Annotated in this window: 56 protein-coding genes (1 of these 56 cut by a window edge); 18 read left to right on the plus strand and 38 right to left on the minus strand. The window is 68.8% G+C overall.

Annotation, left to right across the window (positions count from 1 at the left end; translation table 11 throughout):
• Positions 1 to 291 precede the first annotated feature (291 nt).
• A complete protein-coding gene (locus O9344_RS10785; protein WP_298476483.1) occupies positions 292 to 714 on the plus strand; it encodes a hypothetical protein in 423 nt (140 codons plus the stop codon).
• Positions 715 to 767: 53 nt separating this feature from the next.
• On the opposite strand, the gene O9344_RS10790 is transcribed toward O9344_RS10785, so the two are convergent.
• A complete protein-coding gene (locus O9344_RS10790; RefSeq protein ID WP_298476484.1) occupies positions 768 to 1505 on the minus strand; it encodes a phosphatase PAP2 family protein in 738 nt (245 codons plus the stop codon).
• Positions 1506 to 1669: 164 nt separating this feature from the next.
• Here O9344_RS10790 and O9344_RS10795 point away from each other — a divergent pair, with 164 nt between their 5' ends.
• Together O9344_RS10795 and O9344_RS10800 are read left to right on the plus strand one after the other, a co-directional pair.
• Positions 1670 to 1936, plus strand: coding sequence for a hypothetical protein (locus O9344_RS10795; RefSeq protein WP_298476485.1), 267 nt, complete (start codon positions 1670 to 1672; stop codon positions 1934 to 1936).
• 185 nt (positions 1937 to 2121) lie between these two features.
• Positions 2122 to 3294 carry a GGDEF domain-containing protein gene (locus tag O9344_RS10800; protein ID WP_298476486.1) on the plus strand — a complete coding sequence of 391 codons (1173 nt, stop codon included), beginning with the start codon at positions 2122 to 2124 and terminating at the stop codon, positions 3292 to 3294.
• A 21-nt stretch (positions 3295 to 3315) separates the two neighbouring features.
• Here O9344_RS10800 and O9344_RS10805 read toward each other — a convergent pair whose 3' ends face one another.
• From O9344_RS10805 to O9344_RS10850, 10 genes are all read right to left on the minus strand, one after another.
• Positions 3316 to 5043: a hypothetical protein gene (locus tag O9344_RS10805; protein ID WP_298476487.1), complete on the minus strand. Its 1728-nt coding sequence runs from the start codon at positions 5041 to 5043 to the stop codon at positions 3316 to 3318.
• Positions 5044 to 5109: 66 nt separating this feature from the next.
• Positions 5110 to 6117: an aldo/keto reductase gene (locus O9344_RS10810; protein WP_298476488.1), complete on the minus strand. Its 1008-nt coding sequence runs from the start codon at positions 6115 to 6117 to the stop codon at positions 5110 to 5112.
• 99 nt (positions 6118 to 6216) lie between these two features.
• Positions 6217 to 9117 (minus strand): EAL domain-containing protein, encoded by a 2901-nt coding sequence (locus O9344_RS10815; protein WP_298476490.1) that lies wholly within the window; start codon positions 9115 to 9117, stop codon positions 6217 to 6219.
• A 153-nt stretch (positions 9118 to 9270) separates the two neighbouring features.
• Entirely contained in the window at positions 9271 to 10389 is a 1119-nt protein-coding gene (locus O9344_RS10820) for a mandelate racemase/muconate lactonizing enzyme family protein (RefSeq protein WP_298476492.1), read from the minus strand.
• 134 nt (positions 10390 to 10523) lie between these two features.
• A complete protein-coding gene (gene ftsH / locus O9344_RS10825; protein ID WP_298476494.1) occupies positions 10524 to 12443 on the minus strand; it encodes an ATP-dependent zinc metalloprotease FtsH in 1920 nt (639 codons plus the stop codon).
• Between the two features lie 198 nt (positions 12444 to 12641).
• Positions 12642 to 13679 carry a tRNA lysidine(34) synthetase TilS gene (gene tilS / locus O9344_RS10830; RefSeq protein WP_298476496.1) on the minus strand — a complete coding sequence of 346 codons (1038 nt, stop codon included), beginning with the start codon at positions 13677 to 13679 and terminating at the stop codon, positions 12642 to 12644.
• Positions 13666 to 14667: a tol-pal system protein YbgF gene (ybgF, locus tag O9344_RS10835; RefSeq protein WP_298476498.1), complete on the minus strand. Its 1002-nt coding sequence runs from the start codon at positions 14665 to 14667 to the stop codon at positions 13666 to 13668. Before ybgF ends, tilS begins: the two co-directional genes overlap by 14 nt.
• Before the next feature lie 128 nt (positions 14668 to 14795).
• On the minus strand, positions 14796 to 15290 hold the full coding sequence (gene pal, locus O9344_RS10840; protein ID WP_298476500.1) for a peptidoglycan-associated lipoprotein Pal: 495 nt from the start codon (positions 15288 to 15290) through the stop codon (positions 14796 to 14798).
• Between the two features lie 381 nt (positions 15291 to 15671).
• The gene (locus O9344_RS10845) at positions 15672 to 17048 is read right to left on the minus strand and encodes an MATE family efflux transporter (RefSeq protein WP_298476503.1); all 1377 of its coding nucleotides are present in this window, start codon (positions 17046 to 17048) and stop codon (positions 15672 to 15674) included.
• A gap of 43 nt (positions 17049 to 17091) precedes the next feature.
• Positions 17092 to 17547, minus strand: a complete 456-nt coding sequence (locus tag O9344_RS10850; RefSeq protein WP_298476505.1) for a MarR family winged helix-turn-helix transcriptional regulator — start codon at positions 17545 to 17547, stop codon at positions 17092 to 17094.
• Positions 17548 to 17675: 128 nt separating this feature from the next.
• On the opposite strand from O9344_RS10850, the gene O9344_RS10855 reads away from it, so the two are divergent.
• On the plus strand, positions 17676 to 19100 hold the full coding sequence (locus O9344_RS10855) for a hypothetical protein (protein WP_298476507.1): 1425 nt from the start codon (positions 17676 to 17678) through the stop codon (positions 19098 to 19100).
• 3 nt (positions 19101 to 19103) lie between these two features.
• On the opposite strand, the gene tolB is transcribed toward O9344_RS10855, so the two are convergent.
• From tolB to tolQ, 4 genes are all read right to left on the minus strand, one after another.
• Positions 19104 to 20423: a Tol-Pal system beta propeller repeat protein TolB gene (gene tolB, locus O9344_RS10860; RefSeq protein ID WP_298476509.1), complete on the minus strand. Its 1320-nt coding sequence runs from the start codon at positions 20421 to 20423 to the stop codon at positions 19104 to 19106.
• A gap of 78 nt (positions 20424 to 20501) precedes the next feature.
• Entirely contained in the window at positions 20502 to 21698 is a 1197-nt protein-coding gene (gene tolA, locus O9344_RS10865) for a cell envelope integrity protein TolA (RefSeq protein ID WP_298476513.1), read from the minus strand.
• A gap of 10 nt (positions 21699 to 21708) precedes the next feature.
• Positions 21709 to 22158, minus strand: coding sequence for a protein TolR (gene tolR, locus O9344_RS10870; protein WP_298476516.1), 450 nt, complete (start codon positions 22156 to 22158; stop codon positions 21709 to 21711).
• Positions 22159 to 22170: 12 nt separating this feature from the next.
• Positions 22171 to 22896 (minus strand): protein TolQ, encoded by a 726-nt coding sequence (tolQ, locus tag O9344_RS10875; protein ID WP_298476519.1) that lies wholly within the window; start codon positions 22894 to 22896, stop codon positions 22171 to 22173.
• 359 nt (positions 22897 to 23255) lie between these two features.
• Here tolQ and O9344_RS10880 point away from each other — a divergent pair, with 359 nt between their 5' ends.
• Positions 23256 to 23894: a dihydrofolate reductase family protein gene (locus tag O9344_RS10880; RefSeq protein WP_298476521.1), complete on the plus strand. Its 639-nt coding sequence runs from the start codon at positions 23256 to 23258 to the stop codon at positions 23892 to 23894.
• A 54-nt stretch (positions 23895 to 23948) separates the two neighbouring features.
• On the opposite strand, the gene O9344_RS10885 is transcribed toward O9344_RS10880, so the two are convergent.
• Entirely contained in the window at positions 23949 to 24347 is a 399-nt protein-coding gene (locus O9344_RS10885; RefSeq protein ID WP_298476524.1) for an amidohydrolase family protein, read from the minus strand.
• Between the two features lie 16 nt (positions 24348 to 24363).
• On the opposite strand from O9344_RS10885, the gene O9344_RS10890 reads away from it, so the two are divergent.
• Positions 24364 to 25338 (plus strand): alpha/beta hydrolase, encoded by a 975-nt coding sequence (locus O9344_RS10890; RefSeq protein ID WP_298476527.1) that lies wholly within the window; start codon positions 24364 to 24366, stop codon positions 25336 to 25338.
• Between the two features lie 11 nt (positions 25339 to 25349).
• Here the strand turns inward: O9344_RS10890 and O9344_RS10895 are convergent, their stop codons facing one another.
• Positions 25350 to 26117, minus strand: coding sequence for an amidohydrolase family protein (locus tag O9344_RS10895; RefSeq protein WP_298476530.1), 768 nt, complete (start codon positions 26115 to 26117; stop codon positions 25350 to 25352).
• A gap of 106 nt (positions 26118 to 26223) precedes the next feature.
• Between O9344_RS10895 and O9344_RS10900 the strand changes: the two genes are divergently transcribed.
• Together O9344_RS10900 and O9344_RS10905 are read left to right on the plus strand one after the other, a co-directional pair.
• Entirely contained in the window at positions 26224 to 26961 is a 738-nt protein-coding gene (locus O9344_RS10900) for a GntR family transcriptional regulator (protein ID WP_298476534.1), read from the plus strand.
• 10 nt (positions 26962 to 26971) lie between these two features.
• Positions 26972 to 27967 carry a tripartite tricarboxylate transporter substrate binding protein gene (locus tag O9344_RS10905; RefSeq protein WP_298476538.1) on the plus strand — a complete coding sequence of 332 codons (996 nt, stop codon included), beginning with the start codon at positions 26972 to 26974 and terminating at the stop codon, positions 27965 to 27967.
• Between the two features lie 22 nt (positions 27968 to 27989).
• Here O9344_RS10905 and ybgC read toward each other — a convergent pair whose 3' ends face one another.
• Positions 27990 to 28454 carry a tol-pal system-associated acyl-CoA thioesterase gene (ybgC, locus tag O9344_RS10910; protein WP_298476541.1) on the minus strand — a complete coding sequence of 155 codons (465 nt, stop codon included), beginning with the start codon at positions 28452 to 28454 and terminating at the stop codon, positions 27990 to 27992.
• A 179-nt stretch (positions 28455 to 28633) separates the two neighbouring features.
• Between ybgC and O9344_RS10915 the strand changes: the two genes are divergently transcribed.
• Positions 28634 to 28867, plus strand: coding sequence for a hypothetical protein (locus O9344_RS10915; protein ID WP_298476544.1), 234 nt, complete (start codon positions 28634 to 28636; stop codon positions 28865 to 28867).
• A gap of 48 nt (positions 28868 to 28915) precedes the next feature.
• On the opposite strand, the gene ruvB is transcribed toward O9344_RS10915, so the two are convergent.
• Genes ruvB through ruvC form a run of 4 tightly spaced genes read right to left on the minus strand, consistent with a single transcriptional unit; the run spans position 28916 to position 31898 of the window.
• Positions 28916 to 29959 (minus strand): Holliday junction branch migration DNA helicase RuvB, encoded by a 1044-nt coding sequence (ruvB, locus tag O9344_RS10920; RefSeq protein ID WP_298476547.1) that lies wholly within the window; start codon positions 29957 to 29959, stop codon positions 28916 to 28918.
• Positions 29956 to 30573 carry a Holliday junction branch migration protein RuvA gene (gene ruvA, locus O9344_RS10925; protein ID WP_298476550.1) on the minus strand — a complete coding sequence of 206 codons (618 nt, stop codon included), beginning with the start codon at positions 30571 to 30573 and terminating at the stop codon, positions 29956 to 29958. Before ruvA ends, ruvB begins: the two co-directional genes overlap by 4 nt.
• Positions 30574 to 30628: 55 nt before the next feature.
• The gene (locus O9344_RS10930) at positions 30629 to 31345 is read right to left on the minus strand and encodes a DNA-3-methyladenine glycosylase I (RefSeq protein WP_298476553.1); all 717 of its coding nucleotides are present in this window, start codon (positions 31343 to 31345) and stop codon (positions 30629 to 30631) included.
• Between the two features lie 58 nt (positions 31346 to 31403).
• Positions 31404 to 31898, minus strand: a complete 495-nt coding sequence (gene ruvC, locus O9344_RS10935; protein WP_298476556.1) for a crossover junction endodeoxyribonuclease RuvC — start codon at positions 31896 to 31898, stop codon at positions 31404 to 31406.
• A 106-nt stretch (positions 31899 to 32004) separates the two neighbouring features.
• On the opposite strand from ruvC, the gene O9344_RS10940 reads away from it, so the two are divergent.
• Positions 32005 to 32763, plus strand: a complete 759-nt coding sequence (locus tag O9344_RS10940) for a sulfite exporter TauE/SafE family protein (protein WP_298476558.1) — start codon at positions 32005 to 32007, stop codon at positions 32761 to 32763.
• An 8-nt stretch (positions 32764 to 32771) separates the two neighbouring features.
• On the opposite strand, the gene O9344_RS10945 is transcribed toward O9344_RS10940, so the two are convergent.
• Both O9344_RS10945 and O9344_RS10950 read right to left on the minus strand, forming a co-directional pair.
• A complete protein-coding gene (locus tag O9344_RS10945) occupies positions 32772 to 33518 on the minus strand; it encodes a YebC/PmpR family DNA-binding transcriptional regulator (RefSeq protein ID WP_298476562.1) in 747 nt (248 codons plus the stop codon).
• Positions 33519 to 33644: 126 nt separating this feature from the next.
• The gene (locus O9344_RS10950; protein WP_298477037.1) at positions 33645 to 34169 is read right to left on the minus strand and encodes a DUF1465 family protein; all 525 of its coding nucleotides are present in this window, start codon (positions 34167 to 34169) and stop codon (positions 33645 to 33647) included.
• A gap of 525 nt (positions 34170 to 34694) precedes the next feature.
• Between O9344_RS10950 and hydA the strand changes: the two genes are divergently transcribed.
• Positions 34695 to 36119, plus strand: coding sequence for a dihydropyrimidinase (gene hydA, locus O9344_RS10955; RefSeq protein ID WP_298476565.1), 1425 nt, complete (start codon positions 34695 to 34697; stop codon positions 36117 to 36119).
• A gap of 130 nt (positions 36120 to 36249) precedes the next feature.
• On the opposite strand, the gene O9344_RS10960 is transcribed toward hydA, so the two are convergent.
• Positions 36250 to 37248 (minus strand): NAD(P)H-quinone oxidoreductase, encoded by a 999-nt coding sequence (locus O9344_RS10960; RefSeq protein ID WP_298476567.1) that lies wholly within the window; start codon positions 37246 to 37248, stop codon positions 36250 to 36252.
• Between the two features lie 87 nt (positions 37249 to 37335).
• On the opposite strand from O9344_RS10960, the gene O9344_RS10965 reads away from it, so the two are divergent.
• Positions 37336 to 37527 (plus strand): DUF1192 domain-containing protein, encoded by a 192-nt coding sequence (locus O9344_RS10965; protein ID WP_298476572.1) that lies wholly within the window; start codon positions 37336 to 37338, stop codon positions 37525 to 37527.
• Here the strand turns inward: O9344_RS10965 and O9344_RS10970 are convergent.
• The 9 genes from O9344_RS10970 to O9344_RS11010 all read right to left on the minus strand — a co-directional run bounded on the left by O9344_RS10970 (position 37524) and on the right by O9344_RS11010 (position 44418).
• On the minus strand, positions 37524 to 37826 hold the full coding sequence (locus O9344_RS10970; protein WP_298476575.1) for an OB-fold domain-containing protein: 303 nt from the start codon (positions 37824 to 37826) through the stop codon (positions 37524 to 37526). The two genes, O9344_RS10965 and O9344_RS10970, sit on opposite strands and share 4 nt — an antisense overlap.
• A gap of 8 nt (positions 37827 to 37834) precedes the next feature.
• On the minus strand, positions 37835 to 38974 hold the full coding sequence (locus O9344_RS10975; RefSeq protein ID WP_298476578.1) for a thiolase family protein: 1140 nt from the start codon (positions 38972 to 38974) through the stop codon (positions 37835 to 37837).
• A gap of 15 nt (positions 38975 to 38989) precedes the next feature.
• Complete coding sequence (locus tag O9344_RS10980) at positions 38990 to 40075, minus strand: alcohol dehydrogenase (RefSeq protein WP_298476581.1); 1086 nt, start codon at positions 40073 to 40075, stop codon at positions 38990 to 38992.
• Positions 40076 to 40187: 112 nt separating this feature from the next.
• On the minus strand, positions 40188 to 40577 hold the full coding sequence (hpxZ, locus tag O9344_RS10985) for an oxalurate catabolism protein HpxZ (protein WP_298476584.1): 390 nt from the start codon (positions 40575 to 40577) through the stop codon (positions 40188 to 40190).
• A 26-nt stretch (positions 40578 to 40603) separates the two neighbouring features.
• Positions 40604 to 40732 (minus strand): hypothetical protein, encoded by a 129-nt coding sequence (locus O9344_RS10990; RefSeq protein WP_298476587.1) that lies wholly within the window; start codon positions 40730 to 40732, stop codon positions 40604 to 40606.
• A 112-nt stretch (positions 40733 to 40844) separates the two neighbouring features.
• Positions 40845 to 42239 carry an AtzE family amidohydrolase gene (locus O9344_RS10995; RefSeq protein WP_298476590.1) on the minus strand — a complete coding sequence of 465 codons (1395 nt, stop codon included), beginning with the start codon at positions 42237 to 42239 and terminating at the stop codon, positions 40845 to 40847.
• Between the two features lie 2 nt (positions 42240 to 42241).
• Positions 42242 to 42439: a DUF4089 domain-containing protein gene (locus O9344_RS11000; protein WP_298476593.1), complete on the minus strand. Its 198-nt coding sequence runs from the start codon at positions 42437 to 42439 to the stop codon at positions 42242 to 42244.
• A gap of 118 nt (positions 42440 to 42557) precedes the next feature.
• Positions 42558 to 43838 (minus strand): phosphoglycerate dehydrogenase, encoded by a 1281-nt coding sequence (gene serA, locus O9344_RS11005; RefSeq protein WP_298476595.1) that lies wholly within the window; start codon positions 43836 to 43838, stop codon positions 42558 to 42560.
• 139 nt (positions 43839 to 43977) lie between these two features.
• Positions 43978 to 44418 carry a MerR family DNA-binding transcriptional regulator gene (locus tag O9344_RS11010; RefSeq protein ID WP_298476598.1) on the minus strand — a complete coding sequence of 147 codons (441 nt, stop codon included), beginning with the start codon at positions 44416 to 44418 and terminating at the stop codon, positions 43978 to 43980.
• Positions 44419 to 44791: 373 nt separating this feature from the next.
• Here O9344_RS11010 and O9344_RS11015 point away from each other — a divergent pair, with 373 nt between their 5' ends.
• Both O9344_RS11015 and O9344_RS11020 read left to right on the plus strand, forming a co-directional pair.
• On the plus strand, positions 44792 to 48307 hold the full coding sequence (locus tag O9344_RS11015; RefSeq protein ID WP_298476601.1) for a hypothetical protein: 3516 nt from the start codon (positions 44792 to 44794) through the stop codon (positions 48305 to 48307).
• A 137-nt stretch (positions 48308 to 48444) separates the two neighbouring features.
• Positions 48445 to 48990, plus strand: a complete 546-nt coding sequence (locus tag O9344_RS11020) for a GNAT family N-acetyltransferase (protein ID WP_298476604.1) — start codon at positions 48445 to 48447, stop codon at positions 48988 to 48990.
• An 81-nt stretch (positions 48991 to 49071) separates the two neighbouring features.
• Here O9344_RS11020 and O9344_RS11025 read toward each other — a convergent pair whose 3' ends face one another.
• Positions 49072 to 49581 carry a hypothetical protein gene (locus O9344_RS11025; protein WP_298476607.1) on the minus strand — a complete coding sequence of 170 codons (510 nt, stop codon included), beginning with the start codon at positions 49579 to 49581 and terminating at the stop codon, positions 49072 to 49074.
• 209 nt (positions 49582 to 49790) lie between these two features.
• Here O9344_RS11025 and O9344_RS11030 point away from each other — a divergent pair, with 209 nt between their 5' ends.
• The 3 genes from O9344_RS11030 to O9344_RS11040 all read left to right on the plus strand — a co-directional run bounded on the left by O9344_RS11030 (position 49791) and on the right by O9344_RS11040 (position 51958).
• Positions 49791 to 51080, plus strand: a complete 1290-nt coding sequence (locus O9344_RS11030; protein WP_298476610.1) for a DUF445 family protein — start codon at positions 49791 to 49793, stop codon at positions 51078 to 51080.
• A 91-nt stretch (positions 51081 to 51171) separates the two neighbouring features.
• Positions 51172 to 51597: a TIGR01841 family phasin gene (gene phaP / locus O9344_RS11035; protein WP_298476613.1), complete on the plus strand. Its 426-nt coding sequence runs from the start codon at positions 51172 to 51174 to the stop codon at positions 51595 to 51597.
• Positions 51598 to 51751: 154 nt separating this feature from the next.
• Positions 51752 to 51958, plus strand: a complete 207-nt coding sequence (locus tag O9344_RS11040) for a DUF1127 domain-containing protein (protein ID WP_298476616.1) — start codon at positions 51752 to 51754, stop codon at positions 51956 to 51958.
• An 18-nt stretch (positions 51959 to 51976) separates the two neighbouring features.
• On the opposite strand, the gene O9344_RS11045 is transcribed toward O9344_RS11040, so the two are convergent.
• Both O9344_RS11045 and O9344_RS11050 read right to left on the minus strand, forming a co-directional pair.
• Positions 51977 to 53368: a hypothetical protein gene (locus O9344_RS11045; RefSeq protein WP_298476619.1), complete on the minus strand. Its 1392-nt coding sequence runs from the start codon at positions 53366 to 53368 to the stop codon at positions 51977 to 51979.
• A 112-nt stretch (positions 53369 to 53480) separates the two neighbouring features.
• Positions 53481 to 54071 (minus strand): DUF1134 domain-containing protein, encoded by a 591-nt coding sequence (locus tag O9344_RS11050; protein WP_298476622.1) that lies wholly within the window; start codon positions 54069 to 54071, stop codon positions 53481 to 53483.
• 178 nt (positions 54072 to 54249) lie between these two features.
• Between O9344_RS11050 and O9344_RS11055 the strand changes: the two genes are divergently transcribed.
• Complete coding sequence (locus O9344_RS11055; protein ID WP_298476625.1) at positions 54250 to 54759, plus strand: YHS domain-containing (seleno)protein; 510 nt, start codon at positions 54250 to 54252, stop codon at positions 54757 to 54759.
• A gap of 13 nt (positions 54760 to 54772) precedes the next feature.
• Here O9344_RS11055 and O9344_RS11060 read toward each other — a convergent pair whose 3' ends face one another.
• Positions 54773 to 55169: the end of a hypothetical protein gene (locus tag O9344_RS11060; protein ID WP_298476627.1), read on the minus strand. Its footprint extends 521 nt past the window's final position; the window shows 397 of its 918 coding nt (coding positions 522–918); the start codon falls outside the window, past its right edge; it ends in the stop codon at positions 54773 to 54775.

Genomic DNA, 55169 nt, shown 5'->3' on the forward strand with positions numbered 1-55169 from the left:
GAGGAGTTTCAGGCGCGGACTGATAGCGGCACAGGCCCTCCCTGCCAAGGCTGGGCCGGGCGGCAGCAACCGAAGCCATCTGGCAAAGAGGTCCCGCGGCACATCAGGTCCGGTGCGACAGGCGTGTCGATCGGTGCATCGTCGTCGCAAGGGGTGGCCGATCAGGCCTTGCGTCCATGACGGGACCGGGAACGTCACTAGCGGCCACCCGTCATTTTGACGAGCCGCTGCCGTTGTTTCCTGCTAGCGTGACGATGGGTGGTGGCATCTCGTGACGAGGAGATGTGTCCAATGCATCGCAGACTGTTCCTGACGACCTTGGCCGCGGGCGTCGCGGCTGGCGCGGGTCTGGCCTCCGGCACGGCTCAGGCCGCGCCCGTCGGCGCCCCTGCGACCGATCTTGCGGGTGTGCGCGCGGCCCTCGGCCCTGCGCCGGCATCCGAACCCTCCCTGCTGGAGATGCGCCGCCGTGGCGGTGGCTTCCGCGGCGGTGGCCGTCGCTTCCGTGGCGGTGGTTGGGGTGGCGGACGCCGGTGGCGTGGTGGCGGCGGCTGGCGTCGCGGTGGCTGGGGTCCGGGCTGGCGGCGCCGCCGCGCCTGGGGTCCGCGTCCGTGGGGTCCCCGTCCCTGGGGTCCGCCGCGCCGCTGCTTCTACAATCGCTGGGGCGAGCTGGTCTGCCGCCGGCCCTACTGGCGCCGCCCCATCTGGTGGTGACGCCCGCGCCGCTCTGACGCTCCCGAAGGCCCGGCCAGAAGCCGGGCCTTTTCTCATTCGCGTCCGGGCCGCGGCTCGATCTGGCCGCGCCGCTGCAGCCACAGCGCCACGATCCAGCACAGCAGCGCCCAGGCGGCGCCGAGGCACCAGCCGGCCAGCACGTCGGTCGGCCAATGGACGCCGAGATAGACCCGGCTGATGCCGATGAGCACCGTCATGACCACCGCCACGCCGATGAAGAAGGCGTGGACGCGCCGCGGCGCCTCGATGCGCGTCAGCAGCGCGCCCAGCGTCAGATAGGCCACGGCCGAAATCATCGCGTGGCCCGAGGGGAAGCTCGCCGTGAGCTCGATCGGCGCACCGGGAATGAGATCGGGCCGCGGCCGGTCGAAGACAATCTTCAGCCCGTGGCTGAGCGCCGTTCCGCCGAGCACCGAGACCAGCACGAAGATGGCCGCTGCGCGCTTGCCGGCAAGCAGCAGGTAGATGACCGCGAAAGCCACCAGCATCGACAGCACGGCGAGGCCGCCAAGCGCGGTGATGTCGCGCATGATCCCCGGCAGCCATGAGGGCCCCGGCGCAAGGCCGGGATTGGCCGGATCGCGCATGAACAGCAGCAGCGCCCGGTCGAAGGCCTCGGTCTCCCCGTCGACGACGATGTCGGCGAGCCGGAGAAAGGCGAGCGTGCCGCCCGCGATCACCACCAGCGCCACCACAAGGCCGATCTCGTCACGCACCAGCCGGGCAAGGCGTCCGAGGGCGGAGGGCGTGGGAAGAGGGCGTGCCGACATGGGCCTTCAGGTGGCCGAGGCCGTCCGTCGCGTCAAGGCGCGAGGCCGACGGCGGACCTTGTGCCGCACGATGGCGCCAAAGGAACCGGCCGCCCGCCCTGACGTTGGCACCATCAGGCCGCGATGGTCCTCGCCGGCCGCCGACCCATCCACGGAGGAAGCCCATGAACCGCAGAACTCTGCTCACCGCGCTCGCCGCCGGCGTCGCCGCATCGGCCATGCCCTTTGCCTTCGCCGGCGAGGCGAACGCCCTGCCCGCCACGGCTCCCGCCGACCTGACGGGCATGCGCGCGGCCCTCCAGACCGCCCCGGCCGACCCGCAGGACATGCAGTGGCGCCGTCGTCGCTGGCGCCGCCGCTCCTGGGCTGGCCGCCCCTGGCGCCGCCGCCGCTGCTGGATCAACCGCCGCGGCTTCCGCGTCTGCCGTTGATGACGCAGACCATCCGGATGGCCGGTGACCCCGGCCATCCGGGACGATCTGAACGACAGGTGCGTTCCGCGTTTTCAGCAACTGCGACATACCGGCTCGCCCCACCCGCTTAACGAAGGTGCAAGCGTCGCACGTCATCATGCGGCGCATCGCCCGACACCTGGTCCCGGGTGATGGATGGCCGCGTGACCGAATATCTCCACCCGCGCACGATTGCCCTTGCCGTTGTCGTCGTCAGCATGACGGCGGGCCTGCTGCTGCTCATGTCGTCGCGGCGGAACAGCGAGGAGCCCAGCCTCTTCACCTGGGGCATCGCCAATGTGGTGGGCAGCGTCGGGGTCTTCATGCTGGCCCTGCGCAACATCGCGCCCGACACACTGTCCATCGTCATCGCCAACTTCTGCACCATCACCGCCTACATGCTGAACGTCGCGGGTGTGCTGCAATTCTGCCGCCGGCGGGTGCCCTGGGGCCTCATCGCCATGCTGCCGTTGATCTGGCTGGTCCTGTGCCAGATCCCCTCCTTCTACGGCAGCATCGAGGCGCGCCTGACCTACATTTCCGGCACCGTCATCATCGCCTCCTTCGCGGCGGCCGCGGTGCTGTGGCGCCTGCGCGACGAGCCGCTGCCGACGCGCATCCCGACTGTCATCTGGTACTGCCTGCACGGCTGCGTCTTCATCGTCCGCTTTGTCGTGCCGCTGCTGAACACCGCCCCGGCCCCGAGCGAACTCCAGGCCTCGCCCGTCGTCGTCATCATCATGGTCGAGGCCCTCGTCCACGTGACGATGATCTCGTTCCTCCTGCTGCTGCTGATCAAGGATCGCGCCGAGGGTCGCTATCGCCGCGCCGCCGAGACCGACGTGCTGACCGGCCAGCCGAACCGCCGCGCCTTCTTGGCGGAGGCTGAGAGGCTCGTCGCCGACGCGACGCGTTGGCCGGCCTGCATGCTCGTCATCGACGTCGACCGCTTCAAGAACATCAACGACACGGTGGGCCATGCCGGCGGCGATGCGGTGCTTGTGACGGTGGCGACGACGATCCGCTCGCACCTGCGCCCGACCGATACGTTCGGCCGGCTCGGCGGCGAGGAGTTCGGCGCGCTCCTGCCCAACACCACCCTCTCGACGGCCATGACCGTTGCCGAGGGTCTGCGCGCCCGCGTCGCCGCCCTCGACATCGCGGCCGGCGGCACCACCCTGCGGACGACGGTGAGCATCGGTGTATCGGTGGTCGCGAGCGGCAAGCCGGACCTCGACCATCTGATCGACCGGGCCGATGCCTGCCTCTACGAGGCCAAGCGCACCGGCCGCAACCGCGTGGTCGCGCGCGAGGACGGGATCAGGCTCGCGGGGTGAGGCGGGTCACGACTTGGGCACTCAGGAAACTGCGCGCACGATGGCGTCTATTATCTTTGCCAGCGTCTGGTTGCCACCCAGCAAGTCTGCGAGCTGTCGGACAGTAGTTTCATATTTGTGGATGAGTAGCGCCGCGCCATATCCAGCGCCGGCGATGCCCGCGGCGCCAACCGCTCGGTACGCGCCCTCTCGAATCCCCTTCCAAGCGACCGAAGTCTCTGTGGCAACCGGCTTGTAGGCTCGCCGAATAAGCTCCAACACAAGATTAACGGCGGAACGGATAGAAAAAATCCTTGCTCGCACGGCAGATGGGCTATTGCCTGTGGCGTCTGCTGCGACGCGCTCAAGCGCCTCAGTCGCGCTGGGAGCGACGACCTCCGGCCGCTCTTTAGCTGCGGATATCAGATCCGACACCGCAGCATTCGCAGGCGGACTGGCGATCCGAAGTTCGGGATCTCCCCTCATTAGATCAAGGGTGACCAAATGCGGTTCGTGAGCAGCGAACAGGTTCAGTTCGTCAAGCAAATCCTCCAGCGCCCCCTTCACCTCTTCAGGCAAGGGCGGAGTCTCTGGATCGGCTGAGGTTCTTGCTAGGCTGTCTGCCTCAAGGCGCCGCCGGAGACTATTCATCGCCGACCAGAAGGCTCGCAGCTTGAGTTCCGCTAGGCTGCCTCCAGCAGCGTCCATTAATCGCGTCGCATAACCCTTCAGTACAGCTAAGCGATTGCTGGAACCGCAATGAACCTGAAGGGTTCTCGCTTTGTCTTGGATCTGCTGGTGGCCAAGTCGCAGCTCGGCAGTGTCGACGAGAGTTTGGGGTGAAACTTCAACCACATCAATGGGGGCGTTTTCACCGCCGCCAAAAGCAAGAGCGGAATCAATTTGCGATGTAATAGAATCAATTGATATAGGTATTTCGAATTGCTTTGATTCCTCTTTTTCAAGAAAGTTGAGCAACTCAACATTGACTGCATCAGGGCCTTGCTCCCAAAACATTTCAGCAAGTGTAAGGCGAGCAAGTTCAAGTGAGTGGAACTGAGGTGGCTTACCCCTGAGCCGGTCCTCGTACCAATCGGTCCACACTCGCCAGTGGTGTCTCTCCCGAAGCAAGGCTTTCTTCAAGTCAAGCCAGCCTTCGGCTGCCCCGTCAGGAATTGGCTCCCGATTCCACAGAGGTTGGGCTGCTAGGACTTCTAGAGCTGTTCCTTGTTCGATTGCGGTTGCGTCAATCGATAAAGCAAGTCGAGCTGTGGCGCCGTAGAAGAGCGAGGATGCCGCGTTCAACGATGACCTTATTGATGCATTCGCGGCCCTTGACGCTGCAATACTTGCAAATCGAGAAGCGGGAGATTTGGCGCTCGCGTCGCGAACCGCGGCTAGAGCTGCGCATGAAGCCGCAGCACTCGCGGCAGCGTCCGCAACGGCACCGGCGCCAGAAACAGTTGCGTCTCCTGAGTGAACGGCAGACCTTGCAAGGATCCGAGCTGGGCGGGCAAGGAAATCAGCGGCATCTGCGTATGGCCCAAGCGCCGCGCCCGGATAGAGACAAGAGAGCCACGGCGCAGTAATGGCGCGGAAAACTGGCAGCACGACTGTGGCCGAGGGGTCCTTTACATTTTGATTTGCGAATACACCGGCCAGCGCGGGCAATACGCGCCATACCAGCCGCCCCGCCAAAAGGATTGCCTCATCGGGTGATCGGCCGTCGATCCACCTCGCAACATCCTCAGACCGAGTGAAATCAACCATGCGCTGTCCTATCGGCAGATAGAACAACGTAATTCGTCTTTCGATTCAAGTTCTAGTTGAATCAGACTATGCCCGCGAAACCCGCCCCTCCAGCGGATAGGCCGGATCCGTATAGCCCGGCGTCGAGGGATGCCCCGCCGGCACAAGCCGGTCCACCAGCGCCTCGTCGGCCCTCGTGAAGGCGTAACCCGGCGCGCCGAGATAGTCCTCGAACTGCTCCATGGTGCGCGGGCCGGCGATGGCCGCGGTGACGAAGGCATTGTTCAGCACCCAGGCGGTGGCGAACTGGCCCGGACTGATGCCGCGCTTCTCCGCATGAACCTTGAGCTTCTGGGCGATGACGAGGGATTCCTTGCGCCATTCCGTCTGCATCATGCGGCTGTCGGCGCGGCCGGCACGCGAGCCCTCCGGCGGCGGCGCCTTGGGGTCGTACTTGCCGGAGAGGATACCGCGGGCGAGCGGCGAATAGGGCACCACGCCGAGGCCGTAGAAGCCGCAGGCCGGCAGATGCTCGACCTCGGGCATGCGGTTCATGGCGTTGTAATAGGGCTGGCTGACGACCGGGCGGTCGATGCCCATGCGGTCGGCCAGGCTGCAGATCTCCGCAACGCGCCAGGAGCGGTGGTTGGAGACGCCGTAATGGCGGATCTTGCCTTGGGCGATGAGGTCGCCGAGCGCCCGCACGGTCTCCTCCAGCGGCGTCCCGTGGTCCTCCTTGTGGAGGTAGTAGATGTCGATGACATCGGTGCCGAGCCGCTTCAGCGAGGCCTCCACCGCCCGCATCATGTAGAGGCGCGACAGGCCGCGGTCGTTGGGGCCGGGGCCGGTGGGATTGGCGAGCTTGGTGGCCAGCACCCAGTGGGAGCGGTTCGCCTTGATCGCACGCCCCGTGATCTCCTCCGAGCGGCCCTCGGTATAGACATCCGCCGTATCGATGAAATTGACGCCGGCCTCGCGCGCCCGGTCGATGATGCGAACCGCGTCCTTCTCCTCCGTCGGACCGCCGAACATCATCGTGCCGAGGCAGATCGGCGAGACCTTGAGGCCAGAGCGGCCGAGATTGCGCGGGGTCATATCATTCCTCCCGGATGATCGTTGATCTGCAGTAGGCCGGGGCGCACAGCGCAAGGGAAGCCACGGGCGCGCATGGCCGGCCGCCGCTTTGCCGTTGCCTCACGCCGCCTGGGCGAGCGCGGCCTTGAGCAGCTTGGTCGCCTGGTCGGCGGTCATCGGCTCGCCGAAGGCAAAGCCCTGAGCATAGTCGCAGCCGAGCTGGAAGAGTTCGACGGCATCCGCGTCGCTCTCGGCGCCTTCGGCCACCACCTCCATCCCGAGGTCCTGGCCGAGCGAGATGATGGTCCGCAGGATAACGGGGCGCACGCCGCGCTGGTCGGCACGCACGAAGCTCTTGTCGATCTTGATCGTGTCGAAGGGGAAGCGCTGCAGGTAAGACAGCGAGGAATAGCCGGTGCCGAAATCGTCGAGCGACAGGCCGGCGCCGAGTTCGCGGATGCGCTGGAGCATCTGCGCGGCATATTCCGGGTTCTCCATGACGAGGCTCTCGGTGAGCTCGAGCTTCAGCGAGCCGCGGGCCACCGTCGAGCGCGACAGCACGCCCTTGATGTCCTGCAGGAGGTCGTGGCGCAGCAGCTGGCGGCTCGACACATTGACCGAGACGAAGAGCGGCGGGTCGAGCGCCATGAGCTGCTGCCACGAGGCGAGCTGCCGGGCCGAACGGTCCATGACGAAGAGGCCGAGCTCGACGATGAGGCCCGTCTCCTCGGCGATGGCGATGAACTCGCCCGGCGGCAGGCGGCCGAGGCGCGGATGGTCCCAGCGCACCAGCGCCTCGAAACCCGCGAGGGTGCGGTCGGCAAGGCGCACCACCGGCTGGTAGACGATGGCGATCTCGTTGCGCTCCAGCGCCCGCCTGAGGTCGCTTTCCAGCGCCAGCCGGTCGCTCTTTACCGCCCGCAGCGCCGGCTTGAACACCTCGATGCGATCGCCGCCGAGCCGCTTGGCGTGATAGGAGGCAAGCTCGGCATCCTTCAGCAGGTCGTCACGCTTGACCTGCGTCCCGTCGGCCAGCGCGATGCCGATGGAGCCGGTGAGGAAAATCTCGCGGTCGCCGAAGGCGATGGGCGCGCGCAGCGCCTTGCGGAGCGTCTCGGCAAAGCCGGTGATGCGCTCGGGTGTGCGTTCCGAGACGAGGATGATGGCGAACTGGTCTCCGGCGAGGCGGGCCAGCGTGTCCTGCGGCTTGATCAGGCGGGCAAGGCGCCGCGACACGCTGAGCAGGATGGAATCGCCCACCGACATGCCGACGGAATCGTTCACCTGCTTGAACCGGTCGATGTCGAGCACCATGACGGTCGGCCGGCGCCCATCCTCGGCGGCGAGGCTGGTCAGCGAGGCATCGAGGCGGTCGAGGAAGAGCTCGCGGTTCGGCAGGCCGGTGAGATTGTCGTGGACGGCATCATGGAGCAGCCGCTCCTCCGCCGCCTTGAACTCGGTGATGTCGGCGAGCGTACCGACGAGGCGCACCACCTCGCCGTCAGACCCGACGACGGGCCGGGCGCGCAGCACCATCCAGATGAAATGACCGTCCGCCGCGCGCAGGCGGAACTCTTCGACCAGCCGGCCGCGGCGATGTTCGACCACCGTGTCGAGGGTCGAGCGGATGCGATCGCGATCGGCGGGATGCAGCGCCTCGACGAAGCGGGTGGCGACGCCCTCGAGCGTGCCGCGCTTCAGGCCGAGCTGCGGCTCGAGCTCCGGCCCGACCCAGATGCGGTTGGTGCCGACGTCCCAGTCGAAGATGACATCGCCCGCCCCGGTCAGCGCCAGCGCCTTGCGTTCGGTATCGGAGACGAGGCCGCGCGGCACGCCCGCGCCGGAGAAGGCGTGCTGCATCACCGTGAAGCCGATGAGCATAACCAGCAGCACCAGCGCGCCGAGCATGGCGGGGGCGGCGATCTCGTTGTTGAGGCGGCCGGATACCATCAGAAGCGCCGCGCCCGACCAGACCATGAACAGGACCCAGGTCGGCAACAGGTTGATGGCGCGGTCGTAACGCAGCACCGAGAGATAGACGAGGATCACCGTGCCGAGGATGGTCACCGCGCCGATGCCGAGGCGGGCGATGCCGGCGGCAATCGACGGGTCGAACCAGGCAACCGTGAGCATGCCGCCGGCGAAGGCCAGCCAGACCGCCATGAGCACGGTGTAGCGCACGTGCCAGCGGTTGAGGTCGAGATAGGCGAAGAGGAAGATCATCAACGTCGCCGAGAGGATCGCCTCCGCCACGGCGCGCCAGAAGGCGACGACCTCCGGCGCCAGTTCCATCACCCGCGTCCAGAAGCCGAAGTCGAGCGCCAGCGTGCCGAGAACCGCCCAGGCGAGGAGCGCGGCGGCCGGGAACATCAGCGAGCCCTTCACCACGAAGAGGATGGTGAGGAACAGGGCGAGCAGGCCGGCAATGCCGAGGATGATGCCGCGGTAGAGGGTGAAGGAGTTCTCGCGGTCCTTGAAGGCGTCCGGCTGCCACAGTGTGATCTGCGGAATGCGCGGATCATGCAGCTCGGCGACGAAGGTGACGGTGGTGCCGGGGTCGAGCGTGATGAGGAACACGTCCTGGTCGACGGCGGTCTGCCGCTCCGGCCGGAAGCCCTGGCTGGGGGTGAGCGAGACGAGGCGCTGCGCGCCGAGGTCCGGACGCAACAGGCCTGAGCGGATCAGCCGGTAATGCGGCACGACGACAAGGCGATCGACCTGCTCGTCCGTGGCGTTGGAGAGGGTGAAGACGCCCCAGACCGAACTCGAATCGGTGCGGGTCTGGCGCACCTCCATGCGGCGGACGATGCCGTCGCTGCCGGGGGCGGTCGGCACGGAGACGCGGTCGCCCTCGCCCTGCACGAAGGTCAGGGCGCGACCGAGATTGATGGCCGGCGAGGTGGCCGTCACCGCCACGGCATCGACGCCCTGCGCCAGCGCCGGCGCAACGGCCGGGCCGAGCGCGAGGATCACCAGCGCCAGCAGTCGGGGGAGAAGGGAAAACGTCGTCCGCACGAGCATCCGTCGAGGCTTGGCCGTGAGCGCTGGTTCTGCAACAGGCGGCACGCCATGAGCCCCGTGTGTGGCGCCATTGCGGCGCTCGTTCGTACGCAACGTTCGAGACTTAGACTCGCGGGGTGGTAACCGGCAAGGGCATGGCGGCGAATTCGCCTCTCAATCCAGCGATTTCGCATGAATCTCGAAGGCTTGCGGACGGATCGCGGTCCCGGCGCCGGGGCGCTCCGGACGCATCACGTCACCGTTGGTCACGGTAACCGGCTCCTCGAAGCAGGTGCGGATCCACGGGATGTATTCGAAGGAGGTGGTCGCCGGGTGCCAGAAGGACAGATGGACATGGACCTGGCCCATGTCCCCGGCATGGGCGACGACCGGCAGCCGCGCGGCATGGGCGGCCTCCGCGACGCGGATATACTCGGTGATGCCCGCGAGCCTTGCGACGTCCGGCTGGACATAGTGCATGGCGCCGCGGCGAATGAAGTCGAAGAAGGCCTCCGCCGTATAGAGCTGCTCGCCGAGCGCCACCGGCACGCCGCCCTCGGCGCAAAGGCGCACATGGCCCTCCACGTCGTCGTACCAGAGCGGCTCCTCGAACCAGAGGAGGTCGAGGTCCCGGGCCGCGCGGGTGAAGCGCAGGCAGGTCGGCAGGTCCCAGCGGCCATTGGCATCGGTGGCGATGGTGACGCGGTCGCCGACCGCGCGGCGCACAGCGGTGAGCCGGGCGATATCGCGGCCGATATCCGCGGAGCCGACCTTCACCTTGATGCCGCGGAAGCCCTCCTCCTCCACCGCGCGGCGGGCGCCGGCGACGAGATCCTCGTCGGAGAGCGACAGCCAGCCGATATCGGTGTTGTAGGCGGTGAGTTGCTCTGAGGTCGCCCCGCCGAGCAGCTTCCAGAGCGGCAGGCCGGCGGCCTGCGCCTTCAGGTCCCACAGCGCCACGTCGACGGCGCCAAGGGCCAGATGGGCGATGCCGGCGCGGCCGATCCATTGCAGCGGAGGGTGGCGGGCTACCTTCTGCCACAACCGCGTCACGTCGCGCTCATCCTCGCCAATGAGGAGGTCGGTGAGGGAGGTGGCGATGCAGCGGGCAATCAGCCGATCCCCGGCAATGTCCGCATGGGTGCCGGTGAAACCGGTGCCGACAAGCCCCTCGCGGGTGTGGATGCGGCAGCCGACCACGCCCCAGTGGGAGAGGGTGTGGGTCGAATCGGAGATCGAGGAGCCCGTCACCGGCACGTGCAGGATGAAGGGCTCGATACGGCTGATGGTCATGGGGCGCCCCGCCAAAGGTCGGGCGGAGTGTGGGCGCGCCTGCGGATGCGCTCAAGGCAGCCGGAGGGGGAGCCTGCCCCAAACGAAAAAGGCGGGCATCGCTGCCCGCCTTGTGCATTCGATCAAGACCTCGATCAGGCCTGCGGCTGCGGCTCCAGCCCGTCATCATTGGCCGGGCGGCGGCCCTTGCCGGCGGTCGGCACCGCGGAGTGGCGCACCTGGCCCTTGTCGGGCTCGCTGTCGCGCACCGGCGGCTTGCCGGCGAGCAGGTCCTTGATCTCGTCGCCGGACAGCGTCTCGTATTCGAGCAGCGCCTCGGCGAGCATGATGAACTGCTCGCGGTTCTCGGTGAGGATCCGCATGGCCTCGGCATAGCCCTCCTGGACCAGGCGCTTCACCTCGGCGTCGATCTTCTGCGCAGTGGATTCGGAAACGTTCTGCTGCCTGCCCATCGACATGCCCAGGAAGACCTCCTCCTGGTTGTCGCCATAGGCCACCATGCCGAGTTCCTCGGAGAAGCCCATCCGGGTCACCATGGCGCGCGCCATCTTGGTGGCCTGGTCGATATCACCGACGGCGCCGGAGGTGACGTTCTCCTTGCCGAAGGTGATCTCCTCCGCCACGCGGCCGCCCATGGCGACGGCAAGGTGCGAGGTGTACTCCTTGTACTTCATCGAGTAGCGGTCGCCCTCGGGCAGGAACTTCACCATGCCCAGCGCACGGCCGCGCGGGATGATCGTTGCCTTGTGCACCGGCATGCCGGCGGGCACCTTCAGGCCGACGATGGCATGGCCGGCCTCGTGATAGGCGGTCAGCTTCTTCTCTTCCTCGCTCATGGCCATGGAGCGGCGCTCGGCGCCCATCATGACCTTGTCCTTGGCGTCCTCGAGGTCGCTCATCGTGACCATGCGCTTGCCGCGGCGGGCGGCGAGCAGGGCGGCCTCGTTGACGAGGTTCATGAGGTCGGCGCCGGAGAAGCCGGGCGTGCCGCGGGCGATGATCTTCAGGTCGACGTCGGGCGCCAGCGGCACCTTGCGGGCATGGACCTTGAGGATCTTCTCGCGGCCGTTCACATCCGGGTTCGGCACGACGATCTGGCGGTCGAAGCGGCCCGGGCGCAGCAGCGCCGGGTCGAGCACGTCCGGACGGTTGGTCGCGGCGATGATGATGATGCCCTCATTGGGCTCGAAGCCGTCCATCTCGACGAGCAGCTGGTTCAGCGTCTGCTCGCGCTCGTCATTACCGCCGCCGAGGCCGGCGCCGCGATGACGGCCGACCGCGTCGATTTCATCGATGAAGATGATGCACGGCGCGTTCTTCTTGGCCTGCTCGAACATGTCGCGGACGCGGGAGGCGCCGACGCCGACGAACATCTCGACGAAGTCCGAGCCCGAGATGGTGAAGAAGGGCACGTTGGCCTCGCCCGCGACCGCCTTGGCGGTGAGGGTCTTGCCCGTACCGGGCGGGCCGACGAGCAGCACGCCGCGCGGGATGCGGCCGCCGAGCCGCTGGAACTTCTGCGGGTCCCGCAGGAACTCGACGATCTCCTGCAGGTCCTGCTTGGCCTCGTCGATGCCGGCGACGTCATCGAAGGTGACGCGGCCATGGGCCTCGGTGAGGAGCTTCGCCTTGGACTTGCCGAAGCCCATGGCCTTGCCGCCGGCGCCCTGGATCTGGCGCGACATGAAGATCCACAGGCCGATCAGCAGGAGAACCGGGAACCACTGCGCGAGGAGCGCCACGAACCACGGCACCTGCTCGCCCGGCGCGCGGGCCTGGACCTGCACGCCCTTGTCGACGAGGCGCTGGGTGAGGCCCGGGAAGGGCGGCGCATAGGTCTGGAAGGTGCGGCCATCGGTGAAGTGGCCGGTCAGCTCGGGGCCCTGGATGGTCACGTCACGGACGCGACCGCCATCGGCCTCGGTGAGGAATTGCGAGAAGGGCAGGTCGGACGACCCGGTCCGCTGCTGCGGGCTCTGGAACAGCGTGAACAGGGCCAGGAGCAGGAGGACGATGATCACCCACAGGGCCAGGTTGCGGAAATTGGAGTTCATCGCGTGTCCATCCCCAGGGTCTCACCGCGGACGCGGCGCCGAAGCGGCGCGCTATCCGTGCTCATGCCCGATGCGTCATGCGGCATTACCCGTACCTGCTCAATGTAGGAGCCCGCCGGGGACTTGCCAAGGAGCAGCCGTTCAACCGTTCACGCGTTTGGGACCCAAACCCGAGAGGCGGTCAACCGTTCCCTACCATCATTTACGGGGAGAGCGGCGCGCCGGCTCACGTGCCACGATGACGCGCCCCTGCGGCGAGACCGAAACCAGCGCCCCCTGGAGGTTGCGGCGCAGCGCCTCGCCGCCGGCAATTGCCATCAGCACCTCGCCGGTGAGCGCCTCCAGCGCTTCGAGCCTCGCATCGACCTCCGGGTCGCCGAGGGTGGCGATGGTATCGGCCAGCAGGCGCAGCACGTCGACGAAGGGCGCCTCCAGCCAGGCCAGCCCGTCATAGGCCTGCGCGCCCTGCGTGCCCGCCGGCTGCATCGTCGCCTCGGCGAGCCGGGCGGCATGGTGGGCGCCGGCGGCATCGAGCATCTGCATGCGACCTGCGAGAATGGCGAGCCTTTCGGCGTCGAGCCCCTCCCCTGCGAGGTCGCGGAAGAGGCGGCGGATGCGGACGCGGGTGAATCGCGGGTCGTCGTTCGAGGGGTCGTGCACGGGCGTGAGACCGGCGGCGCGCGCCGTTGCGGCCAGCCGCGCCTTCGGCACGAAGAGGAAGGGACGCAGCAGCGCAAGTCCGTCGCGCTCGGCTGTTGCCGCCATGCCCTTGAGGCCGAGCGGACCGGAGCCGCGCACCAGACGCATCAGCACCGTCTCGGCCTGGTCCTCGCGGTGATGGGCGAGGACGATCCCCGTCGCGCCCTTCGCGCGGGCATGGGTCACGAGCAGGCGGTGGCGGGCGTCCCGCGCCGCCTCCTGCAGGCCGGTCGCAGGCTTGTCACCGTCCCAGGCAAGCACGGCCGCGGGCAGGCCGAGGCGGCCGGCCGTTTTCACCACCATGGCGCATTCGCCCGCCGCTTCCGGCCTCAGGCCATGGTCGACGCTCGCGACGTGAAGGACAGGGCCCTCACCGACAAGCGCGCGCCAGCGGGCGGCAGCGACCATCAGGCCGAGCGAATCGGGGCCACCGGACACCGCAAGGACAAGGGCGGGGTGGCCGTGGAAGGATGACAGGAGGTCTTGGATCTCGTCGTCGTCGAGCGGGGCCTCGGCCACCGGCTCAGCAGCTGGCACGGCGCTGCTCGCTCACCACCGCCGTCTTCGTCGCGGGGGCGGCATTCGGGAACTTGCGATTGAACTCGGCATAGGCGGCGCAGGCGGCCTCGCGCTCGCCGAGGGCGTTCAGCGACTGGCCAAGGCGCAGAAGGCTCGACGGGGCGCGGCTGGCGCGGGGAAAGTCGGTCGAGACCTTGAGGAACTGTTCGGCCGCCTCGCGATACTGGCGGCGCTGGTACATGGTCTCACCAAGCTGATGCGTGGCATCGCCAACGAGCCGGTCGCGTGGGTGGTTCTGCAGGAAGGCGCGCAGGGTGATTTCCGCCTGCTCGTAGTCGCGGCGCGAGATGAAGGCGACAGCGGCGTTGTACTCATCACGCGGCGAGGACGCGATAATCGGCTGGGTGCCGGTGCTACCGGTGGAGGCCACCGCACCAGGGATGGCGGACCGCGGCTCGGCCGGGGCGAGCGAGGGATCGGCCGCAGCCCGTCCGGCGAGCTGGCCGAGATCGAGCGGCTGGGCACCGCCGGCGCCACCGGCAGCCGCGCTGCGCGGCGGCGCGGCATTGGAGCCGGGGGGCAGAGTGCCGAGGTCGCGCGGCGCGCCGGGAGCGGCCTGCTGCTCGGACGGGTCGAAGACGTCCGATCGCCGCTGCGGCGGCTGCCCCTGTTGCTGCTGTTGCTGCGGCGGCTGGCCAGCCGGCTGCTGCGTCTGCGGCCGGCGCGCCCCACCGCGGGCATTCTCAAGCTCGTTGAGGCGGAACTCGATATCGGCCTGCATGCGGCGCTGCTGGTCCTCCATCTGGCGGACCCGGAACTGCGACTGTTCCAGCTGGCCATTGAGCGAGCGCACCAGCGCCTCAAGGCGCTGGATGCGGTCCATCAGATCGGCGGCGCTCTGCGCACGGGCCGGGGCGACCGCGAGCCAGAGTACGAGGAGGGCGGAGCCGCCCACCATCGCCGCGATGTCGAACCGGAACCAGGCCCTCGCCACCCGTCCCATCATCATTGTCATCCCTTCAGCCCGAGCAGCGGAAATTCACGCGGGGAATTGGGCGAGATTTCGGCCCATTTCAAGCGAAAACGGCGCCCGGTGGGTCCGGGCGCCGTTGTCTGATGCCGTATGCGGACGGATCAGGAGCCGGCGCCGCCAGAGAGCACGGTGACCGTGCGGCGGTTCTGCGACCAGCAGGAGATGTCGTTACAGACCGCGACCGGGCGCTCCTTGCCGTAGGAGATGGTGCGCATGCGGGCCGAGGACACGCCGCGGGCGGCGAGATAGTCGCGCACCGTCTGGGCGCGGCGGGCGCCGAGGGCAATGTTGTACTCGCGGGTGCCGCGCTCGTCCGCATGGCCCTCGACGGTGAAGGAATAGCGGTTGTACTGGTTCAGCCAGACAGACTGCTTGTCGAGCGTGGCGCGGGCCTGGGGGGTCAGCTCAGAGGAATCGGTCTCGAAGAAGACGCGGTCGCCGACATTGACGACGAAGTCCTGGGCGCTGCCCGGGGTCGCCGCACCGGCGCCGGCACCAGCCTGGTTGGTGGGGTTTTGGGCGCAGGCGCCGAGCACCAGCCCGAACGCCATGATGGCAGCAAACTTCAGATTGCGGCCCAGAGCCATGGTCAGCATGATGGTCTCCTTGACCTGAAAATGTGACGGCACCTCTAACAGGAGGTCGGTTAATCGAACCTTCCGCGGAAGAGCCGATCCGGGCCCGTCGCCTTCACCAGCGCCGGTCCGATGCGTCACATCCAGGTGGTTATCGTCCTGAATGATCTGTTCTTTTTGCGATCGCCCGGACGGTGAGGCGTTAAAACCTCGCTGCCCGGCCAATCGCCGGAATGGTCAACCATTGGTTAATGGAAGCCCGGAATTCGTCGTGTCGGCGCGTGACGCACTGCGACACCACCCCCGCATCGCGGCGGAGCGTGACGAGACTGTGGCAAGCAGGTGGCCGTGGGGAGAAGCAAGCCACCTGCGAAGCCCTTCATGGCGACTGTTGCGCAAATGTCACGTTGGCCGGCGACCCCAGGGGGTGACCCACAGCGCGAGGACCGAGCCGGCGCCGTAAATCGCCATGGCGAAGCCGACCAGGGCGAACATGGCCCAGGGCTGCTGGTCGGTGGCAACCAGGGCCCATCCCCCGAGCGCGATGACGACGAGCCGCGCCGTGCCGGCGAGAACCGGACCGATCACCCTCCCCGCACCCTGCGCCGCAAAATAGAGGCAGAGGCCGAGGCCGAAGAAGCCGAAGCAGGGACCGGCCCAGGTCAGATAGGACGCGGTGGCGGCGATGACGGCGGGATCGCGCGTGAACAGGCCCGCCCAGGCTTCGGGAAAGAACCAGCCGGCGATCCCCACCGCACCGGTGACGAGGAAGGCCATGGCCCCGCCCGTCCAGGCGGCGCGGCGGGCGCGGGCGGCGTTCCCCGCGCCGATCGCCATGCCCACCATCGGCACCAGCGACACACCGATGGCGAAGGTGACGGGGATGAGCAGGAACTCGAGCCGCGAGCCGATGCCATAACCGGCAAGCGCCGCATCGCCGAAGCGCGCGACGAGGCGCGTGAGGATCAACACGGTCAGCACCGATTGCAGCGAGGAGACCATGGCGATGGTGCCGACCTTCAGGATATCGGCAGCATGGTCCCAGCGCGGCCGGACGCCGACCAGCGGCAGGACGAACCGGCCGCGCCCCGAGCGCAGCCAGGCCAGAAGGGCGAAGGCGCCGAGGCCATAGGCAATGACCTGACCGGCCGCGACACCGGCCATGCCGAAGCGCGGGATCGGCCCGACGCCGAGGCCGAGGCCGCCGCCGATCACCACCTGCAGGCCGGCGACCGCCAGCAGGATCACGGATGGCACAACCATGTTGCCCATGCCGCGCACGACCGAGGCGAGGAGGTTGCACAGCCAGATGGCGAGCGCCCCGACGAAGACGACGTTGGAATAGGTCAGGGCCTCTGCCAGCGCCGCACCGCGGCCGCCGAGGAGAGCATAGAGCGCCGGGCCGACGCCGACGAAGAGCAGGCTCATGCCGATCCCGCCCCCGAGTGCGATCAGCACGGTGTGGAAGGCGAGCGAGCGGGCCCGCTCGATGTCGCCGGCGCCGAGCGCCCGGCTGACCGCGGACGACACGCCGCCGCCCATGGCCCCCGCCGACATCATCTGCTGCAGCATCACCACCGGAAAGACCAGCGCCATGCCGGCGAGCGAGGCCGTGCCGAGCAGCCCGACATAGGCGGTCTCGGCGATGGCCACGGCGGCGGTGGCCACCATCGCCATGAGGTTCGGCGTCGACAGCTTGAGGATCGTCGGCAGGATTGGCGCGGAGAGGATCGGATTGGCGCGCGGCGCGGCAGGGGCGGAGACAGCGGGGGCGGTCATGATGTCGAGCTCCGCGGCGCAGATCGGGCTGGAATGTCGGGTGTCATGGCTCGGCAGCCGGAACGGTGCCGAGCCGGGCGAGTGTGTCATCGAGGTGCAAGACGAGGGCGGTGCTCGCCTCCTCCCCAAGCGCGGCACGAACCTCGGCCTGCGCGGCTTCCCAGCCCTTGCGGGCGCTCTTCAGCAGGGCGCGGCCAGGCTCCGTCAGGGCGAGGCGGCGGGTGCGCCGGTCGGCGGGGTCGGGGGTCAGCGTCAGCAGGCCGCGCCGTTCCAGCGGACGGAGGGCGCGCGTCAGGGTCGTCGGATCCATCACCATCCTGTCGGCGAGCTGGCCGATGGACGGCGCGTCACCCGCCCGCACCTGCGCCATCACCCCGAACTGGCTGATGGTGAGGCCATGCGGCTCCAGGTGGCGATCATAGATCTGCGAGACCCGCCGCGTCGTCCGCCTCAGGCGCGCGCAGATGCAGGGGAAGGCGGTTGCCGGACCAACGATCATGGTCTCATCATTAGCTGCATATACAGCTTATGCCATCGCGATGACGCGGAGCTGACCTGCGTCTTCCCCTTGATCGGGAGCGGGTGCGCGCCCTACCCTCTGGCCCGGCGCTCTCACAAGGTCCCGCCATGCGACACCTTCCGCGCCTCGTCCTTGTCCTCGCCGGGCTCCTCCTCGCCCCGGCCCTTGCCCTCGCCGATCCGCGCGGCTGCCCGCACAGCGCCGATGTGATGACGGCCTCCGACTATCTGCTCGTCGACCCGCAGAACGCCCATCGCTTCTGGCGCGACCGCCAGGGCACTGAGGCCGCCTATCTGCTGATCCGCTATGGCGAACTGCCGCCCGCCGCGGCCCTCGCCCTCACCGAGCGCCTCGCGGCGCGCCAGCGCCCGCCCGAGCGGATCGAAGAGTTGAGGCTCGTGGTCGCATCGCCCGATCGCCGCCTCGCGGCGCTCGCGAGCCCGGACGCTGCACAGGCAGCGCTGGCCCGTACGCCATCCGTGCAGCGGGCGCTGATCCTCGATGGCGAATGGCCCCGCGTCTTCGCCGATCTCGCCGGCCGCGCGACGGCACCGGGAGGCGCCATGGCGGAGATCGCCTTGGGGCGCGCCCTCGTCGACCTTGACGATGGCGAGAAGCTTCGGCTGGCGACGCTGGCCGAGGCGAGTGGTCTTTGGCAGCTCGCGGGCACTCTCCTCGCCACACGGGCTGATCTCTCGCCCTGGCTCGCGAGCCTCAGGCGGTCGCCCCTGGCCCCGACTGGCGAAGCCGACCTCGCAGCACGGTTCGCGCCGATCTGGTCAGGACAGCTCCTGCCCGGCCGTGCTCAACCACAACGGGCGGCCCTGCCGCCGGAGCTCGCCGCAGCGGTCGACCGCCTCGGCGCCAACCGACCGGCAGGCGCCGCCGACATGGACCGCGTGCTCGCCCTCGGCTTCATCGCCCCCTCGACGCTCCTGCTGGCAACCGCTGCAAACCAGAGCGGCGATCCACGGCTCGGCAGCGAGGTCGCCGCCCCGCTCCTCGCCGCGATCCGCTCCGGACGACAATCGGCGGCCGACGTCGACGGACTGAGGACAGCGATCCTCGAGCGCAGCGTCGCCGTCCTCGGCCTCGACCGGGCTCGTACGCTCTTTGGCGGGGTGAGCCGGCAACCGGACCTGTGGGCATCGGGATCGGCGCTGGAGACTCTGGAGCGATCGGTGGCGCGGCGCGCTCTCCTCGCCTTCGCCCGCGGCGAGGGACCGGCGCCGGCGCGCCCGCCCCTCCTGTCGCCGAGTTTTGACTGGGCGGGCTGGCGCAACGCGGCGGAAGCGATCCGCGCGGGCCAGCCGGCCTTCGACAGCTATCGTGGCATCGAGGCGGAACTGCTTCACGCCATGGGTCGGCACGGCCGGGCGCTGCGGCTGTTGCGGGAGCTTGGACCGGGCGACGAGAACCGCCAGCGCGCCTATGGCATGCTCGTCACGCTGGACCACATGTGTGGCGGCCTGCTCAGTCCCCATCCCTGGCTGGGGACGCCGCTGTTCACCTTCCCGCCGCGGCCGCGCTGACGGTCAGCGCAGCGTCGGGCTCCAGGCCGGATCCGAGGCGAAGCTCGGCGTCGGCACGACATTCTCCGAGCGGGCGAAAATATCCGCCTGGAATAGCTTGGGGCCGGCCCCCTGCTCGCGGAAGAACATGACGAACAATCCGTTCGGCGAGAAGGTCGGACCCTCGTTGTGGAAGCCCGAGGTGATGATGCGCTCGCCTGTGCCGTCCGGCCTGATGACGCCGATGGCGAACTGGCCGCCACCCTGGCGGGTGAAGGCGATGAAGTCGCCGCGCGGCGACCAGACCGGCGTGGAGTAACGGCCCTCGCCGAAGGAGATGCGGTTCGCCGCGCCGCCGCCGGCGCTCATCACATAGAGCTGCTGGCCGCCGCCGCGATCGCTCTCGAAGACGATCTGGCGGCCGTCCGGCGAATAGGAGGGCGAGGTATCGATGGCCGACCCGTCGGTGAGCCGCACCGCCGCGCGCGAGCGCAGGTCGAGCGCATAGAGCGAGGCGCCACCGCCCTGCTGCAGCGACAGCACGATGCGCTGGCCATCCGGCGAGAAGCGCGGCGAGAAGGTCATGCCGGGGAAGTTGCCGACCTGCTCACGCTGGCCGTTCTCGATGTTGAGCAGGTAGACCCGGGGCTCGCCGCCCGTATAGGCCATGTAGGTGATGTCCTGGCTCGACGGCGAGAAGCGCGGGGTGAGCACGAGGTCGCCGCCACGGGTGAGGTAGCGCACATTGGCGCCGTCCTGGTCCATGATGGCGAGGCGCTTCTGGCGACGATCCTTCGGGCCGGTCTCGTCGACAAAGACGATGCGGGTGTCGAAATGGCCTTTCTCGCCGGTCACCCGCTCGAAGATCTGGTCCGAGACGAGATGGGCGATGCGCCGCCAGTTCTGCTCCTGGGTGGCGAACTGCTGGCCGTGGAGCTGGTTGCCCTGGGCAACGTCCCAGAGGCGGAACTCGACGCGCGAACGCCCGTCGGGGCCGCGGCCGGCGCGCCCGGTGACGATGCCGGCAGCGCCGAGCTGGCGGAACTGCGCGAAATTCGGCGGCGCGTCCGGATCGAGCGTCGCATTGCCATAGGCCTGGCGGTCGATGATGCGGAAGAAGCCGGAGCGGCGCAGGTTGTTCTCGATGACGCCCGACATGTTGCGGCCGAGATCGCCGTCGCCGCCGAGGTTCGGCACGACGATCGGGAAGGGCTGCACCTGGCCGCGGCGGATGTCGATGACCGGCGGAGCGCCCTGGGCCATGGACCAGGGCGAGAACAGGGTCGTGCCGGCGATGGTGGAACCGGCGGACAGGATGGTGCGGCGGGTGAGGTGCAGGGTCATGGCGGGTCTCTTCGGGCTTTCAGATGGCGCTGCACGCGGCTCGCGTCGAGGGTGTGACAGGGGCCGGGCGCCGGTCCGTCAGCGCATCATTTCCTTGGGGTCGAAGTTGAGGACGACTTCGCGCCAGGTGTCGTAGCGCTCGGGCGGGAGGCGGACGCCACCCTCCTGCGAGCACCGCATCACCGCGCGAACGGCGGAATTGGCGAGGATCTGGAAGGCCGGATCGCCCCGCGGGTTCTGGATCTCCGGACGGGCGGACACGGTGCCGTCGCGGTTGAAGGACACGCGCAGGCGCACCGCCGGGCTGTTGCCCTCGCGCGCCGCGATCGGGACTTCCCAGCAGCGTTCGGCCCAGGCGCGGATCGCGTCGATCTCGCGGCCGGTGATGCGCGCGGCAGCCCCCGTCGCCGTGCCGAGCGAGGCGGTGCGGGCCGGAGCGGTGGCGCCCGTCGCCTCCGTACGGGAGGCCTGGCGGCGGTCGTTCTCCTGCGTCGAGCTCGACGCGAGGCGGGCTGCGATGGAATTGGGATCGAAGCGGCGGGCATCGGCCTGTTCCTGGCGCTGCCGTTCGGCGCGCTCGCGGGCCTCGCGCTGCTGGCGTTCGCGCTGTTCGCGGGCCTGGCGCTCGCGCTGTTCGCGCTCCTGCCGCTCACGGGCCTCTCGCTGCTCGCGTTCCTGGCGTTCTCGGGCCTCGCGCTGCTGGCGCTCGCGGATCTCCTGCTGGCGGCGCGCCTCGGCCTGGCGCTGCTGCTCCTGCTGGCGGCGCTCCTCCTCGCGCTTCTGCTGGGCGAGGAGCTCGGCCTCCTTGGCGGCCTGGTCCTCGCGCTCCTGCGCGGCGGCGGCGGCCGGTGTCGGCCGCGGCGCGGGCTGCGGCACCGGCACGGGAGGCGGCGGCGGGGCGGCCTGCGCCTGGCGAACGGGCGGCGTCGGCTCCGGCGGACGCGGATCGGCCTGCGCGGGGCGCGGCGGCGGTGGGGGCGGAACGTCGGTGGTCTGCACCCGCTCGCGGGCGACCGGCAGCGTCGCCGGGTCCTGGGTCTGGCGCTCTTCCGGAGCCTGCCGATCGACGACGCGCTGCGGCGTCGGCGTCTGCTCGCCGCGGCGGTCGCCGCGGGTGGACTGGGCCGGCTCGTCCGAGACGATCTCGACCGGCACGCTTTCGCCCTCGTCGACCTTGGTGGGCGACGTCAGAAAGCCCACGAGCCCGGCGACGACGAGCAGAACGTGCCCGCCGACCGAGATCCCGTAGCCGACCTTCTGGGGGTGAAGCGCCAATCCGGTCTCCTCAGCGCGACGCACGCTCGGTGGCGACCAGCGCCACCTTGGTGAAGCCGCCGCCCTTGAGCTGCGACAGCACGTCCATGATCGCCTGATAATTGGCGGCGGCATCGCCGCGCACGAAGATGCGCTCCTCGGCGCCGTTGGTCGCCGTGGCGCGCACGCGCTCGACAAGGGCAGCGGCCTCGACCTTGGTGTCGCCGACATAGATCTCGCCGTTCTGGCGGACCGAGACGGTGATCGGCGGTTTGTCCTGCTGGATGGCGCGGGCCGAGGCCTGCGGCAGGTCGATGGGCACCGACACCGTCATCAGCGGCGCGGCGACCATGAAGATGATGAGGAGGACCAGCATCACGTCCACGAAGGGCGTGATGTTGATCTCGTTCATGACGTGCGAACGGCGCTTGCGGCGTCCACCGCCGCGACCGCCCCCGCCTCCTGCGAGTGAAGCACCCATGATCGATGCTCCTTACGCTGCGCGCTGGTCGTAGCCGCCGGCCTGCTGGTCGATCTGGCGCGACAGGATGGCGGAGAATTCGTCGGCGAAGCCTTCGAGACGGCTGGCGATCTTGTTCACCTCGCCGGCGAGCTTGTTGTAGGCGATGGTCGCGGGAATGGCGGCAACGAGGCCGATGGCGGTGGCGAAGAGCGCCTCGGCAATGCCGGGGGCGACGACGGCGAGAGAGGTGTTCTTCGACACGGCGATGGCCTGGAACGAGGTCATGATGCCCCATACCGTGCCGAAGAGGCCGATGAAGGGGCCCGCCGATGCGACGGTGGCCAGCATCATCAGGCGGGACTCGAGCCGCTCGACCTCGCGCTGGATGGTGACGTTCATGACGCGGTCGAGGCGCTGCTGCAGGCCGGCAAAGGAGCGCGAGGAGGTCTCATGGCTGCGCTTCCATTCGCGCATGGCGGCAACGAAAAGCGCGGCCATGGCGGTCGTCGGCCGCTGGGCGAGCGAGCGATAGAGCTCCTCGAGGCTCTGGCCGGACCAGAAGACCTGCTCGAACCGGTCCATCTGCGTCTTGGTGCGGCGATAGACGATGATCTTCTCGACGATGATCGCCCAGACCCAGATCGAGGCGACGACGAGGCCGAGCATCACGCCCTTGACGACCCAATGGGCGGCCCAGAACAGGCCCCAGAGCGAAACGTCATGGGCGACGGCCGCGGCTGCATCGGCGGGGTTCATGGCAATATCCTTCTCGCGACGGGTCCGGCTTGGTGGTCGCGCGAACGCTCCCCGCCCTGATCGACACAACGTTCCAGCGGTTTAAGGCGTGAAATTCGCCCGCTGATGACGCCTTTGAGGGCGAAATGGCCCTCGAATGTGTCTTGACCGTGGCGCGGACCGTGCTTCCGCGTGGAGACCTACCAAGCCATCGGTAAGGTTAAGGTCAGGTTATCTTCTGCACTGCAACAGGATGGCGGGCGGGCGTGGCGGAACAAGGGCCGGGGGGGCGTCGTACCCCCAGGCACGACAGGCTGCTGACAGGTTCCGCGATCAGCCTGTCCGATAATCACACAAAAGGACAGGGAGACGACGCCGTTATGGGAAAACTGCGGGTAAACAGCTTCGCCATTTCGATCGACGGCTTCGGGGCGGGGCCGGACCAGAGCCTCCAAAGCCCTCTCGGCTTAGGTGGCCAGCACCTGCATGACTGGTTTTTCCCCACACGCACGTTCCAGGCGATGATTGGCAAGGACGGCGGAACGACCGGGCCAGACGACGCCTTTGCCGCGCGCGGCATGGACAATGTCGGCGCGTGGATATTGGGCCGCAACATGTTCGCCCCCTTCCGCGGCCCATGGCCCGATGATTCATGGAAAGGATGGTGGGGAGACAATCCTCCCTATCACGTGCCGACCTTCGTTCTCACCCACCACGCCCGGCCCCCCTTGGAGATGGAGGGTGGAACCACGTTCCACTTCGTGACGGGCGCCGAAGAGGCCCTGCGGCGGGCCAAGGCTGCGGCGGGCGCCAGGGATGTTCGCATTGGCGGCGGTGCGGCAACGATCCGTCAATACCTGCAGGCCGGGTTGATCGACGAGATGCACCTGGTCCTCTCGCCCATCCTGCTGGGAAGAGGCGAGGTCCTGCTGCACGGTATCGATCTCGCTGAACTCGGCTATCGCTGCATCGATCATGTGGCAACGGAGCGCGCGACCCATGTCGTGATCGCGAAATGACGCGCGGCCGGCTGGTGGCATGATCCCACGGGGTCGATACCTCGGCGCGCCGCTTCATTCTAACGCCGAAAAGAACACCCGCTTCGCCGTCGCCTCCATCTCAGCAATCGTCGCCCCATCCAGCCCCAGCGCCTCCGGCAGCAACGCCGCCGCCTTCGCCACCGCCTCGTGCTGGGTCCAGGGCCAGTCGCTGCCCCACATCAGCCGCTCCGCGCCATAGGCCTCGACGATCCGGCCGGCGAGGCCGCGGATGTCGGGATGGCGCACCCGATTGCGCGCCAACAGCTTCATGTGGATGCGCGGGTCCGCAGCCCAGCCGGTGACGAGCGCGGCATCATCCGGACCCGGCCGGCCGAAATGGTCGAGGGCAATGGGCCCAACAACGCCACGGAAATGGCGCGGCACGGCAGCGAGGTCGGGGTGGTCGGCATTCGCCCTATCCGTCTCTGCCAATCCAAAGGCAGCGCGAATGGACGAATATCTTCGGTTTCGCACTCGCACTTTCGCGCCAAAGAACCCTACGTTGCCACGATTGCCGACGACCGAGCCGCGCTTGAATCCAAGGCGGCTGCTCAAGGGGTTTCACATGCTCGTATCGGTCAACGGTGTCCGGCTGTTCGTGGATGTGGCGAACCCGGGTCTCGTGCCCGATGGCGACAGGATGCGCGAGAAGCCAACGCTCCTGATGCTTCATGGCGGGCCCGGCTTCGACCACACCGCATTCAAGGACGCCTTCTCCTGTCTCAGCGACGTGGCCCAGGTCGTCTTCTACGACCATCGCGGCAACGGCCGGAGTGACGGCGACGACCCCGCGGCCTGGAACCTCACGCAATGGGCCGATGATGTGAAAGGCCTATGCGATGCCCTGGGCATCGTCCGTCCCATCGTCTGCGGCCTGTCCTTCGGCGGTTTCGTCGCGCAGGCCTATGCCACGCGATATCCCGACCACCCGGGCAAGCTCATCCTGCTCAGCACGGTGGGGCGCGTCCACTTCCCCACGATCTTTGCCGCCTTCACGCGCATCGGCGGCCCCGAGATCGGAGCGATCGCGGAAAGCTATTGGATGAATCCGACGGCGGAGGGGCGAGCCGTCTATCTCCAGCGATGCGTGCCCTTCTATCGGCACCGCCGAAACAGGCCACCAGCCGACTTCTCGCGGGTCATCATGCGAACGCAGGTGGCGCTGCATTTCAACGGTCCGCAGAACGAGCACGGACGGTTCAACCTCCTGCCTGACCTCGCGCGGCTACGCTGTCCGGTGCTGATGATGGCGGGAGAGCACGACCCGATCGCGCCAATCGAACTGGCGGAGGAGACGGCCGCCGCCATTCCGGCGGGACTCCTGCGCTTCGAACGCCTGAGTGGCTGCGGCCATGACGTCCATGGCGATGATCCGGAGCGGGTGTTCGGCGCGATTCGAACGTTCATCGCGGCGGAGACCTGAGGCCGACCGCCTCACTCCCCCGCAGGAAAGAACACCCGCCGCGCCGTCGCCTCCATCACCGCAATGGTCGCCCCGTCCAAACCCAGCGCCTCCGGCAGCAACGCCGCCGCCTTCGCCGCCTCCTCGTGCTGGGTCCAGGGCCAGTCGCTGCCCCACATCAGCCGCTCCGCGCCATAGGCGTCGACGATCCGGCCGGCGAGGCCACGGATGTCGGGATGGCGCACGCGATAGGGCGCTGACAGTTTCATGCGGACGCGAGGGTCCGCAGCCCAGCTGGTGACGAGCGCGGCATCGTCCGGACCCGGCCGGCCGAAATGGTCGAGGACGATGGGCCCGTCGAAGCTGCGGAGAAAAGGCAGCGCGGCGGCAAGGTCCGGCGCATCGGCATGGAGTTCGACATGCCAGCCGAGCGGCGCGGCGATGGCGAGCATCGCCATCGCATCGGCCGAGGCGAGGACCTCCGGCGAGCGACCGACGAGATTGTAGCGCAACCCGCGGATCCCGGCCGCCGCGAGGGCCTCCGCCGCCTTGGGCGCGATGCGCTCCTCGATTACCGCCACGCCGGCAAGGCGGCCGCCGGCCGCCCCCAGCGCCTTGAGCAGGAAACTGTTGTCGCTGCCGAGGAACGACGGCTGCACCAGCACGCCTTTGTCGGCCCCGATCCCGTCGAGAAAGGCGAGATAGGCGGAGAGCGGCGCGTCATAGGCGGGCACATAGCGGGCGGTCGGGATCGCCGGCAGGCCAAGCTCGAAGACATGGGCATGGGTGTCGATCCGCATCGCGTGGCTCTTCAGCGCGCCAACATGGCGCAGGGGGGAACGACCTGACGCCCTTGCTGGATCCTGTCAATTCCTCTAGTCCTATAGAGGAATAGAGGTTTCCTCCGTGACCGCGCAAGTCCTCCCCCTCGACGACCGGCTGCCGCGCTACCAGCAATTGCGCGACCTGTTCGCCGCCGCTGTCGCTGACGGTCGCTGGCGTCCGGGCGAGGCCATTCCGCCCGAGGATAGCCTCGCCGAGCAGCACGGCGTCGCCGTCGGCACGGTGCGCAAGGCGCTCGCGGTCCTCGTCACGGAAGGGATGCTGGAGCGCCGCCAGGGGCGCGGCACCTTCGTGCGGCGTGGCAATTTCGGCAATGCGCTCGCCCGCTTCTTCCGCATGACCGATGCGAAGGGCCGGCCGATGCGGCCGGTCTCGCGCATCCTGTCGCGAAAGGTCCTGCCCGCCGATGCCGAGGTGGCCGAGCATCTCGGCGTTGCGGACGGCGCCCCCATCATCGCGCTGACGCGTCTGCGCCTCGTTGATGGCGCGCCGCTGCTCTTCGAGGAGGTCCACCTGCCGCGCGATCCTTTCGCGGCGCTGCTCGACCTGCCCTTTGCCGAGTTCGGCGACCTGCTCTATCCGCTCTACGAGACGGCCTGCGGCAGGGTCGTCGCCTCGGCCCGCGAGACCATCCGCTTCGGCCAGCCGCCGGCCGCGGCCGCCGCGGAGCTCGGCATTGATGCGGGCGTGCCGACCGCCATCATCGACCGCATCGCCTTCGGCTTCGACCAGGCGCCGCTGGAGTTTCGCCGCTCCTACGGGCCGGCGGAGCGCTTCTCCTATTCCATCGACATCCGCTGAGGAGCATCCCATGCCCCGACTGTCCCGCGCCCTGATCGATCGCCGCGCCGCGCTCGCCGGCGGCCTTGTCGCCCTCACCGCGCCGGCCTTTGCACCCGGCATCGCCCGCGCCCAGGCCTGGCCGGCCCGCCCCGTGCGAGTCGTCGTGCCCTATTCGGCCGGTGGCGGCGCCGACACGGTCGGCCGCATCCTCTTCCAGAAGCTCGCGGCCCTGACCGGCGGCAGCTTCGTCATCGAGAACCGCGGCGGCGCCGGCGGCACCATTGGCGCCAATGCGGTGGCGACCGCCGAGGCCGATGGCTACACGATCCTCTTCGATGCGAGCGCCCACGCCTCCAATCCGACCCTCTTCCCGCGCCTGCCCTATGACACGGTGAAGGCCTTCCGGCCGGTCTTCCTCGCCGCCGTCGTGCCGAACGTGCTGGTGGTCCATCCGAGCGTGCCGGAGCGCACGGTCGCCGACATCATCGCCGCGGCGAAGCGCGCGCCGGGCAAGATCGACTGGGCCTCCTCCGGCAACGGCTCGGCGCAGCATCTGGCGCTGGAGCTGTTCAAGAGCATGGCGGGGATCGACATCACCCACGTGCCCTATCGCGGCGGCGGCCCGGCCCTGAACGACCTCGTCGCCGGCCAGATCAAGTATTTCTTCTCGAACCTGTCCTCGTCCATCGAGCACATCCGCGGCGGCCTGCTGCGCGCCGTCGCCCACACCGCCTCCACGCCGGTCGAGGTCATGCCGGGCCTGCCGGCGGTCGCCGACACGCTCGCCGGCTACCAGGCGCTGGAATGGAACGGCGTCTTCGTGCCGGCAGGCACGCCGGATGCCGTCGTGGCGCGGCTCGGCAGCGCCCTGAATGAGGCGATCAGCGATCCAGCCATCAGCGCCCGCCTGACCTCGCTCTCGGTGACCAGCCGCCCCAACACGCCGGAGGAATTCGCCGCCTTCGTCCGGACAGAGATGGACAAGTGGGGCCCGATCATCCGCAGTGCCAATATCCGCCTCTAGGCATCGGCACCCTTCGGCGTCATTAGATTGTGTTCGACGCCTTCGGCGTCATGGCCCGGCGCAGCCCATCGGGAATGCGCACCGGCTTGCCGCCGGCGAGGAAGGCGACGCGCACATTCGCCTCGACCAGCACCTCCTCGCCGCGCAGCACGCGCTGGGCGAGGTTCAGCGTCGCGCCCTTCACCACCTCGGTGCGGGTCTCCACTGTCAGCACGTCGTCGATGCGGGCTGGCCGCAGGAACTCGATGCCCATGGAGCGGACGACGAAGAAGAAGCCGGCGCCGGCCTCTTCCTTGGCCGTCTCGAACAGGTGCCCTTGAGCGACGCCCAGGAGGCGCAGAAAGTCCGTGCGGCCGCGCTCCATGAAGCGCAGGTAGCTCGCGTGATAGACGACGCCGGAAAAGTCGGTGTCCTCGTAATAGACCCGCACGGGGAGGATGTGAGTCTCACCGTCAATGCGGCCGGCCAGGCCCTGGCCATCGGTCATTCCGCTCGCCCCTTGTCTTGGATCCGCTCGCCAGCCTTAGCGAGGGTGCGCGTCGAAAGCGAGGCGGACATGTTTCCCCTGCAGGGAAGGTCTGCAGGGCGGCGGCATCGCTTTTGCGCCTCCAGCATGGTTGGGTCCGCCCGCCGCGCAGCCGCGCGGTCACATTGCATGAGCATCCCATGAAGACCGTTCTCGCCGCCGCGATCGCCGTGGCCATCTCCTCCACCGCCTTCGCCCAGACCCCGGACACCTGCGCCGGTTACCTGAAGGCCCTCGCCGACATGCAGGCGGCGCTTCGCCAGTCCGGTGCAACCCCGCCGCCGACCGATCCGAACGACGCCAAGATCATCGCCTATTGCCGCGCCAACCCCAATGCGCCGCTCGCCGACGCCATGACCAAGGCGTTCGAGTGACCAAGGCATTCCAGTAAGACAATGACCGGCCGCCGGCTCCGCCGGCGGTCACGCCTCCTCGTCGCCCTTGAACAGGGTGAACTGCGCCCCTTCGCGGGCCGGCTCGGCAAGGCCGAGATGGCGGAAGGCGTGGGATGTGAGCAATCGCCCGCGCGGCGTGCGTTGCAGGAAGCCCTGCTGGATGAGGAAGGGCTCGATGATCTCCTCAATGGCGTCGCGCGGCTCGGAGAGCGCCGCGGCCATGGTCTCGATCCCCACCGGCCCGCCGCCATAGTTCAGCGCGATGGCCTTGAGATAACGCCGGTCCATGGCGTCGAGGCCGGCATCGTCCACTTCGAGCCGGGTCAGCGCCTCGTCGGCAATGGTGCGGGTGATCGTGTCCGAGTCCTTGTAGATTGCGAAGTCGCGCACGCGGCGCAGCAGGCGGCCAGCGATGCGCGGCGTACCACGCGCCCGGCGGGCGATTTCGTTGGCCCCCTCCGGCATCATCCCGATGCCGAGAACGCGCGCGCCGCGGGTGACGATAAGCTCCAGCTCCTGAACCGTATAGAACTGCAGGCGGATCGGGATGCCGAAGCGGTCGCGCAGCGGCGTGGTGAGCAGGCCGGCGCGGGTGGTCGCGCCGACAAGGGTGAACTTGGCGAGGTCGATCTTCACCGAACGCGCCGCCGGCCCCTCGCCGATGATGAGGTCGAGCTGAAAATCCTCCATTGCGGGATAGAGGATCTCCTCCACCGCCGGGTTGAGGCGGTGGATCTCGTCGATGAACAGCACGTCGCGCTCTTCGAGATTGGTCAGCTGCGCCGCGAGATCGCCGGCCTTGGCGATGACCGGGCCGGATGTGGCGCGGAAGCCGACGCCGAGCTCCTTGGCGAGGATCTGGGCCAGCGTCGTCTTGCCGAGGCCAGGAGGCCCAACGAATAGGACGTGATCGAGCGCATCGCCGCGGGTGCGCGCGGCGGAGATGAAGACCTCGAGATTCGATCGCGCCTGCGCCTGCCCGATGAACTCGGCGAGCCGCTGCGGCCGCAGATGCGTGTCGGCATCGTCGTCGCGGCGTTCGGCATCGAGAAGGCGGCGGGGCTCGGTCAAGACGACAGCTCCTTGAGGCCGAGCCGGATGAGCGTTTGAGTATTCGCCTCATCCCCCGCCTTCTTGGCCGCCGCGGCGATGGCGGCGGCCGCCTGCGGCTGGCCGTAGCCGAGATTGACCAGCGCGGAGATCGCATCCGCCACCGGCCCGGCCGCGCGCTTCTCGTCGACGTCGCCGGCGAGCTTCGCCAGCGCCGGGTCGATGTCGGTGAAGCCCGGCGCCTTGTCCTTGAGCTCGGTGATGATGCGCTCGGCGACCTTCGGGCCGACGCCGTTCGCCCGGCCGATCGCCGCCTTGTCGCGCATGGCGATGGCATGGGCGAGGTCGGAGGCCTTGAGGGTCGACAGCACTGACAGCGCCACCTTGGCGCCGACGCCCTGGACGGCCAGCAGCAGGCGGAACCACTCGCGCTCCAGGTCATTGGCGAAACCGTAGAGGCGGATCATGTCCTCGCGCACCATGGTCTCGATGGACAGCACCGCCGCTTCGCCGGCCGCCGGCAGCGCCTGGAGGGTGCGGGAGGAGCAGTGCACGACATAGCCGACGCCATGGACGTCGATGACGACCCAGTCAGGTCCGTAGCTGTCGATAGTGCCCTTGAGCTTGCCGATCATGATGGCTCCGCCGCTTCGAGACGCCGCTTATAGCGGATTCGGCGGCCCGCTCCTGCTACTCGTCCCCCGTCATCCGGCGCAGCGCCTCCGGCGGGTGGTTCTCGCCCACAGACATGGCGAGGATGCGCGAGATGTGGGTGCGCGGCAGGCTGGTCTCCACCGCCCAGGCGTTCACCTGCGCCTGGATCTTCTTCAGATCCCCCTTCGATGTCGGCTGCGCCGCGACATCCACACCGGCATCGCGCATCGCCGCCACCATGTCCTGCGAGGTGACGAAGCCGTCCCATCCGACGAAGCGCAGGAAATACTGGCCTGTCATGCCGCCGAGGCGGGCCCCGCGCTTGGCGAGGAGCTCCAGCAAACCGACCTGATCCTCCGCCGGCCATGAGCTCAGGAAGCGGCCGAAGGAGCCATGCTCCCTCGTCATCGCCTGGACGAAGGCGGCATTGTCGCGCACCGACCTGATCTTCTGCGGGTTCTTCACGATCCGACCATCGCGCGACAGATCGTGCCAGAACTCGTCGGGCTGGAAGGTGAGAGCCTGCGGCACGAAACCGAGGAAGGCCTCCTCGAAGCCCGGCCATTTCTTCTCGATGACGCTCCAGACGAAGCCGGCGGAAAAGACCCGCTTCGTCATCTCGGCCAGGATGCGGTCGTCGGTCATGGCGGCCAGCGCTGCCCTGTCGGGGACGGCGGGGAGCAGGCCGGCGAGCACTGCCTCGCCGCCCTTGCGCTTGGCCGCGCGTGTCTGGATCGTCTTGAATTTCATCATGCTGCCATCCCCCACCCCATAGTCCACGCCCGAAGGCAGCATCGCGGCAAGAGCGCGCCTAGCGCCGCCCCGGGCCCGTCCGGTGATGGGCGTGGGTCACCGCGATGGCCAGCGCATCGGCGGCGTCCATGGTCTTCGGATCGGCCTTGGGCAGCAGGATGCCGATCATCATGTGGATCTGGTTCTTCTCGGCGTGACCGGCGCCGACCACCGACTTCTTGACCTTGTTGGGCTCGTATTCGGCGACGGGAATGCCTGCGAGCGCCGGCACCACCATGGCGATGCCGCGTGCCTGGCCGAGCTTCAGCGTTGCGGTCGCGTCCTTGTTGACGAAGGTCTGCTCGACCGCCGCCTCTTCCGGCGACCAGGCCGCGAGCACGTCGGTAAGGCCTCGGTGCAGACTGGCGAGGCGCGTCGCGAGATCGGCCTTGTCGTCTGACGTGACCGTGCCGCAGGCGACGAAGGCGAGGCGATTGCCGGTGACGTCAATGACGCCCCACCCCGTTCGGCGCAGGCCTGGATCAATGCCGATAATGCGAATCGTGCCCATCATGGCGCCAATCTAGCCGAATTGCAGGCGTGCCCCGCGCCGCCCGATATTCCGGTTGGCTTCCATTGCCCTTAAGCGAGAGGGAACGACACGCCGCAAAGGCCCTGCCTTGGACCTCCTCGCCCAGCTCGGCGCTCCCCCGCCCCTCGCCGTCCTGCTTGCCGCCTTCTTCGCCGGCATGGTGCGCGGCTATACCGGCTTCGGCTCGGCCATGATCTTCATGCCGGTCGCGGGCGCCTATCTCGGGCCCAAGACCGCCATCGGCATCATGTCGATCATCGACGCGGTGCTGCAGTTCGCCATGATCCGCTCCACCTGGCGCCATGCGCGCTGGGGCGAGATCGGGCCGCTCTTCGTCGGCTATGTCGTGGGACTGCCGCTCGGCGTCTGGCTGCTAGTGACGATCGATCCCTCGCCGGTGCGCTGGGTGACCTCGCTCTCCATCGTGCTGGTGCTGACGCTTCTGCTCACCGTCGGGCGCATCGAGCGCTCGCCGGGCCTGCCGGCGACGCTCGCCACCGGCATCACCTCTGGCGTCATTTCCGGCCTCGCCAGCCTCGGCGGCATGGTCCTGTCGCTGTTCTGGCTGGCCGGCCCCAGCCACAATGCCGGCGTGCGCGGCTCCTCGGTCGCCTTCTTCGTGCCGGCCTCGGTCCTGTCGATGAGCCTGCTGGCCTATGCCGGCATCTTCACGCCCGCGGTCTTCCAGGGCGCGGCCTGGACCATCCTGCCCTATGCGGTGGGCATCGGCCTCGGCTCCTTGCTGTTCGGCAGGGCGGACCCGCGCTTCTTCCGCCCCGTTGCCTTCGGCGTCATCGCCGCAGCTGCCATCACCAGCATGCCGCTGCTCGACCGGGTGCTGCGCTAGGGGCGGCCTCAGCCGCCCATCTTCGCCACGAGCGCCTCGGACAACTCGAAGTTGGAATAGACGTTCTGCACGTCGTCGTTCTCGTCGAGATTGTCCATGAGACGCAGCAGCTTCTCGCCGGTCTCGTCGTCGACGGCGACATTGTTCTGCGGCTTCCAGGTCAGGGCGGTCTTCTTCGGCTCGCCGAACTTCGCCTCAAGGGCCTTCGCCACCTCGGCGAGGGCGTCGGACGCGGTGGTGATCTCGTGGCCGGCCTCGGAGGAGACCACGTCCTCTGCCCCCGCCTCGATGGCGGCTTCCAGCATGTCGTCGGCGGAGGCCTTGTCTGCGGCAAACTCGATCGTGCCGACCCGGTCAAACATGAAGGAGACGGCGCCGGTCTCGGCGAGGTTGCCGCCGGACTTGGTGAAATAGGAGCGCACCTCGGAGGCGGTGCGGTTGCGGTTGTCGGTCAGCGCCTCGACGATGACGGCGACGCCGCCGGGGCCGTAGCCCTCGTAGCGGATCTCCTCATAATTCTCGGTGTCGCCGCCGGCCGCCTTCTTGATGGCGCGCTCGATATTGTCCTTCGGCATGTTCTCGGCGCGGGCCGCGATGATGGCGGCGCGGAGGCGCGGGTTCATGTTCGGATCGGGCAGACCCATCTTGGCCGCGACCGTGATCTCACGGGCGAGCTTGCCGAAGAGCTTGGACCGCATCGCGTCCTGGCGGCCCTTGCGATGCATGATGTTCTTGAACTGTGAATGCCCGGCCATGGGACTCTCTTCGCGGTGGTCAGCCGGGCGGGGCGCCGTTCCGTGCGCCGCTCCAACGCGCCGGCTTGGTCAGTCGGCGCGACTTATAGGCAAGCGTGGCGGCGAAATCCAGCGCCGCCAGCCGGCTCAGCGACGGGCGCCGAAGGCGTTGGCGAGCAGGTCGATCTGGCTCGAAATGGCATTGCTGGCAGCGGCCGGCGCGATCTCGGCAAACAGCAGCTTGTCCATGTGGACGATGCGCTCCTGCAGGCGCATGGCCTTGCCGATGAGAGCGGAGAGCTGCTCGGGGAGCTCCTCCAGCGTCGCCTGCGGGGTCGGCGCACCGACCGAGGAGAGGCGCACCTTGGATTTCTCCTGCGCGGCCTGCTCCTGGGTGAGCTCGCCCTCGTTGACGGCACGCTGCAGCAGCAGCCAAGAGGCGAGCTGCATCAGGCGGGTGGTCAGGCGCATGCTCTCGGTGGCGTAGGCGAGAGCCGGCCCGCGGTCGAGGCTGCGGCTGTCGTTGCGGCCCGGGCCGTCGAGATAGGCGGCTGTCTCCTCGACCAGCGACATCCCCTCGCGGAACAGGTCCTTGAAGGCCTGGGAGCTGGCGAGCCGGGTCCCGAAGGCCACGGCGGTCTCGGCGACGGGCGAAACGCTCTCTTGCGACATCACGCTACTACTCCCTCAGGGGTTCTGGTGTGCCGCCGTTTTCCCGACCCGTAAAGCGAATGCTTAAGGAAAGGTAAACGGCGATGGTTCAACGGTCGAACCCTGTCGAGCAATCGGGGTGCCACCCCGCCCTGTGCCGCTTCGGGACAGATCCTTCGGGCGGCAGGGCCAGCCCATCGAACGACGAAATCGCGGCGCTGCCAAGGCCGTGCGTCGTCGCGCCGCCGGCCTGTCCACTGTCCTAAGGGGAGAGGCGCCCGGCCGCATGAGGACAAAAAAAGGCCGCCCGAAGGCGGCCTTGAAGTGAAATACAGGGAGGCGTCAAACAGAGTGGACAGGAGCCACTCGCGTCCAGCGAACTGAACGATTTGTTTGATAAACGGGAAAGGTTAACCAGCCGTTAGCCGTTACCGGTGCAGCCGGCGATTCTTGCGCTGTGTCGGCCTTGACGGTGGCATGAAAATGCTGTGCGACATGGGTCCGCAACGGCGGGCGCGGGCCCGCGGCTCTCCAGGACCTGCCGACATGCTCGATCTCGATCTTGCCATCCGTGGTGGCACCGTCGTCACCGCTTCGGACACCATCCGCTGCGACGTCGGCATCAAGGACGGCAAGGTCGCGCTGCTGGCCGGCTCCATCACCGAGGCCGCCCGCACCATCGACGCATCCGGCCTCATCGTCATGCCCGGCGGCATCGACAGCCACGTCCACCTCGACCAGCCCTCGGGCCCGGATATCGTCATGGCTGACGGCTTCGAGAGCGGCACGCGCTCGGCCGCGGCCGGCGGCAACACGACCGTCATCCCCTTCGCCATGCAGATCAAGGGCACGTCGCTGCGCGCCTGCGTGACCGACTATCACAAGAAGGCGGAGGGCAAGGCCTATATCGATTACGGCTTCCACCTCGTCGTCTCGGACCCGACGCCGACCGTGCTGAACCAGGAGCTGCCGGCCCTGTTCTCGGACGGCTGCACCTCCTTCAAGGTCTTCATGACCTATGACGACCTCGTCCTTTCGGACCGCCAGCTCCTCGAGGTCTTCGACGTCGCCCGCCGCGAACAGGCGCTGGTGATGGTCCATTGCGAGGGCTACGACAACATCCGCTTCCTCACCGAGCGGCTGGAAGCGGCCGGCAAGACCGCGCCCTATTACCATGGCCCCTCGCGGCCGCAGGTGATCGAGCGCGAGGCGACCCACCGCGCCATCAGCCATGCCGAGCTGCTCGACGTGCCGATGATGGTCGTCCACGTCTCCGGCCGCGAGGCCATGGAACAGATCCGCTGGGCCCGCCAGCGCGGCCTCAAGGTCTATGCCGAGACCTGCCCGCAGTACATCACGCTGGTCGAGGACGACATGAAGGGCCTGAACATGGACATGTCGGGCGCGAAATATGTCTGCTCGCCGCCGCCGCGCGACCGCGACAGCCATGCCGCCATCTGGGAAGGCCTTGAGCAGGGCATCTTCCAGACCTTCTCGTCGGATCACTGCCCGTTCTACTACGACAGCCCCAAGGGCAAGCTCGCCGAGAAGGGCCGCACCTCCTTCCGCTGGGTGCCGAACGGCATTCCCGGCGTCGAGACGCGGATGCCCATCCTCTGGTCGGAGGGCGTCGCCAAGGGCCGCATCTCGATGAACGAGTTCGTGGCGCTGACCTCGACCAACCATGCCAAGCTCTACGGGCTCTACCCGAAGAAGGGCACGATCGCGGTCGGCTCGGATGCCGACATCGTGCTGTGGGACGCGAACCGCAAGGAGACGATCCGCCAGGAGATCCTCCACCACGGCTCGGATTATACGCCGTGGGAGGGCTTCGCGGTCACCGGCTGGCCGGTCATGACCATCGCCCGCGGCCGCACCATCGTCGAGGAAGGCAAGGTGCTGGGCGAGCCGGGCTTCGGCGGCTTCCTCGCCCGCGACAAGAGCCCCTACGCCGTGCCGAAGGGGGCGTGAGGCCTCAGGCCATCTCAACGAGGCGCGGCCTTCACCTCTCCCCGCCGGGGAGAGGTGGGGCGCAGTGCCAACCCATACCGCGCCGCCCTATCCGGCGTGGCAGATGCGATCCCCGAACCGGCGTGATGCCTCACACCGTCAGCACGATCTTGCCGACATGGGTGCTGCCCTCCATGCGGGCATGGGCCTTGGAGGCCTCGGCGAGGGGATAAGTCGAGTCCATCACCACCTTCACCTGCCCACTCTCCAGCAGCGGCCAGACCTTAGTCTGGAGCGCATCGGCCAGTGCCGCCTTGAAGGCGATGTCGCGGATGCGCAGCGTCGAGCCGGTAAAGGTGACGCGCTTCAGCATGAGCCAGCGCAGGTCGACCTTCACCTCCGAGCCATGCAGGAAGGCGATCTGCACGATCCGCCCGTCCGCGGCGACGCAGTCGAGGTTCTTCTGCACATAGTCGCCGCCGACCATGTCGAGGATGAGGTTCGCGCCCTTCTTGCCGGTGATCGCCATGACCTCGGCGCCATAGTCCTGGGTGCGGTAGTTGATGGCATGGTCGGCGCCGAGCGCCTTGGCCGCCGCGCATTTGTCGTCCGAGCCGGCCGTGGTGATGACCGTCGCGCCGAAGGCCTTGGCGAGCTGGATGGCGGTGACGCCGATGCCGGACGTGCCGCCATGGATCAGGATGGTCTCGCCGGCCTTGAGGCCGCCGCGGTCGAAGACATTGGACCAGACGGTGAAGAAGGTCTCGGGAATGCCGGCGGCCTCCACCATGGACAGGCCCTTCGGCACGGGGAGGGCATTGGTCTCGTGCACCACGGCATATTCGGCATAGCCGCCGCCGGAGACCAGGGCGCAGACCTTGTCGCCGACCTTGAAGCGGCTCGCGCCGTCACCGCAGACCACGACCTCACCGGAAAATTCGAGGCCGGGAATGTCGGAGGCGCCCTTCGGCGGCGGATAGCCACCGGCCCGCTGCAGCACGTCTGGACGATTGACGCCCGCTGCCGCGATCCGGACGAGGATCTCGCCCGCGCCAGGAGCAGGAACAGGGCGCGTCTCCGGCACGAGGGCCTCGGGGCCACCGGGAACGGGAATGGCGACGGCGATCATGGTGGCGGGAAGAGCGGTCATCGGGACACCGTTTCGACAGCGGGGGGTGAGACGGTGTAGCCTCGCGCCACCCGCTTTGCCAGTCGCCCGCCAGACGGGGAGGCCCTCATGTTCGACGACGACCTGAAACCCCGTCCCAAGCCGCCCGCCCATGTGGTGGGACAGGACCTCGCCGCCCTCTCCGTGCACGAGCTCGCCGAGCGCATCGCCCTGTTGAAAGAGGAAATCACGCGGCTGGAGGCCGACATGGCGAAGAAGGAAGCCAGCAAGTCCGCCGCGGCGAGCGTGTTCAAGTTCTAGGCGCGGGTTGCTGCGGGCAGGTTGTCCGCGCGGATCGTGACCGTCACCCGCTCGCCGATGGCGAGCCCGTTCTCCGCCCGGCACATGATGCGCGGCCCCTCGACCAGCGTCACCAGCGCAATGCCATAGCCGCCGGGGACATCCAGTTCGGAAAGCGGCGCGCGCATCACCTGCGTCACCGACCAGACGGTGCCCTGGCCGCTCGCCGCGATCTCGCTGACCTCGGCCGAGCCGCAGGCCGGACAGGCGCCGCGGCGAAACTGCCAGCGCCGGCAGCAGGCCCCGCAGGATTGGAGCATCGGCCCGTTCATGCCGTCCGCTCCAGCACAAAGCCGGCATGGCTGGAGAAGACCCCGCCATCGGCATGGCAATAGGCGAGCGGCGGCGGACCCTTGACCTGCCGGGTGCCGGCCTCGCCGCGCATCTGCCTGACAACCTCGACCACATGGGCGAGGAAGCCCGCCACGCCGGGATGGCCATAGGACAGGAGCCCGCCATGCAGGTTCAGCGGGAAGTGCCCGTCGCGGCCGAAGAGGCCGTCGCGCGCCATCGGCCCCGCCTGTCCGGGCGCGGCGAAGCCGAGGGCTTCGAGGAAGATGGCGAGCGTCGGTGTGAAGCTATCGTAGAGACCGAGCAGGCGCATGTCGGAAGCAGTTCGGCCGGCCCTCTCGAAGGCCGCTGATGCCGCCATCCGCGCGCCGAGGCCGAGATCATCCGGCATTTCCGAGACATGCTGGTGGGTGTGCGCCTCGCCCCAGCCGGCGAGCCGGATGGAGGCCCCCTGCCCCGGCTCCGCCGAGACCACCACGGCCGCTGCGCCGTCCGAGATCGGACAGCAGTCGAGCAGCTTCAGCGGCGTCGCCACGGGCTTTGAGGCCATGACGTCGTCGACGCCAATGGGCTTGGTCAGTTGCGCGCCGGGATGGTCGGCGGCATGGCGGCGCATGAGCACCGCGAGCTCGGCGAGGTCGCCTTCGCTGGCCCCGGTCTCATGCAGATGGCGGGCCGCCACCAGCGCATAATAGGCGGGAACAGAGGCGCCGAGCGGCACTTCGTGGACGGGATGGCCGACTCCCGCGAGGGTTTTGACCGCATCGTCGCGGCTCTGGCCGGTGAGCCGGTTTTCGCCGCCCAGCACGAGAACATGCCGGCAGGCCCCGGCGGCGATGAGATGCCGGGCGAGGAGGATGCCGACCGCGCCGGTCGCGCCGCCAACCGCCGCCTGATGGGCGTGGCGGGGCTTCAGCCCCAGCCGCTCCACCATGACGGTGGCGGTCATCAGATGCGGGAAGGTCGTGGCATAGCCGCAGACGAGCCCATCCACGGCCTCCAGCGGCAGGCCCGCATCGGTGATGGCGGTCCGTGCCGCCGTCTCCATCAGCGTCGGCGCGTCGGAACCCGGATGTTTGCCGAAGGCGGTGGCGGCGACGCCGGTGAGAAAGGCCATGCGTCGCCCGGACCGTCAGGCCGTCGCTTCCAGCACGATGCGTCCGGCGACCTTGCCGGCCTCGAGGTCGTGCAGCGCCGCGTTCACCTGGCTCATCGGGCGCTTCTCGATCGGGATCGCCGGCAGCTTCACCTTGCGCACCAGGTCGATGAACTCCTTGAGCTCCTTCAGCGAGCCGACATAGGAGCCGCGGATGGAGATGGCCCGCATAGGGATGAAGGGCAGCGGATAGCGCAGCTCGCCGCCATAGAGACCGACGATGACGAGCTGGCCGCCCTTGCGCAGGGCGTTGATGGCAAGCGTCGTCGTGCCCTCGGCACCGACGAAGTCGAGGGCGGAGGCGAGCTTACCCTCGCCGAAAGCGGCAAGCTGCTTCGCCGCATCCGGCGCGTTGGGGTCGAGCGTCGCGGCGACGCCGATGCTCTCGGCGATCTTCCGCTTCTCGGGCGAGGGATCGACGGCGATCACCGGGCCCATGCCGAGGGCTTTCAGCAGCTGAAGCGCCGTCTGACCGAGGCCGCCAATGCCGAAGACGGCGATCTTCTCGCCCTCGCGATGCGGGCGGATCTTGTTGACGGCGCTGAACACCGTGACGCCCGAACAGGCATAGGTGGCGGCCAGCGCCGGATCGAGACCCTCGACATCGACGAGGAAGTCTTCGTCGCGCACCAGCACATGCTCGGCGAAGCCGCCGCGCGCCTGGACGCCGAGGAATTGCGGCTGGGCGCAGAGGTTCTCGTCGCCCGACTTGCAGAGCGCGCAGTCGCCGCAGCCGATCCAGGTGTGGAGGAGCCGCCGGTCACCCGGCTTCACGCTGGTGACCTCGGGCCCGACCGCCTCGACCGTGCCGAGGATCTCGTGGCCAAGGGTCAGCGGCAGCTTGAGGCCGCGGTCGGAGAGGTTCAGCACCTTGCCGCCGCCGATATTGTACTTGCCCTCGCGGATGTGGATGTCCGAGTGGCAGACGCCGCAATGGCTGACCTTCATCAGCACTTCCCGGCCCTTCGGCACGGGACGCGGCTCCTCGGTCAGCACCAGCGGCTCGCAGGAGACGTTCAGCCGCCAGGAATGGGTGGTGCGGGCCTGCGTGAAACCGTCCATGGCTGTCCTCCGTTCGGCCGCGCCCGTTGCCCGGGCGTCACTGCGATGGAGGGGACGCTACCACGCGTTGCAGGTGAGACAATGTGCCGAAGGGCCGAGCCGCCCTGCACGCTCAGGCCGGGGTGGCGATGACGCTCACATGGGCGGCGACGACGCGCCAGCCCTCGGGCATCCGCGCCCAGGTCTGCATCTGCCGGCCGATCTTCTCAGGTCCCATGCTGGCCCGGCGGAACAGGGTCGAGGCAGTCGCCATGTCCCGGCCATAGGTGGTGATGACCGTGCGGTCCAGCGTGCGCTCGAGGCCCATGGGCGAGCGCCCGGCGCGGAAGGCGGCGATCTCGCCGAAGCCGTAGAGGTTCTCGGTGACGCCGTAGCGGATGGTCTGCGGCGCGTTCCAGAACAGCGCGTCGAGCGTGTCGACATCGTTGGTGGTGAGGGCCTTCTCGTAAATGGCGAAGGCGGCGCTCACCTCGGCGTGGACTTCTGGGTCGTTGATGACCATGGCAGGCTCCGGAAGGGGCGCCGCGGTCAGGGATGGCTCCCCGCCGCCAGCGCCGGGTGGATCAGGTTGAGGCCCGCCGCCGGATCGGCAGCGGCGACAATGGCGGCAACCGCGCAGGCGGTGACGAGAACCGTGGCGAAGACCAGGACACGCATGACATCCTCCCCGGATATGGGAGGACAACGCCCCGCGACGGCAAGGGTCCCCTTGGTCGCGCGCCTTTGAAGACAATCGTCCCCATCGTGGTGAACGCTCCGTTAAGCGCGGTCACAGCCGGGCGATCCGCGAGGCGACGACGCCTTCGCGCTCCAGATGGGCGGCAACCCGCACGGCCACGTCCTCGCGCCACGGTGCAGCAATGACCTGGACGCCGATCGGCAAGGCCTCGCCCGCGGTCCAGACGGGCACGCTCACCACCGGCAGGCCGATGAAGGAGAAGGGCTGCGTGAACAGGCCGAGATTGGCCCGCACCGGCATGGACTTGCCGTCGAGGTCGAAGACCTTCTGCCCAAGCGCAGGCGCCGGCGTCGGCGTGGAGGGCGCGAGGATCACGTCCACGTCGCGGAAGAGTTCGAGCACGGCGGCACGGTAGGTGCGGCGCAGCCGCTGGGCGCGGTGGACATGGACAGCCGGCAGCAGCGCCCCGGCGATCAACCGGTCACGGGTGTCAGGGTCGAAATCGCCGGCGCGGGTCCTCAGCCGGTCGAGATGCAGCGCCCCGCCCTCCGAGCAGGTGATGACGAAGGCGGCAGCGCGGGCGGCAGCGACGTTCGGGATCTCGACCGTCCCAGCGCCGAGCGCGTCGGCGACCCGTGCCGTGGCGGCGCGGGCAGCCTCCGTCTGCATCTGGTCGAAATAGCCGGTGGCGCGGGCGACGCGCAGTCCGCCGATGCCGCGCTCGACCTCGGGCGTCAGCGGCGGTGCGGGCCGATCCTGCGAGACCGGGTCATCCGGGTCGTGGCCGCGCATGGCATCGTAGAAGGCGGCGATGTCGGCGGTGGACCGGCCGAGCGGCCCCAGATGGTCGAGGCTGGTGACGAAGGGAAAGGACCGCGCCCGCGACAGCCGCCCGAAGGTCGGTTTCAGGCCGAACAAGCCGCAGAGCGACGCGGGCACGCGGATGGAGCCATTGGTGTCCGAGCCGAGCGCCACCGGCACGAAACCGGCGGCGGGCGCTGCGCCGGACCCACCGGACGAGCCGCCCGTCATGCGGGTCAGGTCATGCGGATTGCGCGAGGGCCCATCATGGGCATTCTCACCGGTGAAGTCATAGGCATATTCGCCCATGTTGAGCGCGCCGAGCAGGACGGCATCGGCGGCGGCGAGCTTCTCGATCAGCGCCGCATCGCGCGGGGCCGGCGGGTGGTCGCGGTTGATCTTGGAGCCCGCGACCGTCGGCATCCCCGCGATGTCGAAGAGGTTCTTCACCGCATAGGGCACGCCGGCGAGCGGCCCAACCGGCGCGCCGCCGCGGATCTTCGCATCGACCGCATCGGCCTCGGCAAGCGCCCGCTCCGTGGTGACCGCCGTGAAGGCCCCGACCTTCCCGTCATGGGTGGCGATGCGGACGAGATGGGCCTCGGCGACGGCGCGGGCGGAGAAGGTCCCGGAACGCACACCCGCGGCGATGGCGGTGGCGGAGAGCTGGGTCAGGTCGTCCATGGTCACGCCTCGAACACGGGCGCGGGCTCGTCATGATCGCCGAGATCGGCGCTGGCGACGAGGGCGGCGAGGCGAAGCGCGATCTGCAGGTTGAGAACGACGCCGGGCCGATAGGTCTCGGTGACCTCAAGCCCCATCAGCGGCGCCATGGCATCGATCAGGCGCTCGGCCTCCTCGGCCGTGGGTTCCGAAGCTGACATTGCGCCCTCCCTGCCTGCAAGCATGCGTCATATGCCTTGAAAACAGGCACAAGGCCGGCGCGACATCGCCGTTGCATACAGGGGAGCAAGAGCGGGGCCACGCCCCGCCCGGTGGGCGTCAATGCCCGCGATAGAGCAGGCGCGCGCGGATCGTGCCGGGCAGGTCGCGGATCTGGTCGAGGATGGCTTCCGCCTCCGGCACCGCGCCATCGGCCTCCAGCACCACGTAACCGATCTCGCCGTCGGTCTGGTAATACTGCGCGGCAATGTTGATGCTGCGGGCGGCGAAGACGTCGTTGAGGCGGCGGAGTTCGCCCGGCAGGTTGCGCTGCACCTGGATGAAGCGGGTGCCGGCGGGCCGCACCGGCAGCTGCACCTGCGGGAAATTCACCGCGCCGGTGGTCGAACCGACGTCGGAATACTCGACGAACTTGCGCGCGACCTCCGCGCCGATCCGCTCCTGCGCCTCTTCCGTCGAGCCGCCGACATGCGGCGTGAGGATGACGTTGTCGAGGCCCTGGATCGGGGTCACGAAGGGATCGGCATTGGACGAAGGCTCGACCGGGAAGACGTCGACGGCAGCGCCGCGCAGATGGCCGGATTTCAGCGCTGCCGCCAGTGCGTCAAGGTCCAACACCGTGCCGCGGGCATTGTTGATGAGATAGGCGCCCTTCTTCATGGCGGCGATCTCGCGCGCTCCGATCATGCCCTGCGTCGCCGGCGTCTCCGGCAGATGCAGCGAGATGACGTCCGAGCGACCGAGGAGATCCAGCAGGTCCTCCGCCGGTTCCACATTGCCGTGGCGCAGTTTGTCGGTGTGATCGAAATAGATGACCCGCATGCCCATGGCCTCGGCCAGCACGGCGAGCTGCGAGCCGATATTGCCGTATCCGACGATGCCGAGCGTCTTGCCGCGCACCTCGGAACTGTCGATGGCCGACTTGTCCCAGGCCCCCGCATGGGCGGCTGTGGATTTGGGGAAGATGCGCCGCATTAGCATGACGATCTCGGCAATCGTCAGTTCGGCCACCGACCGGGTGTTGGAGAAGGGCGCGTTGAAGACCGGCACGCCCGCACGGTTGGCCGCGACGAGATCGACCTGGTTGGTGCCAACCGAAAAACAGCCAATGGCGATGAGCCGGTCGGCAGCGGCGAGGATCTCCGGCGTGATCTGGGTGCGCGAGCGGATGCCAAGCAGATGGACGCCGCGGATCGCCTTGGTCAGAGCCGCACCGTCCAGCGCCTTGGGCAGCCGCTCGATATTGGTGTAGCCAGCGGTTTTGAGGACGTTCACCGCGGTGTCGGAAATGCCCTCGAGCAGGAGGATCTTGATCCGATCCTTCGACAGCGACAGCGCGGCCTTTGCGCCAGGCGCGGCGGTTTTCTTGGACGAGGGCATGGGGAGTTCCGTCAGCGGCGGTCGAGGCGCCACGGCATGACAGGAAGCGGGCGTCGGGGCAAGGGCGAGGCCGCTCTTGCGGACAAGGGCAGGCCGTACCGCACGCCGGGAGCCGCTGGTGCGGCTCCCGCGGGAGCGATCACCGCGTGCGGTCGATCATCTGGGTGAGCGTGTCGTGCGTGCGCTTCAGTTCGATGATCGCCTCTTCGATCTCGCGCTTCTGCTGCTCGAGATGGGCGATCTGCTCGAGGCACTTCTCGCGCGACAGCTTGAGCTGCTGGTCGGGGCCGGCATCGTTGCGCTCATGGGCCTCGATCATCTCGGCGATCTCGGCAAGGGTGAAGCCGAGGCGCTTGCCCTTAAGGATCAGCTGCAGACGAACGCGGTCGGCCGCGCTGTAGAGGCGGGCGAGACCCTCGCGGCGCGGCGAGAGCAGGCCCTTGTCCTCGTAGAAGCGCAGGGCGCGGAGGGTGACGTCAAACTCACGGGCGAGGTCGCCGATCGTGTAGACGGCCGGACCGGACTTGGCGGCCTCGGCGTCGTCTTCGATCCAAAAGACGTCGTCGTCGTTGCGGGTCATGAAGGACTTCCGTTCCATAATCTGCTCCGTCCTCGCGGGCGAGGAAACCACAAGCGATGAAGGGACCACGTTAGCCGACGCGACGGGTCCGAATCCACCCTTTGGGGCCATGCCGATACGTTAGTTACCGTTAGGATAAGGCGACGTACGCAGACAGCTAGGCCTACAAACACTTACCAGCGGTTTAACGGTTAACGTGTGTTTCCCGGACGCCGAAATTTTTCCGTTAACGCTCCATTTACCATGAGGACCGAGATTGCACGTGGGTCGTGCTGCGGCGGCACCCAAGGATTCGCCACCGAGAATGCCCCGAACGGAACCAGCCGTCCAGCACGGCGGCCGTGACGTCTGTTTCGCCAAGTGTGGACCCGGCATGCGACACACGATCCCCTGGAGCGTGAAAGGCGTCGATCAGGACGCTAAGGAGGCCGCGAAAGAGGCCGCCCGGCGCTCGGGCATGTCGCTTGGCGAATGGCTGAACACGGTCATCGCCGAACAGGCCGCCGACGCTGCGCCGGAAGACCAGGACAGCGGCCTCGCCACGGTCACCCGCCGGCTTGAGTCGATTTCCCAGCGTCTCGACGCGGTGACGCGCCGCGAGAGCGCAACCGCCATCCCCGCTGCCTCCGTCGCCCGCACCGACCAGACGGACATCGTCCGTGCCCTCGACGCGGTGGCGCGGCTGGCCGAGATTTCCGAGCGCCGGTCGGCCGCCGCCATCGAGGCGGTTGAGCGCATCGGCTCGCGCCCGGCTGCAACGCCGGGCATGGCTGCCCCTCTCCCGCAGGCGGCCCCGCGCCAGGACCACAGCGCCGAACTCGACGCCATCGCCCGGTCGATCCGCAATCTCGACATGCCGGCACCGCGCCGGCAGCCCATCGAGCCGCCGGCCGCCCGTCGCGGCCTGCGCGGTGACATCGATTCCTCCATGGCCGAGATCGCGGCGCGCCAGCATGCGCTCGCGGGCAGCCGTGGCGCTCCGGCTGTGGCGGCGGCGCCGCCGCCGGTGACCATCGCGGCCCCGCCACTCGCCCCGGCCCAGCCGATCACCCTCGACCTCAGCCCGATCGCCAACCGGCTGGACGCCTTGTCGCGGCAGATCGACACGGTGCTCGCCCAGGCCCGCCCGGCGGCGAAGCCGGCAGATGCCCAGCTTGCCGGCGAGATCGGACGCCTGTCGCAGCGCATCGACACCCTCGCAGCCCCCGTCAGCGACGGGCTCCACGGCGAGATCCGCAGCCTGTCCGGCCGCATCGAGCAGATGCGCCGCGAACTCGCCGCGCGTGAAACCGGCCAGCACGACCATGCGGTGGCCGGCCTTCGCGCCGACATCGCCGCCATGGCCGAGCAACTCGCCGACCTCGCCCCCCGGCGCGCCGTCGAGTCGCTGGAAGCCGAGGTCCACGCCCTCGCCGACCGCCTGCACGAGATCCGCGCCAAAGGCCTGCCAGCGGAGCCGCTGCAGGACCTCATCGGCGAGTTCGAGCGCACCATCTCCCGTCTCATGCCGGCCGAGGGCATCGCCGAGGAGCTGCGCGACATGTCGCGGCGCATCGACGACCTCTCCGCCCGCGGCATGAGCCAGGCCCAGGTCGCCCGCCTTGCCGACGAAACCTTTGCCATTCGCTCCATGCTCGCCGATACGGTGAGCCGCGACGTGGTCGATGCGCTGGGCGCTCAGATCGCGGCGCTCGGCCGCCGCATCGACGACATGGCCCACGAAATAGCCGAGGAGCGCGCCCGCCCCGCTCCCGCCAGCGACGTCACGGCCATCACCGCCGCCATCGAGGCGCGGATCGACGAGATCGCCGACCGCCTGGCCGCTGCGCCGCGTCCCGCGGTGCCTGCTGCCTCCAATCCCCAGCTCGAGGAGGCGCTGCGTCGCCTCGCCGACAAGCTGGAAGACAGCCACACGCGTCCGGACGATCCGAAGGCTCTTGCCGAGATCGAGCGCCACATTCTCAGCCTCGCCGCCAAGATCGACGCCGCGGACGGTCGCTTCGCCCAACTCGGCACCATCGAGCGCGGCCTGTCCGATCTCTTCGTGCAGATGGAGGAGATGCGGGCGAGCGCCGTGGAGGCCGCCGAACGTGCCGCTCGCCAGGCGGTTGCCGCCGCGAATGCCGGTGCTGCGCCCTCCGAGGGCGAGATCGAGGCGCTGCGACGGGAGATCGCCGAAGTCCGCCGCGCCCGCGAGGCGCTGGATGCCGCCCCGGCCGCCCAGACCGTCGATGCCGTCCAGCAGACCTTCGAGCGGGTCGCCCGCCGCATCGCCGAGATTGAGCCGACCGCCGCGCCCGCTGCGGCCGAGCCTGCTCCCTCCACGGCCCGCACTGAGCCCGCCACCGATCGCCGGGCCGCAACGCCCGTCGTCGCCGAGCGCGCCGCCTCTCCGGTCGCCCGCCAGGGCGCCCCGTCGCGTCCGCCGGGCAGCGTCGACCTGCCGCTTGAGCCAGGCTCAGGGGCACCGCGTGTCCGCCCGCCCGCGGCCGGCGCGACCCAGTCCGCCAGCGCGACCAAGACCGATTTCATCGCTGCCGCCCGCCGCGCCGCCAAGGCCGCCGCGGCCGAGCCGACCCAGCGCGACAATAGTGCCGATGCCCCGGCGAAGGCTGGCTTTCTTGCCCGCTTCCGCGGCGGTGCCAAGGCCGTGCCGACCGACGAGGCAACTCCCGCCAAGGAGCCCCGCTTCCGCCTGCCCGGCATGGGCAGCAAAGCTGCTGCGGCAAAGGTCGAACCCGAGGTAGAGACCGTCCAGGCTGCCGCTCCGGCCGCCGCACCGGCTGCCGAGCCTGTGATCGCGATCGACGCTGCCGAGCGCCCGGTCGTTTCGGTGAACCGCAAGACTCTGCTCATGGGCATCGCCGCGGCACTGCTGGTGCTCGCCGCCGGCATCGCCACCATGCCGAAGATCCGCAGCCTCATCGACGCCACCGGCCAGCAGCAGGTCACAGCGCCCCGCGCCGCCGGCGAGGCTCCCGCCGCCACGGCTCCGGCCGCAGCGCCCGCACCGGCGGCTGCCACGATCACCTCCGCGCCGGCCGAGGCGACGCCGGCTGCGGACCCCGCGCCAACACCGCCGGCCGCCGAAACCGCGCCGGAGACCACCGGCTCCGTCGCGCGGACCCCGCCGACCGGCGCCGGCACGACGCTGTCGCCCTCGGGCTGGCAGCCCATCGACACCCGCACGGGGCGTCCGGTCACCATCCCGCCGGCCCTGAAGGCCGCCGCCGATGCGGGCGATCCGATCGCCGCGTTCGAACTCGGCACCCGCTATCTCGAGGGCCGCGGCGTCGCCGTCAGCGCCAGCGAGGCGGCAAGGTGGTACCAGCGCGCCGCGGATGCCGGTGTCGTACCGGCCCAGTACCGCCTCGGCAGCCTCTATGAGAAGGGCACCGGCGTGCTGCGCGATTTCGAGCGTGCCCGCCGCCTCTACGAGCGCTCGGGCGAGGCCGGCAACGCCAAGGCCATGCATAACCTCGCGGTCATGTACGCCCAGGGTCAGATCACCCAGCGCCCGGACTACCGCGCTGCTGCCACCTGGTTCCGTCGCGCCGCCGAGCATGGTGTCGCCGACAGCCAGTACAATCTCGGCATCCTCTATGCCCGGGGCCTCGGCGTCGAGCAGAGCCTCGCCGAGAGCTACAAGTGGTTCGCCCTCGCCGCCGCCGGCGGCGACCAGGACGCCGGCAAGAAGCGCGACGAGGTCGCCGCCCGCATCGACGCCCAGACCCTGGTCGCGGCGCGCCTCGCGGTGCAGACCTTCTCCGCAAAGACTGAGCCGGACCAGGCGGTGCGCGTCGCAGCGCCCGCCGAGTGGAGCGATGCCCCGGCCGATCCCGCCCAGCCGGCGCGCCCCGCCCCGCGCCGCGCCCAGTCGACCCGCTGACACCGCACCTTCAGGCCATGCCGGGACGCGTCACGGCATGGTGAGCGGGCCGCCATTGACAATCATGCTGCACTGCACAATATCCGTGCCTCTAGGGATGTGAACGCCTCGGGATCCTGATTCACGAGGAGATCACCATGGCACGGGCCACGAACGAGCTCGGCACCATCCGCGAACTGTCCGGCCGCGACGCCGACCTTCATCGCGAGCACCTCCTGCGGCTCGACGCCGAAGGCCGTCGCGAGCGTTTCAACGGCGTCGCCGGCGACCATTTCATCCGCGACTATGCGGCGCGCTGTTTCGCAGGCCGCACCCGCGTGTTCGCCTTCATCGACGCCGAGGGCATCGTCCGCGGCGCGGCGGAACTCCATGCACCCGCGCGTGGCGAACCCGCGGACATCGCCTTCTCGGTCGAGCCGACCTTCCGCCAGTCCGGCATCGGCAGCCGCCTGTTCGAGGTCGTCATCGCCGCCGCGCGCTATTCGCGCTTCCCGGAGCTGCGCATCACCTCCACCGCCGGCAACCGCGCCATGCGGGCGCTGGCCCGCAAGTTCGGTGCGCGCTTCACCTTCGAGGCTGGCGAAGTGGTTGGCCTGATCGGCCTCGCCGTTAGCCACGGCAAGGTCTCGGCCGCCCGCCGTGCATCGACGCTGCCTTTCGAGCGCTACGCCGCGGCCGTCTGAACCTTCGCATCGCCCCGATGACGCAGAAAAGCCCGCCGGATCGCTCCGGCGGGCTTTCTCATGGGGGGAACAGTGGGTCCGTCAGGCGGCCTTGGCGGCCTTCGTCGCCTTGGCGGCCTTGGTCACGATGGCCTCGGCCTCGGTGCGCAGCGTCTCGGCGCCGTCGGTGGCAAGGCCGCGCAGCTTGGCGAACGTCGCCTCGGCACGTGCGCGATTGTCGTCGCCGAACGTCTGGACGAAGGCGACCTGGCGCTCGACGGCAGCCTGGAGGCTGGGGGCGGCGAGCACGTCGCGGGTCGCGTCGATGACGAGGGTGGCATTGGCCACGGCGCCAGCGAAGGCGTCACGCATGAACTCGGCACCGGTGCCGGCAGCGGCGACGGCAGCCTTCTCGGCCTTGGCGGCGACGGTCAGCGAGGCGGTCTCGGCCTCGGCAAGGCCGGCCTTGGCCGCATCGGCGGCGCGGACGGCGAAATCCTTGAGGGCGGGCGGCGGGGTCATGGTGCCCGGCGCGGTGCCGAAGGCGGCAAAGGCCTGCTTCATCTGGCCGAGGGCGGTGTCGGCGGCGGTCTTGAAGGTCTGGTCGAACATCTCTGTCTCCATTCTCGTGTGTGAGCCATGGTCCGCCGTCCGGTTTCGGCCCAGCGGATGAGATTCATGTAGCCCATTTCATTGTGCATTGCAACATACATGCTGCGACGCACAATGCCTGCAGGGCCCGGGCCGTGGATGCGAACCCTTCCTGCGCCGGAGCGTTGCGCCTATCTCAGGACGATAAGCCCCGAAGGAGATGGCCGATCATGGCGCCGGACCAGACCGCCGAGACCGACGCCGCCCAGCGCGAGCGCGAGAAACAGGCCGCTCTCACCCGCGCCAAGCGTCTGGCGACGCTGCTGCTGCTCACCAGCGTCACCGTCATGGTCATCGCCAAGGCGCTGGAGCATCGCCATCCCGCCTTCGGCTTCATCGCCGCCTTCGCCGAAGCCGCGACCATCGGCGGGCTCGCCGACTGGTACGCCGTGGTCGCGCTGTTCCGCCATCCCATGGGCCTGCCGATCCCCCATACGGCCATCATCCAGAAGAACCAGTCCCGCATCGCCGACAGCCTCGGCAAGTTCGTCGAGACCAACTTCCTCGCCCCCGGCCCGGTCGGCGCAAAGCTCCGCGAGGTCGATTTCGCCTCGATGATCGCCGCATGGCTCGCCGATCCCGCCAAGAGCGCCAGCCTGTCCCGCTTCGTCGTCAACCTGCTGCCGCAGGCGGTCGCCGGCATGGACCAGTCGCGCATGAAGGAGTTCCTCGCCGAGCGGCTCACCGACCAGCTCGCCGCGCTGAAGCTCGGCCCGCTGGCGGCGAAGCTCCTCGGCGCCGTCACCGAGGACCGCCGCCACCAGAGGCTTCTGGACGAGGTAATTGATGCGGTGGAGCGCATCCTGGCCGACCAGTCCACCGTCGACGGTATCCGCGACAAGATCCGCCAGGAGCTGCCCACTCTCTTCAACCTGTTCAAGGCGGACGCCTATCTGCTCAGCCGCATCCTGAAATCCACCGCCAGCTTCCTCGACGAGGTGCGCACCGATCCCGACCACGCGCTGCGGCTGGAATTCGACCGCTTCGTCGAGAACTTCATCACCAGCCTGCGCGACAGCCCGGATTACGAGGCCCGCGCCGAGAAGCTGAAGCAGGACATTCTCGGCCGGCAGGAGGTGCGCGACCTTGCCCAGACGCTCTGGCGCAACCTCGTCGACTATGTCGAGCGCGACGCCGCATCGCCCGACTCCCGCATCGAGGCCCAGATCACCCTGATCCTCAGCCATGTCGGCGAGAAGCTCGCCACCGATCCCCGGCTCAAGGCGGAGATGAACGACGGTTTCGTCGTCACGCTCTCCACCCTGGTGGAGCAGCAGAAGAGCGGCGCCTCGCGTTTCATCGCCGACCAGGTCAAGGCTTGGAACATGCAGCAGCTCATCCGGTTGATCGAGCTGAACGTCGGGCGCGACCTCCAGTACATCCGCCTCAACGGCACGCTGATCGGCGGCCTCGCCGGCCTCGTCCTGCACACGATCGAGGTGCTGATCCGCGCGTCTTGATGTGGTCACCGGTGAGGCCTAGCGTCGCTACCGCCCGGGCAGGCATTCCCGGCGTCGTTCCCCGCTTTGCCATGACCGATGGAGTTGCCTTATGACGCCTAATCCCCAGCCCTTCCTCGACATGTTCAAGAAGCTCGGCGAAGACCTGAAGGTCCCGGCCGTCGCGCTGGAACCGATCTTGGCCCATCACCGCAAGAATCTTGAGGCACTCGCCGCCAGTGGCAAGGCCGCCGCCGAGGGCGCCACCGCCGTCGCCGCCAAGCAGCGCGAGATCATGGAAACCGCGGTGAAGGACATCCAGGAGGCCGCGCAAGCGTTCAAGATGCCCGGCAGCCCCCAGGAGATGATGGCGGCACAGGCCGACTTCGCCCGGCGTGCCATGGAGGCCGCGGTGAAGAACACGCGCGATCTCGCCGAGCTCGTGCAGAAGTCGAACAGTGAGGCTGTCCGCGTCATCCACGACCGGATGCAGGAGAGCTTCGAGGAGATCCGCCAGGCTTTCCAGCGCAAGGCCTGAGCCGCCTGAAGACCTCCGCCATCTGCGGCCGCGCGAGAAAAATCCGCGCGGTCATTGAACCTGTGACGTTTGAAACGCGACCCAAGGGCTCGAACGGCACGCCTGACACGCACCGCGTGTACATGGCCGCCATCCAAACCCTCGGAGTTTTGCCATGTCCTACGTCGCAACCTCGGCTTCCAAGCCGACTTCCACTCTCTCGCTTCTGGCCGATCGCATCGCGACCGGCTTCACCAATCTCCTCCGCGAGATCCGGGCCCGTCACGCCTCCAACGAGCTGCGGGACCTCAACCCGGCGCTGCTCAAGGATATGGGCATTTCCCGTTCCGACATCGACCGGGTGGTGCGTCTCGGCCGCTGATCGGCCCGCGGGCGGCGGTCACTCCGCTGCCTGTTTGCCCCGGCTGGCATCGAGCGCCGCGCGGATGCGGTCGGCGAGCGAAAGCTCGCCGGCCCGCCGGCGACGACCGCCCGACCCGGGCACGGCCGCGAGAATCTCGTCGATCCGGGAATCCGGGCCTTCGAGCATGGCCGTGACCCGCGCCACCTCGATGGCGACATCATCGATGCGGGCGCGCAGGTCCTCGGCCTGGCGCGCCTCGCGCGCCAGGGTCGTCTCGGCCGCCTTGGTGAGAGACGAGACCTGCCGCTGGATCCGTGTCCGGTCCTCGCGCACCTTGGCGAGCGAGCCTTCCAGCATGTTCTTCTCGGCAATGGCCGTCTCGGCAGCGAGCTGGAGCCGCCGCGCCGTCTCGGCAGCATCCTCCCGCACCGCCTGGATGTCGCGGGCAAGGCGATCGCGCTCGGCCTCGATCCGGGCGACGCCGCGCTCGGCCGCATCGCGGGCGGTCTGCTCGCGGGTGGCCCGTTCGATTTCAGCCGCGACAGCCGCCTCCAGCCGCTGCCGCTCCTCGACCAGCTTGGCGACCTTGGCCTCTTCCGCGGCGAGCGCTGCGGCGAGGCGCTTCACCTCGGCGGCCCGCTCGGACGCAGCGCGCGCTTCGGCGGTGAGCCGTGTCGAGGTCTCGGCGAGCTCCCGGCCGCGCGCGGCGAGGTCCGCCCGCAAGCCCGCGACCTCCTCCTGCTCGCGCTTCAGCTGCGCCTGCAGATCGGCGATGCGCTGGCGCTCTCCGGTCAGGAGGTTCGATGTCTCGGCATAGGTGAGGCGATGGGCGGCAAGATCGCTGTTGGCGGAGGCGAGTTCGGCCGTCAGCGCGGCGATCTGGTTGCGCTGGTTGTCGCCCTGGGTGCGCAGCGCCACGATCTCCACCCGCTGCGCGTCACTCTCGGCGATCTTGGCCTTGTGCTCGGCGGTCAGCGCGGCGAGGGAAGCATCGCGGGTGGCGATGGTCTCAATGGCGGTGGCGATCTCCGCGGATTTGGCTGCGATGGTCTCCCGCGCCTCGCCGATGACCCCCTCGAGCCGGCTCACCTCGGCCTCCCGCTCGGTGATCCGCGCGGCGCGACTGTCGAGTTCGGCTTCGAGGTCGCGGATAGTCTCGGTGCGCCGGGCAAGATCGATGAGGTGGCGGTTCGCCGCCTCGCGCTGACGTTCGGCCTCGATCTCGGCCTGGCGGATGCGCAGCGCGCCTTCCGCCCTCACCTGATCCTTCTCGGCCTTGATCTCGGCCATGGACAGCGGCATGGCCGCCTGGACGCGCCGCGTCGTGAGCCGCACCGCGCGCTGCCACACGGCGCCCATCAGCGCCAGCGCCAGGAGGCCGGCGACGACGAAGCCCAGGACGAAGACCATGGCGGTCTCGATGGTCACGGCTCAGCGCCTCCTGTGACGGCCGGTGCACTCTTCTGCCATGGGCGCAGCGCCGCGGGAAGGGCCGAGACGGCAGGGCGGAACACAAGGCGTTCCGTCGCGCCGCTCCCGATCAGAAGGGGTTCCAGGTCGGCCGGGCGGTGAACTTGAGGTAACCGCCGTTGACGCCGAGGCGGGCGCCGACCCCGGTGCGGATCGGCACGACCAGCATGTTGTCGGCGCCGAGCGCCGTCATGCCAAGGCCGCCCACAAGATAGGCCGAGCCGTCAATGCCGATGAAACGGCGCTCGAGGTCGCGGACGTCGCGGACCCGGTAGGCCAGCATCATGGTGCGGGCGCCATCGCCGCCAAAATCGAAGCCGAGCGACGGGCCCTGCCAGTAGACTTTCGCGTCGCTGCCGCCCTTGGTGTAGAGCATGCCCTCGCCGTAGCGCAGGCCCGCGACGAAGGCGCCGGAACCCTCCTGCCCGAGAATATAGGCGCTCGGACGGCCCCACTGCTGGGTGGCGCGCTCGATGAGATTGGCGAGGCCGCGGCTGGTGCCACCGAAGAAGCGGTGGCCAGCGCCGAGGACCTCGTTGCCCGAGAACGTGCTCGGCGACTGCGAATCATAGGAGCGCTGGGCGACGGCGGGACCGGCGACGAGGCTGGCTCCGAGGCCGGCGAGGAGGGTGCGGCGGTCGAGGGAAGCGGGGCGGCGCATGATGACCTCTCGAATGTCTCCGCGGTTCTGCGGATGGCGGAACGGACTGCCTCCAGACTAGACCGGCGATGGTAACCATTTGGTCACCAGACGCGGATTTCAGCACGCGCGGTAAGACTCCGGTTACCCTCCGCCGGCATGGTCCGGTGGTGTCGGAGTGCAAGATTCGGGACCAAACATGTCAGTGATGAGGCAGTTCCTTCGTCCCCTGCTCCTCACCCTCGCGGTGACCGGTCTTTATGCGGGCGTCGCCCTGGTCGTCGGCATGACCGGTGACGAGAGCCGCGCCGCGACCACCGAGCGCGTGGTCACCGACCGCCTCACCGGCCTTGCCATCTATGGCTATGATCCGGTTGCCTATTTCACCGAAAGCGAGCCGCGCGAGGGCACCGCGGCTTTCGAACTGTCCTGGGCTGGCGCCACCTGGCGCTTCAGCAACGAGGGCAACCGCGACGCCTTCATGCAGGATCCCTCCGTCTACGAGCCGCGCTACGGCGGCTATGATCCCGTCGCCATTGGCACGGGCGTGCCGACCCCCGGTCATCCCGGCGTCTGGCTGGTGCACAACCAGCGCCTCTATGTCTTCCATTCCGAGTCCAACCGGGCGCTGTTCATGACCAGCCCGGCGGAAGCGATCCAGCGCGCCGAGGGCCATTGGGCTCAGGTCAAGGCGCAGCTCGTCCCCTGACGGGTCCCGCAGGTCACGGTCGCCGCTTGTCGGCGAAGAAGGCCCAGATCTCCTCGTCCGTCTCCATGTCGTGGTTCGCCTGGCCGAGCATGGCGCCGACCACCGGCCGCATGCGGCGCTCCACGCGCGTTGGCGTGTGATGGCCACCGCCATCGACCCGGTAGAGCCGAGTCGCGTGCCGGCATCCGGTGCCTTCGAGGATGGTGATGCGGGAATTGTCCGTGCCGTCCTGATCCGGGAGCGCCCGCTCGCCCGTGCCGGTGCAGCCGTTGCGGGCCCGATAGAAGGCGAGCGTGTCGGCGATCGAGACCATCGCGCTATCCGGATCGGACCCGGAGCCGCGCCCGACGAAGGGCGTGATGCGGTCCTCGGTGCCAGCCACCATCACGACAGGCACAGCCGGCGCGGGG

Origin of the sequence: Phreatobacter sp. (genome assembly GCF_027532945.1) — a bacterium.
Lineage (GTDB): Bacteria > Pseudomonadota > Alphaproteobacteria > Rhizobiales > Phreatobacteraceae > Phreatobacter.

Bases quoted from the DNA above. Each gene is read 5' to 3' on its own strand.
- O9344_RS11040 (WP_298476616.1), top strand. From the start codon at position 51,752: ATGTCCTACGTCGCAACCTCGGCTTCCAAGCCGACTTCCACTCTCTCG.
- O9344_RS11000 (WP_298476593.1), bottom strand. From the start codon at position 42,439: ATGTCAGCTTCGGAACCCACGGCCGAGGAGGCCGAGCGCCTGATCGAT.
- ftsH (WP_298476494.1), bottom strand. From the start codon at position 12,443: ATGAACTCCAATTTCCGCAACCTGGCCCTGTGGGTGATCATCGTCCTC.
- O9344_RS10855 (WP_298476507.1), top strand. From the start codon at position 17,676: ATGCGACACCTTCCGCGCCTCGTCCTTGTCCTCGCCGGGCTCCTCCTC.
- O9344_RS11030 (WP_298476610.1), top strand. From the start codon at position 49,791: ATGGCGCCGGACCAGACCGCCGAGACCGACGCCGCCCAGCGCGAGCGC.
- ruvA (WP_298476550.1), bottom strand. From the start codon at position 30,573: ATGATCGGCAAGCTCAAGGGCACTATCGACAGCTACGGACCTGACTGG.
- pal (WP_298476500.1), bottom strand. From the start codon at position 15,290: ATGCTGACCATGGCTCTGGGCCGCAATCTGAAGTTTGCTGCCATCATG.
- ybgF (WP_298476498.1), bottom strand. From the start codon at position 14,667: ATGATGGGACGGGTGGCGAGGGCCTGGTTCCGGTTCGACATCGCGGCG.
- O9344_RS11025 (WP_298476607.1), bottom strand. From the start codon at position 49,581: ATGTTCGACCAGACCTTCAAGACCGCCGCCGACACCGCCCTCGGCCAG.
- tolQ (WP_298476519.1), bottom strand. From the start codon at position 22,896: ATGAACCCCGCCGATGCAGCCGCGGCCGTCGCCCATGACGTTTCGCTC.
- O9344_RS10895 (WP_298476530.1), bottom strand. From the start codon at position 26,117: ATGCGGATCGACACCCATGCCCATGTCTTCGAGCTTGGCCTGCCGGCG.
- O9344_RS10980 (WP_298476581.1), bottom strand. From the start codon at position 40,075: ATGGACGGTTTCACGCAGGCCCGCACCACCCATTCCTGGCGGCTGAAC.
- O9344_RS10975 (WP_298476578.1), bottom strand. From the start codon at position 38,974: ATGGCCTTTCTCACCGGCGTCGCCGCCACCGCCTTCGGCAAACATCCG.
- O9344_RS10960 (WP_298476567.1), bottom strand. From the start codon at position 37,248: ATGACCGCTCTTCCCGCCACCATGATCGCCGTCGCCATTCCCGTTCCC.
- O9344_RS10945 (WP_298476562.1), bottom strand. From the start codon at position 33,518: ATGGCCGGGCATTCACAGTTCAAGAACATCATGCATCGCAAGGGCCGC.
- O9344_RS10820 (WP_298476492.1), bottom strand. From the start codon at position 10,389: ATGACCATCAGCCGTATCGAGCCCTTCATCCTGCACGTGCCGGTGACG.
- serA (WP_298476595.1), bottom strand. From the start codon at position 43,838: ATGCCCTCGTCCAAGAAAACCGCCGCGCCTGGCGCAAAGGCCGCGCTG.
- O9344_RS10890 (WP_298476527.1), top strand. From the start codon at position 24,364: ATGGACGAATATCTTCGGTTTCGCACTCGCACTTTCGCGCCAAAGAAC.
- O9344_RS10965 (WP_298476572.1), top strand. From the start codon at position 37,336: ATGTTCGACGACGACCTGAAACCCCGTCCCAAGCCGCCCGCCCATGTG.
- O9344_RS10930 (WP_298476553.1), bottom strand. From the start codon at position 31,345: ATGATGAAATTCAAGACGATCCAGACACGCGCGGCCAAGCGCAAGGGC.
- O9344_RS11010 (WP_298476598.1), bottom strand. From the start codon at position 44,418: ATGACCCGCAACGACGACGACGTCTTTTGGATCGAAGACGACGCCGAG.
- O9344_RS10880 (WP_298476521.1), top strand. From the start codon at position 23,256: ATGGGAAAACTGCGGGTAAACAGCTTCGCCATTTCGATCGACGGCTTC.
- O9344_RS10790 (WP_298476484.1), bottom strand. From the start codon at position 1,505: ATGTCGGCACGCCCTCTTCCCACGCCCTCCGCCCTCGGACGCCTTGCC.
- O9344_RS11015 (WP_298476601.1), top strand. From the start codon at position 44,792: ATGCGACACACGATCCCCTGGAGCGTGAAAGGCGTCGATCAGGACGCT.
- O9344_RS10950 (WP_298477037.1), bottom strand. From the start codon at position 34,169: ATGTCGCAAGAGAGCGTTTCGCCCGTCGCCGAGACCGCCGTGGCCTTC.
- phaP (WP_298476613.1), top strand. From the start codon at position 51,172: ATGACGCCTAATCCCCAGCCCTTCCTCGACATGTTCAAGAAGCTCGGC.
- O9344_RS10845 (WP_298476503.1), bottom strand. From the start codon at position 17,048: ATGACCGCCCCCGCTGTCTCCGCCCCTGCCGCGCCGCGCGCCAATCCG.
- O9344_RS11020 (WP_298476604.1), top strand. From the start codon at position 48,445: ATGGCACGGGCCACGAACGAGCTCGGCACCATCCGCGAACTGTCCGGC.
- O9344_RS10995 (WP_298476590.1), bottom strand. From the start codon at position 42,239: ATGGACGACCTGACCCAGCTCTCCGCCACCGCCATCGCCGCGGGTGTG.
- O9344_RS10805 (WP_298476487.1), bottom strand. From the start codon at position 5,043: ATGGTTGATTTCACTCGGTCTGAGGATGTTGCGAGGTGGATCGACGGC.
- tolB (WP_298476509.1), bottom strand. From the start codon at position 20,423: ATGACCCTGCACCTCACCCGCCGCACCATCCTGTCCGCCGGTTCCACC.
- tolR (WP_298476516.1), bottom strand. From the start codon at position 22,158: ATGGGTGCTTCACTCGCAGGAGGCGGGGGCGGTCGCGGCGGTGGACGC.
- hpxZ (WP_298476584.1), bottom strand. From the start codon at position 40,577: ATGGTCATCAACGACCCAGAAGTCCACGCCGAGGTGAGCGCCGCCTTC.
- O9344_RS10795 (WP_298476485.1), top strand. From the start codon at position 1,670: ATGAACCGCAGAACTCTGCTCACCGCGCTCGCCGCCGGCGTCGCCGCA.
- O9344_RS10815 (WP_298476490.1), bottom strand. From the start codon at position 9,117: ATGCTCGTGCGGACGACGTTTTCCCTTCTCCCCCGACTGCTGGCGCTG.
- O9344_RS11055 (WP_298476625.1), top strand. From the start codon at position 54,250: ATGTCAGTGATGAGGCAGTTCCTTCGTCCCCTGCTCCTCACCCTCGCG.
- ruvC (WP_298476556.1), bottom strand. From the start codon at position 31,898: ATGATGGGCACGATTCGCATTATCGGCATTGATCCAGGCCTGCGCCGA.
- ybgC (WP_298476541.1), bottom strand. From the start codon at position 28,454: ATGACCGATGGCCAGGGCCTGGCCGGCCGCATTGACGGTGAGACTCAC.
- O9344_RS10905 (WP_298476538.1), top strand. From the start codon at position 26,972: ATGCCCCGACTGTCCCGCGCCCTGATCGATCGCCGCGCCGCGCTCGCC.
- O9344_RS10850 (WP_298476505.1), bottom strand. From the start codon at position 17,547: ATGATCGTTGGTCCGGCAACCGCCTTCCCCTGCATCTGCGCGCGCCTG.
- O9344_RS10970 (WP_298476575.1), bottom strand. From the start codon at position 37,826: ATGCTCCAATCCTGCGGGGCCTGCTGCCGGCGCTGGCAGTTTCGCCGC.
- O9344_RS10990 (WP_298476587.1), bottom strand. From the start codon at position 40,732: ATGCGTGTCCTGGTCTTCGCCACGGTTCTCGTCACCGCCTGCGCGGTT.
- O9344_RS10810 (WP_298476488.1), bottom strand. From the start codon at position 6,117: ATGACCCCGCGCAATCTCGGCCGCTCTGGCCTCAAGGTCTCGCCGATC.
- O9344_RS11050 (WP_298476622.1), bottom strand. From the start codon at position 54,071: ATGCGCCGCCCCGCTTCCCTCGACCGCCGCACCCTCCTCGCCGGCCTC.
- O9344_RS10785 (WP_298476483.1), top strand. From the start codon at position 292: ATGCATCGCAGACTGTTCCTGACGACCTTGGCCGCGGGCGTCGCGGCT.
- hydA (WP_298476565.1), top strand. From the start codon at position 34,695: ATGCTCGATCTCGATCTTGCCATCCGTGGTGGCACCGTCGTCACCGCT.
- O9344_RS10915 (WP_298476544.1), top strand. From the start codon at position 28,634: ATGAAGACCGTTCTCGCCGCCGCGATCGCCGTGGCCATCTCCTCCACC.